At 38.9% G+C, this 56,508-nt stretch carries 66 protein-coding genes, 2 tRNA genes and 3 pseudogenes (1 of these 71 only partly in view); 8 read left to right on the forward strand and 63 right to left on the reverse strand.

Annotated features, from left to right (window positions below; all coding sequences use genetic code 11):
- The 53 genes and pseudogenes from VIK44_RS14200 to VIK44_RS02865 all read right to left on the reverse strand — a co-directional run.
- Positions 1–513: pseudogene (locus VIK44_RS14200) on the reverse strand (DUF1016 N-terminal domain-containing protein); the annotation flags it as partial.
- A gap of 143 nt (positions 514–656) precedes the next feature.
- A complete protein-coding gene (locus VIK44_RS02610; protein ID WP_331552287.1) occupies positions 657–1,052 on the reverse strand; it encodes a hypothetical protein in 396 nt (131 codons plus the stop codon).
- A gap of 30 nt (positions 1,053–1,082) precedes the next feature.
- A complete protein-coding gene (locus tag VIK44_RS02615; protein ID WP_331552288.1) occupies positions 1,083–2,372 on the reverse strand; it encodes an ATP-binding protein in 1,290 nt (429 codons plus the stop codon).
- Positions 2,373–2,676: 304 nt separating this feature from the next.
- A pseudogene (locus tag VIK44_RS02620) lies at positions 2,677–3,504 on the reverse strand (DUF3089 domain-containing protein); the annotation flags it as partial.
- Between the two features lie 24 nt (positions 3,505–3,528).
- On the reverse strand, positions 3,529–3,762 hold the full coding sequence (locus tag VIK44_RS02625; protein WP_331552289.1) for a hypothetical protein: 234 nt from the start codon (positions 3,760–3,762) through the stop codon (positions 3,529–3,531).
- 151 nt (positions 3,763–3,913) lie between these two features.
- Positions 3,914–4,282 (reverse strand): MBL fold metallo-hydrolase, encoded by a 369-nt coding sequence (locus tag VIK44_RS02630; protein WP_331552450.1) that lies wholly within the window; start codon positions 4,280–4,282, stop codon positions 3,914–3,916.
- 937 nt (positions 4,283–5,219) lie between these two features.
- Positions 5,220–5,561, reverse strand: a complete 342-nt coding sequence (locus VIK44_RS02635; RefSeq protein ID WP_331552290.1) for a hypothetical protein — start codon at positions 5,559–5,561, stop codon at positions 5,220–5,222.
- A complete protein-coding gene (locus VIK44_RS02640) occupies positions 5,522–6,469 on the reverse strand; it encodes a peptidoglycan-binding protein (protein ID WP_331552291.1) in 948 nt (315 codons plus the stop codon). The genes VIK44_RS02635 and VIK44_RS02640 overlap by 40 nt, the downstream gene beginning before the upstream one ends.
- Before the next feature lies 1 nt (position 6,470).
- A complete protein-coding gene (locus tag VIK44_RS02645; RefSeq protein WP_331552292.1) occupies positions 6,471–6,860 on the reverse strand; it encodes a phage holin in 390 nt (129 codons plus the stop codon).
- 12 nt (positions 6,861–6,872) lie between these two features.
- The gene (locus tag VIK44_RS02650; protein WP_331552293.1) at positions 6,873–7,451 is read right to left on the reverse strand and encodes a hypothetical protein; all 579 of its coding nucleotides are present in this window, start codon (positions 7,449–7,451) and stop codon (positions 6,873–6,875) included.
- A gap of 63 nt (positions 7,452–7,514) precedes the next feature.
- Entirely contained in the window at positions 7,515–8,336 is an 822-nt protein-coding gene (locus VIK44_RS02655; protein WP_331552294.1) for an HNH endonuclease, read from the reverse strand.
- Positions 8,337–8,536: 200 nt separating this feature from the next.
- A complete protein-coding gene (locus VIK44_RS02660) occupies positions 8,537–10,423 on the reverse strand; it encodes an SGNH/GDSL hydrolase family protein (protein WP_331552295.1) in 1,887 nt (628 codons plus the stop codon).
- Positions 10,424–10,435: 12 nt separating this feature from the next.
- Entirely contained in the window at positions 10,436–12,346 is a 1,911-nt protein-coding gene (locus tag VIK44_RS02665; RefSeq protein WP_331552296.1) for a phage tail spike protein, read from the reverse strand.
- Between the two features lie 39 nt (positions 12,347–12,385).
- On the reverse strand, positions 12,386–13,087 hold the full coding sequence (locus VIK44_RS02670; protein ID WP_331552297.1) for a distal tail protein Dit: 702 nt from the start codon (positions 13,085–13,087) through the stop codon (positions 12,386–12,388).
- Positions 13,084–15,099, reverse strand: coding sequence for a phage tail protein (locus VIK44_RS02675; protein ID WP_331552298.1), 2,016 nt, complete (start codon positions 15,097–15,099; stop codon positions 13,084–13,086). Before VIK44_RS02675 ends, VIK44_RS02670 begins: the two co-directional genes overlap by 4 nt.
- Before the next feature lie 32 nt (positions 15,100–15,131).
- Positions 15,132–15,386, reverse strand: a complete 255-nt coding sequence (locus VIK44_RS02680; RefSeq protein ID WP_331552299.1) for a hypothetical protein — start codon at positions 15,384–15,386, stop codon at positions 15,132–15,134.
- 44 nt (positions 15,387–15,430) lie between these two features.
- Positions 15,431–15,796, reverse strand: coding sequence for a hypothetical protein (locus tag VIK44_RS02685; protein ID WP_331552300.1), 366 nt, complete (start codon positions 15,794–15,796; stop codon positions 15,431–15,433).
- Positions 15,797–15,832: 36 nt separating this feature from the next.
- The gene (locus VIK44_RS02690) at positions 15,833–16,570 is read right to left on the reverse strand and encodes a hypothetical protein (RefSeq protein WP_331552301.1); all 738 of its coding nucleotides are present in this window, start codon (positions 16,568–16,570) and stop codon (positions 15,833–15,835) included.
- A 16-nt stretch (positions 16,571–16,586) separates the two neighbouring features.
- Entirely contained in the window at positions 16,587–16,958 is a 372-nt protein-coding gene (locus VIK44_RS02695) for a hypothetical protein (protein ID WP_331552302.1), read from the reverse strand.
- A complete protein-coding gene (locus tag VIK44_RS02700) occupies positions 16,955–17,323 on the reverse strand; it encodes a hypothetical protein (protein WP_331552303.1) in 369 nt (122 codons plus the stop codon). Before VIK44_RS02700 ends, VIK44_RS02695 begins: the two co-directional genes overlap by 4 nt.
- The gene (locus tag VIK44_RS02705; RefSeq protein WP_331552304.1) at positions 17,323–17,628 is read right to left on the reverse strand and encodes a phage head closure protein; all 306 of its coding nucleotides are present in this window, start codon (positions 17,626–17,628) and stop codon (positions 17,323–17,325) included. The genes VIK44_RS02700 and VIK44_RS02705 overlap by 1 nt, the downstream gene beginning before the upstream one ends.
- Positions 17,628–18,137 carry a phage head-tail connector protein gene (locus tag VIK44_RS02710; RefSeq protein WP_331552305.1) on the reverse strand — a complete coding sequence of 170 codons (510 nt, stop codon included), beginning with the start codon at positions 18,135–18,137 and terminating at the stop codon, positions 17,628–17,630. The genes VIK44_RS02705 and VIK44_RS02710 overlap by 1 nt, the downstream gene beginning before the upstream one ends.
- A 46-nt stretch (positions 18,138–18,183) precedes the next feature.
- Positions 18,184–19,155: a hypothetical protein gene (locus VIK44_RS02715; RefSeq protein ID WP_331552306.1), complete on the reverse strand. Its 972-nt coding sequence runs from the start codon at positions 19,153–19,155 to the stop codon at positions 18,184–18,186.
- Between the two features lie 3 nt (positions 19,156–19,158).
- A complete protein-coding gene (locus tag VIK44_RS02720) occupies positions 19,159–20,394 on the reverse strand; it encodes a phage major capsid protein (RefSeq protein ID WP_331552307.1) in 1,236 nt (411 codons plus the stop codon).
- The gene (locus VIK44_RS02725) at positions 20,391–21,077 is read right to left on the reverse strand and encodes a head maturation protease, ClpP-related (RefSeq protein WP_331552308.1); all 687 of its coding nucleotides are present in this window, start codon (positions 21,075–21,077) and stop codon (positions 20,391–20,393) included. Before VIK44_RS02725 ends, VIK44_RS02720 begins: the two co-directional genes overlap by 4 nt.
- Entirely contained in the window at positions 21,074–22,573 is a 1,500-nt protein-coding gene (locus VIK44_RS02730) for a phage portal protein (protein WP_331552309.1), read from the reverse strand. The genes VIK44_RS02725 and VIK44_RS02730 overlap by 4 nt, the downstream gene beginning before the upstream one ends.
- A 179-nt stretch (positions 22,574–22,752) precedes the next feature.
- Complete coding sequence (locus tag VIK44_RS02735) at positions 22,753–24,438, reverse strand: terminase large subunit (protein ID WP_331552310.1); 1,686 nt, start codon at positions 24,436–24,438, stop codon at positions 22,753–22,755.
- Positions 24,431–24,802 carry a hypothetical protein gene (locus VIK44_RS02740; RefSeq protein WP_331552311.1) on the reverse strand — a complete coding sequence of 124 codons (372 nt, stop codon included), beginning with the start codon at positions 24,800–24,802 and terminating at the stop codon, positions 24,431–24,433. Before VIK44_RS02740 ends, VIK44_RS02735 begins: the two co-directional genes overlap by 8 nt.
- A 142-nt stretch (positions 24,803–24,944) precedes the next feature.
- Positions 24,945–25,394: an AAA family ATPase gene (locus VIK44_RS02745; protein ID WP_331552456.1), complete on the reverse strand. Its 450-nt coding sequence runs from the start codon at positions 25,392–25,394 to the stop codon at positions 24,945–24,947.
- A gap of 96 nt (positions 25,395–25,490) precedes the next feature.
- Positions 25,491–25,703, reverse strand: a pseudogene (locus VIK44_RS02750) (HNH endonuclease); the annotation flags it as partial.
- A gap of 3 nt (positions 25,704–25,706) precedes the next feature.
- Positions 25,707–25,922: a hypothetical protein gene (locus tag VIK44_RS02755; RefSeq protein WP_331552312.1), complete on the reverse strand. Its 216-nt coding sequence runs from the start codon at positions 25,920–25,922 to the stop codon at positions 25,707–25,709.
- Positions 25,894–26,100: a hypothetical protein gene (locus tag VIK44_RS02760; protein WP_331552313.1), complete on the reverse strand. Its 207-nt coding sequence runs from the start codon at positions 26,098–26,100 to the stop codon at positions 25,894–25,896. Before VIK44_RS02760 ends, VIK44_RS02755 begins: the two co-directional genes overlap by 29 nt.
- 114 nt (positions 26,101–26,214) lie before the next feature.
- Complete coding sequence (locus VIK44_RS02765; protein WP_331552314.1) at positions 26,215–26,634, reverse strand: DUF1492 domain-containing protein; 420 nt, start codon at positions 26,632–26,634, stop codon at positions 26,215–26,217.
- Positions 26,634–26,951, reverse strand: a complete 318-nt coding sequence (locus VIK44_RS02770; protein WP_331552315.1) for a hypothetical protein — start codon at positions 26,949–26,951, stop codon at positions 26,634–26,636. Before VIK44_RS02770 ends, VIK44_RS02765 begins: the two co-directional genes overlap by 1 nt.
- A 1-nt stretch (position 26,952) precedes the next feature.
- A complete protein-coding gene (locus VIK44_RS02775) occupies positions 26,953–27,150 on the reverse strand; it encodes a hypothetical protein (RefSeq protein ID WP_331552316.1) in 198 nt (65 codons plus the stop codon).
- Positions 27,143–27,553, reverse strand: a complete 411-nt coding sequence (locus VIK44_RS02780) for a hypothetical protein (RefSeq protein WP_331552317.1) — start codon at positions 27,551–27,553, stop codon at positions 27,143–27,145. The genes VIK44_RS02775 and VIK44_RS02780 overlap by 8 nt, the downstream gene beginning before the upstream one ends.
- A gap of 3 nt (positions 27,554–27,556) precedes the next feature.
- Complete coding sequence (locus tag VIK44_RS02785; protein ID WP_331552318.1) at positions 27,557–28,228, reverse strand: DUF4406 domain-containing protein; 672 nt, start codon at positions 28,226–28,228, stop codon at positions 27,557–27,559.
- Entirely contained in the window at positions 28,228–28,596 is a 369-nt protein-coding gene (locus VIK44_RS02790; RefSeq protein ID WP_331552319.1) for a hypothetical protein, read from the reverse strand. Before VIK44_RS02790 ends, VIK44_RS02785 begins: the two co-directional genes overlap by 1 nt.
- The gene (locus VIK44_RS02795; RefSeq protein ID WP_331552320.1) at positions 28,597–29,211 is read right to left on the reverse strand and encodes a Holliday junction resolvase RecU; all 615 of its coding nucleotides are present in this window, start codon (positions 29,209–29,211) and stop codon (positions 28,597–28,599) included. It lies immediately after the preceding gene.
- 3 nt (positions 29,212–29,214) lie between these two features.
- Positions 29,215–29,457, reverse strand: a complete 243-nt coding sequence (locus VIK44_RS02800; RefSeq protein WP_331552321.1) for a hypothetical protein — start codon at positions 29,455–29,457, stop codon at positions 29,215–29,217.
- On the reverse strand, positions 29,450–31,063 hold the full coding sequence (locus VIK44_RS02805) for a DUF4942 domain-containing protein (RefSeq protein ID WP_331552322.1): 1,614 nt from the start codon (positions 31,061–31,063) through the stop codon (positions 29,450–29,452). Before VIK44_RS02805 ends, VIK44_RS02800 begins: the two co-directional genes overlap by 8 nt.
- An 8-nt stretch (positions 31,064–31,071) precedes the next feature.
- A complete protein-coding gene (locus VIK44_RS02810; RefSeq protein WP_331552323.1) occupies positions 31,072–31,935 on the reverse strand; it encodes a hypothetical protein in 864 nt (287 codons plus the stop codon).
- Positions 31,932–32,495: a hypothetical protein gene (locus tag VIK44_RS02815; RefSeq protein ID WP_331552324.1), complete on the reverse strand. Its 564-nt coding sequence runs from the start codon at positions 32,493–32,495 to the stop codon at positions 31,932–31,934. Before VIK44_RS02815 ends, VIK44_RS02810 begins: the two co-directional genes overlap by 4 nt.
- Entirely contained in the window at positions 32,495–33,094 is a 600-nt protein-coding gene (locus VIK44_RS02820) for an HNH endonuclease signature motif containing protein (protein WP_331552325.1), read from the reverse strand. The genes VIK44_RS02815 and VIK44_RS02820 overlap by 1 nt, the downstream gene beginning before the upstream one ends.
- Entirely contained in the window at positions 33,072–33,320 is a 249-nt protein-coding gene (locus VIK44_RS02825; protein ID WP_331552326.1) for a hypothetical protein, read from the reverse strand. Before VIK44_RS02825 ends, VIK44_RS02820 begins: the two co-directional genes overlap by 23 nt.
- Before the next feature lie 7 nt (positions 33,321–33,327).
- Positions 33,328–33,543 carry a hypothetical protein gene (locus VIK44_RS02830; RefSeq protein ID WP_331552327.1) on the reverse strand — a complete coding sequence of 72 codons (216 nt, stop codon included), beginning with the start codon at positions 33,541–33,543 and terminating at the stop codon, positions 33,328–33,330.
- Entirely contained in the window at positions 33,530–33,976 is a 447-nt protein-coding gene (locus VIK44_RS02835; RefSeq protein ID WP_331552328.1) for a hypothetical protein, read from the reverse strand. The genes VIK44_RS02830 and VIK44_RS02835 overlap by 14 nt, the downstream gene beginning before the upstream one ends.
- Before the next feature lie 19 nt (positions 33,977–33,995).
- Positions 33,996–34,727, reverse strand: coding sequence for a rolling circle replication-associated protein (locus VIK44_RS02840; RefSeq protein ID WP_331552329.1), 732 nt, complete (start codon positions 34,725–34,727; stop codon positions 33,996–33,998).
- A 272-nt stretch (positions 34,728–34,999) separates the two neighbouring features.
- On the reverse strand, positions 35,000–35,179 hold the full coding sequence (locus VIK44_RS02845; RefSeq protein WP_331552330.1) for a hypothetical protein: 180 nt from the start codon (positions 35,177–35,179) through the stop codon (positions 35,000–35,002).
- An 11-nt stretch (positions 35,180–35,190) separates the two neighbouring features.
- Positions 35,191–35,532 (reverse strand): hypothetical protein, encoded by a 342-nt coding sequence (locus VIK44_RS02850; RefSeq protein ID WP_331552331.1) that lies wholly within the window; start codon positions 35,530–35,532, stop codon positions 35,191–35,193.
- Positions 35,533–35,699: 167 nt separating this feature from the next.
- On the reverse strand, positions 35,700–35,882 hold the full coding sequence (locus VIK44_RS02855) for a hypothetical protein (protein WP_331552332.1): 183 nt from the start codon (positions 35,880–35,882) through the stop codon (positions 35,700–35,702).
- Positions 35,875–36,414, reverse strand: a complete 540-nt coding sequence (locus VIK44_RS02860) for a hypothetical protein (RefSeq protein ID WP_331552333.1) — start codon at positions 36,412–36,414, stop codon at positions 35,875–35,877. The genes VIK44_RS02855 and VIK44_RS02860 overlap by 8 nt, the downstream gene beginning before the upstream one ends.
- A 207-nt stretch (positions 36,415–36,621) precedes the next feature.
- On the reverse strand, positions 36,622–36,876 hold the full coding sequence (locus VIK44_RS02865; protein WP_331552334.1) for a hypothetical protein: 255 nt from the start codon (positions 36,874–36,876) through the stop codon (positions 36,622–36,624).
- A gap of 131 nt (positions 36,877–37,007) precedes the next feature.
- On the opposite strand from VIK44_RS02865, the gene VIK44_RS02870 reads away from it, so the two are divergent.
- Positions 37,008–37,322: a hypothetical protein gene (locus tag VIK44_RS02870; RefSeq protein WP_331552335.1), complete on the forward strand. Its 315-nt coding sequence runs from the start codon at positions 37,008–37,010 to the stop codon at positions 37,320–37,322.
- Here the strand turns inward: VIK44_RS02870 and VIK44_RS02875 are convergent.
- From VIK44_RS02875 to VIK44_RS02890, 4 genes are all read right to left on the reverse strand, one after another.
- Entirely contained in the window at positions 37,311–37,472 is a 162-nt protein-coding gene (locus tag VIK44_RS02875) for a hypothetical protein (RefSeq protein ID WP_331552336.1), read from the reverse strand. The two genes, VIK44_RS02870 and VIK44_RS02875, sit on opposite strands and share 12 nt — an antisense overlap.
- A 16-nt stretch (positions 37,473–37,488) precedes the next feature.
- Positions 37,489–37,815, reverse strand: coding sequence for a hypothetical protein (locus tag VIK44_RS02880; protein ID WP_331552337.1), 327 nt, complete (start codon positions 37,813–37,815; stop codon positions 37,489–37,491).
- Positions 37,812–37,967, reverse strand: coding sequence for a hypothetical protein (locus tag VIK44_RS02885; RefSeq protein WP_331552338.1), 156 nt, complete (start codon positions 37,965–37,967; stop codon positions 37,812–37,814). The genes VIK44_RS02880 and VIK44_RS02885 overlap by 4 nt, the downstream gene beginning before the upstream one ends.
- 143 nt (positions 37,968–38,110) lie before the next feature.
- A complete protein-coding gene (locus VIK44_RS02890) occupies positions 38,111–38,308 on the reverse strand; it encodes a helix-turn-helix transcriptional regulator (protein WP_331552339.1) in 198 nt (65 codons plus the stop codon).
- A gap of 177 nt (positions 38,309–38,485) precedes the next feature.
- Here VIK44_RS02890 and VIK44_RS02895 point away from each other — a divergent pair, with 177 nt between their 5' ends.
- The 3 genes from VIK44_RS02895 to VIK44_RS02905 all read left to right on the forward strand — a co-directional run bounded on the left by VIK44_RS02895 (position 38,486) and on the right by VIK44_RS02905 (position 40,858).
- Positions 38,486–39,100: a LexA family protein gene (locus tag VIK44_RS02895; protein ID WP_331552340.1), complete on the forward strand. Its 615-nt coding sequence runs from the start codon at positions 38,486–38,488 to the stop codon at positions 39,098–39,100.
- A gap of 55 nt (positions 39,101–39,155) precedes the next feature.
- A complete protein-coding gene (locus VIK44_RS02900; RefSeq protein WP_331552341.1) occupies positions 39,156–39,584 on the forward strand; it encodes a hypothetical protein in 429 nt (142 codons plus the stop codon).
- 179 nt (positions 39,585–39,763) lie between these two features.
- On the forward strand, positions 39,764–40,858 hold the full coding sequence (locus tag VIK44_RS02905; RefSeq protein WP_331552342.1) for a tyrosine-type recombinase/integrase: 1,095 nt from the start codon (positions 39,764–39,766) through the stop codon (positions 40,856–40,858).
- A 112-nt stretch (positions 40,859–40,970) separates the two neighbouring features.
- On the opposite strand, the gene VIK44_RS02910 is transcribed toward VIK44_RS02905, so the two are convergent.
- Positions 40,971–41,047: transfer RNA gene (locus VIK44_RS02910), tRNA-Lys, on the reverse strand.
- Between the two features lie 4 nt (positions 41,048–41,051).
- A tRNA-Leu gene (locus tag VIK44_RS02915) sits at positions 41,052–41,138 on the reverse strand.
- A 350-nt stretch (positions 41,139–41,488) separates the two neighbouring features.
- On the opposite strand from VIK44_RS02915, the gene VIK44_RS02920 reads away from it, so the two are divergent.
- Positions 41,489–41,746 carry a hypothetical protein gene (locus tag VIK44_RS02920; RefSeq protein WP_331552343.1) on the forward strand — a complete coding sequence of 86 codons (258 nt, stop codon included), beginning with the start codon at positions 41,489–41,491 and terminating at the stop codon, positions 41,744–41,746.
- A gap of 30 nt (positions 41,747–41,776) precedes the next feature.
- Here VIK44_RS02920 and VIK44_RS02925 read toward each other — a convergent pair whose 3' ends face one another.
- Both VIK44_RS02925 and aroE read right to left on the reverse strand, forming a co-directional pair.
- Positions 41,777–42,310, reverse strand: coding sequence for a shikimate kinase (locus VIK44_RS02925; protein WP_331552344.1), 534 nt, complete (start codon positions 42,308–42,310; stop codon positions 41,777–41,779).
- 1 nt (position 42,311) lies between these two features.
- Entirely contained in the window at positions 42,312–43,172 is an 861-nt protein-coding gene (gene aroE, locus VIK44_RS02930) for a shikimate dehydrogenase (protein ID WP_331552345.1), read from the reverse strand.
- A 222-nt stretch (positions 43,173–43,394) separates the two neighbouring features.
- On the opposite strand from aroE, the gene uraA reads away from it, so the two are divergent.
- The 3 genes from uraA to VIK44_RS02945 all read left to right on the forward strand — a co-directional run bounded on the left by uraA (position 43,395) and on the right by VIK44_RS02945 (position 46,604).
- Complete coding sequence (uraA, locus tag VIK44_RS02935) at positions 43,395–44,735, forward strand: uracil permease (RefSeq protein ID WP_331552346.1); 1,341 nt, start codon at positions 43,395–43,397, stop codon at positions 44,733–44,735.
- A gap of 144 nt (positions 44,736–44,879) precedes the next feature.
- Positions 44,880–45,632 carry an NYN domain-containing protein gene (locus VIK44_RS02940; RefSeq protein ID WP_331552347.1) on the forward strand — a complete coding sequence of 251 codons (753 nt, stop codon included), beginning with the start codon at positions 44,880–44,882 and terminating at the stop codon, positions 45,630–45,632.
- Positions 45,633–45,680: 48 nt separating this feature from the next.
- The gene (locus VIK44_RS02945) at positions 45,681–46,604 is read left to right on the forward strand and encodes a CorA family divalent cation transporter (protein WP_331552348.1); all 924 of its coding nucleotides are present in this window, start codon (positions 45,681–45,683) and stop codon (positions 46,602–46,604) included.
- Positions 46,605–46,672: 68 nt separating this feature from the next.
- Here the strand turns inward: VIK44_RS02945 and VIK44_RS02950 are convergent, their stop codons facing one another.
- Together VIK44_RS02950 and amrS are read right to left on the reverse strand one after the other, a co-directional pair.
- Entirely contained in the window at positions 46,673–55,459 is an 8,787-nt protein-coding gene (locus VIK44_RS02950) for a GH36-type glycosyl hydrolase domain-containing protein (protein WP_331552349.1), read from the reverse strand.
- Between the two features lie 312 nt (positions 55,460–55,771).
- Positions 55,772–56,508 carry the 3' portion of an AmmeMemoRadiSam system radical SAM enzyme gene (gene amrS / locus VIK44_RS02955; RefSeq protein WP_331552350.1) on the reverse strand. The gene runs 94 nt beyond the window's last position, so 737 of the gene's 831 nt are visible here — the last part of the coding sequence; its start codon lies beyond the right edge, outside the window; its stop codon occupies positions 55,772–55,774.

A 56,508-nucleotide genomic window follows, 5' to 3' on the forward strand; every position in this document is an offset into this window, starting at 1 on the left:
GTTTGAACAGCCAGTTCGCTCTGTGGCAATGAAAGGACTTGATCAAAATTCTGGATTTTTTCGTTTGTCACTTGTCTTTGATATAATTGAAGAGCTATTTGATGTTCCATTACATTTAAAGACCACCCATTTTGAATAGCCCTTTTTGCGTACCTCGCCATCTGATCAGGGTCTTTTAATTTATCAATTAGCATAATATTATGAGACCAGGTCAATTGTGCAGACACTGTCTGCACAATTGCAAAATCCGGATTAATCTGAGAAAAGCGCTTCATATATGTTAGGTTTCTCACCGAAAAACCTAACATGAGGAAACTCCAGCTTAATATCCATAGCCAGGTTTTCAAGAAATTTATTACCCCATGTGCTGTTTTCGATAATAATATTCCCAATGTTCCAGTAAAGCATGATAAGTTCTTTATTGACCCCTAAAACCGCCTTGTACTGAGTCGATTTTATGCGTTTCTTCACATCAGCCAGTATATTGAAATATTCACAATTATTCATGAGCATTTTTTCCACCACTCCTCCTAATCTTCATCTGGAATATAATTTTGCATTTCAGGAGTTATCATTTGCTTTTGCAGGTAAATTTTGAAATGAAGTGGAAAGAAAGTTCCCAAATAATGCCCACGATTTGGATATTGATCATTATTTTATATTTGTAATGCTTCTGCTTGTTTTTTTCCTGCTGCTTCATTTCTGCATCCCGAAGGATGTCCTTGGTGATATTGTATAAGCAGATAGTCGACAGGATATCCCGTTCGATGATGATGGACTTCTTGCCGATGAAGTTTTCCAGCAAAATTTTGTTTTTCAGTATGACATAAGCTATTGTCTTCAAGTAATTCCAGAGCATGATTAGTCTGTTGGCTGCTATACTTCTTTGGCCTGCTTTCTGTAAAGCCTTCTTTTTCCTTAGCAATGGCCTTACCTTCTTGTGTTCGTTTTATTATCATTACCCGTAAAAGCTCCTTATATTTTGACACTAAGATTTGACACCTATCAACACCGCTATTATACGTCATCGTTTTATCGGTATCAATACTCAAAAGTTTTGACACCCGCCTTCTTTTAATACTCTATAAACAAAACACCGCATATAACGGAATAGACAAAATATCATTTTCAAAGCCAAAGTTCTTTCCTGAAATTCGAATCGAATAATCCGGATAATATTTTTTTACATATACCGATAAACTTCTGGATTTTACATTTCCCCTTGCTTTGACCTCTATTGGAAAAACATCACTTTGTTTTTCAATAATAAAATCAACCTCTGATGTTCCTGAAGTCCAGTAATATAACGGATATCCCTTCTGTGTTAAAGCATTCGCAACATAATTTTCAGTAAGTGCACCAATAAAGACATGATCGTTGCCTTTAATGATGTCATATTCATTTACTCCAGCCCTGTGTGACAATAGCCCAACATCACCCATATATAATTTAAAAGAAGCAATGTCTTTAAAAATAGCCAATGGATGTTGCCCTTGATCGATCCTTTCACATTTTATGACGATCCCCGATGCTAAAAGCCAATCAATTGATGCTCCAAATAATGAAGCGCGTCCACCTCTGGCAACAACTTTATATCGAAATTTTTTATTATCTTTTGCTAATTGAGCGGGAAGACTATCAAAACATGCCATGATTTTAGTTGTGTCGTTATGCGTTGCATACTTGGCCATATCCGCAACGTAGGCATTTATGATTTCTCCCTGGATTTCTTCTACCTCAAGCATACTCTTGTTTTCAGTGTATTCTTTTATTGCTTCGGGCATTCCGCCCACAATTAAATATTCACGATATAGACTCATCGCTTTTTTGTGTAACGTCGGATCCATCGGCTCACGTTTTTCATAATACACCCTTATTTCATCCGACAGCATTTCTTGATTCATCGCCCACAAGAATTCTTCAAAATCCATAGGATACATATGAGTTTGATTAACTTTTCCAACCGGAAAACTAAAATCATCACGTTTTATAGCGACGCCAAGCAAACTACCCGCACCGATGATGTAATATTCTGGAGCATCTTCACAGAAATATTTCAAGCTTGTCAACGCCCGCTCACAGGCTTGAATTTCATCGAAAACAATCAACGTTGACTCCTTATTAATTTTTTCTCCAAAATAGACTTCAAATCGATGAATTAAAAACTCTGGAGAGATATTTACTTGAAAATCTTCAGCTAATTCCCTGTTTAATTCAAAATTGATATAAATCATATTTTTGAAATATTTTTCTCCAAAATATTTAATACTTGTTGTTTTTCCAATTTGTCGCGCTCCATAGATTAATGCTGGCTTACGGGAATTCTTATTTTTCCATGATACTAAAATATCTTCAAATTTACGCTTCATCATTGTTCTCCATAATACTTTTTTCTTTTAATATACCAAAGAATACACAGATAAGTCAAATAAAATGTATTTATTATACACTTTATTTGACTTATCTGTGTATTTCACTTGTGTAAATGCACTAAAATTTAAAATCCGTATCAAAACTTTTGGTTACAGCACCCAAAGGCGGTTTGAAATCTACACCTGAATGTCGATTTCGAGAGGCCTACTCTGCCTATCATAATTAGTCAATGAAGAATCACTAAATTATGATGCTTATTATTAATTACAGATATTTTTAAACTTTACTATTTATGAGCATCTGTTATTTCTTATGCTTAAGTAAATAGCTTTCTGTTCTCTGGACTGCATTTTCTCGAAGGTTAAAGTAATAAAATGGATAATCAGAGGTGTGGAACACTCCTTTCCCAAACCCTGCATTTCCCGGAGCCAATGTATCCACATCAGCTGTGCTGCAAATGAGGGCACCCTTGGCAGTATCAACCTGGGCATCCGCAAAATTTTTCACAACCTTGAATGTTCCATCCGGGTTTGTTACCACCGAGCCATCCGGATTTATTTCGATTGACCCTAAACTTTCTGCAGCTGTTGCTAATGTTTCGTCTCTGCTCCAATTAATTGGGTTTATTACAAGTGCTCCTGGAGTTACAACGGGGTCACCTGGTGGTAGCACTGTTTCCGCTTCCGTATTATATGAAACAATGACCCCTGTATCATCAGGGCCTTGGGCAAATTTAAGGTGTGGATTTTCGGCCAGGTATTCATCCGTAACGGAATAACCGATAACATAGGCGACAATCATACGATTGTACACATCAGGATGTTCTTTCATATAATCTGCGAGGAGAAATATCATAATATTAGACCCTTGGGAATGACTGGCTAAAATAAACGGACGACCATTATTGTAGTTCTTAATATAATAATCAAAGGCAGCAATTGCATCCGTTGTTGGAATTCCTCCCACAACCGCCTGTTGTTCATCATGAGTTAGAGACATTGCTGAACTGGCATCCTCCTGTCTGTAGTAAGGTGCATAAATATTTCCCACAGTTTCAAAGGCCGTTGCCTGTTTTTGGAAAGCCAGCTGTGCATTTTGTACCATCATAGGATTATCGATATCCGCAATGTCTGAGTCTGATTCATTAGTCTTTTGTCATGAAGTTGGATATAAATAAAAAACATCCACTTTTTTGTCCAGTTCGGTCGGCACTGATAACCAATTTTTTCCCTGACTATAATCTGTTGCCTGGATTTCAGTTGTTGAATCCGTTTGAGTATTATCCGCTTTATTTTGTGTGGTGCATCCTGTGAAGGCAGTGCAACTTAGCAATAGTGCCAGGGATAATCCCAACATTTTTCTAAGTTTCATATTATAAAACCATTTCAATTTTTTCAACCTCCGGTAATTATATTTTGTATTTATGCACTATAGATTATGATTTTTTGCATTTTCAAGAGAATACAAAAGCGTTTTGTTGCAGTTTGTTTTAAGGGGCTCACCATGGCCAAAATATATTATTTCAATTTTTTTTTTGAATTTAATCAAGTGCCTGAATAAATTCCTCCTCACAGGTCGTGTCCTTTGCTTTGATCTCCAGTGGCGCTCCGGCACATAGAATCTTTTCGGCTCCACAATATAAGCAGATGGAATCACTGCTATGACCTGGTGTATAAATAACTTCGAATTCCCGATCTGCTATTTTAAGTGTTTCACCTCCTTTTAGAACAACATCAACGTGTGGCAATACCTGAGAAACTGCAAATACTTTAGGCTTATACCGCTTCTTTATAACAGTTAACCGGCTTGCATGGTCATAATGGCTGTGTGTCAATACTACCTGCTCTACCCGTTTTTTCCCAACGCCTGTTGACGCTTTATCAATCGTTTCAATATATGTAATTTGTATACCCGATTTATAGTTTTTATTTCATTTATAATAAAAATTTACAAAATAATCGGATAATATTTTTTACCTGTTTAAACGCAGTATATTATAAGATTAATACTTATCATTTTCATCATCGGTTAAAACAATCCGTGGTTCAACTGAATGGTTTTCTTTCTGTGTTTTTGTTTTAGAACCAGTTTAATGAATGCATCGTCACATTTAAACGAACCCAACTTCTCTCCCGAAGTTTCCCCCGAACCTTAATTTTTTTTCTTGGGTCTACGTCCACATCCCCAATAACGACTCTCCAATACAACAGCCTATTGGAACGCCGAATAGATTTTACGTTTAAGCTCTACCACACTACGCTTCTTTTTTCAGTGGTCTAACGTTATCCCCACCCTCATGATTTAATTAATTTTTTCCATAACAAAACAGGGGTGCAGCAATGTTATTACCATCACTGCACCCCGTATTTCTCAAATTATTGTTTTAGTATCAATTTTCCTGTTCCCGGCCTTATTCACAGTCATCATTCAGACAGTCTCTTTCTGCATTTATATTCATAAAAAATCCAATTTAAGCTTTCATTTCCCATGCATCATTTACTTCTTTGTTTTTAATATTTTCCGGCTCTTTTCTTTCTTCTTCAAAAGATAACGTAAAGGCTTGAAAAATCATGTATGTTGTTTTTTTAATTTGTTAACAATCATTTCCGGGTGCACTTTCGGGTGCGTGTCTCTAACCAGCACAGAGCAACACAGAGCACAATAAATAAAACAGTCTAAAATAATTATTAAAAAAACCGCCTTGCAAATGGCTTTGCAATGCGGTTTTGATGATTAAAATTTGGTGCCCCTTCAGGGATTCGAACCCTGGACACCCTGATTAAGAGTGAAGGAACAATAGTCTTATACTTTCGTTTCAAATCATCATCGCCATTAAGTAGCCCTATTCACTCAATAATTGATTCATTGTCCAGGGTATTTTTAATCTCTTTGTAGACGTGCCACTTGAGCGAATGCTTGTCCTGGTAAAGATATGTTAACTTCTTATTTATTAGGATCATGTATCTGATCCCAACGCCAACGCCGTTAAAGACAAAATTAGGTTCTTCTTTTATGGTCTCATTAATGATAAAAGCTTTTTCGTTGGTCTTAACGATGATCGGGATCTCTTGCTCTAAGTATTTAATTGTTTGGATCATCCAGGGTTTAATCGAATAAAAAAAAGACCACCCGAAGGTGGCCGTGTGAATTAATTCATTAATGCTGCAAAAGTATTCTCGCCAATGCATCCATCTATATCCAATCCTCTTGATGCTTGAAAATCTTTAACTGCCTGTAAAGTTAATTCACCAGGTATTCCGTCCAAGTCTCCGCTGTAAAAACCTAACTCTTTTAATCTAATCTGGTAGGCTAATACTTGTCCTTTTGCTTTGCCTTGTGTAATTGGTCCCCATTCCCCATCTGCATCTATGCCATAAGAAGACTGTGCATTTGTATAACCTTCTATCGTAATAGGACCTTCTTCATTATCAATATCTAAACCAAATTGATAGTTACAAATATGGAGGAAATATTGTCTATATTCTACATCCCATAAGCCATCGTCAGTGCTACCAGAAGCGCTTGGAGTTGAAGGAATTGGTTGTGGCTGTGTATTTGTCCCTACAGCATGTTGAATACCTAGATAATCAAGGATCCCATAACCTAATGATTCTCCTCTAACTTTTGCTTCATTGATAAGTGAATTGATATCTGAACGAATACCACCTTCTTCAAAGATACATGCAACTGCATTTGTAGCGGTAACCTCATAATCTTCTGAATACGCAATGCCTCTAAAATTAATATCCATTCTTGCTTCCATTGCATTTTTAATACAGTTTGCTAATTGTTCCCCGGCTACACTTGCTACCAATGGATAAATACCAGATGCTGCTTGATTCCAGTCTATGTGAACAGATACATAAACATCAGCATCCATTGCATTTGAATCTCTGACTGTGTAAGTCATATTTCTGTCGTTGCCTGTGTCCCAATCAGTTTCAACTTCTACACCGGCATTTCGTAATACCGGAATTGCAAAACCAACTATTGGAAATGCGACATCTGCTTCTTGCCAATTACCATCAACTGCACCTGAATCCCAAACACCATTTGTCTGTGTTCCATGTCCTACTGCTATAAATACTTTTGCCATATTATTTACCCCCGCTTTCGGTCCCGCTTGCATTTTGTGCTGTTTCAATATTATTCTGAGTGGTAGAGTTATTAGTATTTTTAATTTCTTCGGCGTATTTTAATATAGTTGTTACTGTCACATATCCCTGTTGCAATAATGTTAATATTTGCCCGGCAGCCCTGGCCTTATCGGTGAAGTCAAAGTTCTTCCACCCTAAATATGCAATACTACAAAGAGCAGCAGCATACGATACAAATTTGAATACCTGATCGTCCGACAGTATGATCGGGTTAATGCTAAATGCCGTTAATACAGCATTCACAACAAATAACAGGATCGTTGCAAGGGTGGCCCACATTGCCAGTGGTACCCCTCTTAAATTTTCTATTAAGCTTGTAAATTTATTCATTTTTATTTCTCCTTAAATTTTAATTGTTTGTAATACCCAGATAACGATTCCCATTGCGACTCCCCCTAAAGCAGTGGCGATTACAAGCTGTAGTTTGAATGAAGTCCCTTTTGAACCTTCTTGGTTTGCTACTGTTGTTTTCAATTCTGCAACATCTTTTAATAATGAAGCACTCGATCCTTCTTTCCCCTTGTTTTCAAATTGAATCGCTTCGAGTTTTTCAATTCTATTCATCAATAAAGAAGTCATTTCCTGTAGTTGCGTTGCTAACGTAAACGCCATTTTTTCATTGGATGATCGCAAAACTTCTGCATTTTCTGAGACTTGCTGGGCTAATGTTTCCTGTTGCTTATTTGCACGATCATTGGCTGTTTGTAACGCCTGCTTATCATCCAGTCGGCAGGCGTTGACTCGTGATGTTTCCGCTTGAAACGCTTTGTATATAAAATCATTTTGCAGTTTAGTAGTCTCAGACATATTTTGCTTGGTTATCTCTATTAGTTTTTCAAAATAATCCACTGTATCACCAACAAGTCTTAAAACATTATCGGATGGGTCTTTTTTATCCCAATTTTCTTGTGGTTCTGCCATTTGTCCACCTCCCGTTGTATTTTTTTACATTAAAAAAAGCGCTTACCTTATAGGTAGGTGCTTTTAATTGTTTATATATTCAAGTATGGATTTTTCACGTTCTTTACTGTAGTAACGATATTTTGGATACCATTTTTCAAAATTACTTTTACACTTGGAACAATTACAGCTTAAACAAACAGGTATTATATTCTCTTTTGTATGGCTTCCACCTTTACTTAATGCTATAAAGTGTTCTTGTGTTAAAGGTTTTTCTTCTCCACAATAAGCACATTTATTATCGAAATGTAGTTTTATAGATTCCCATTCAATAAGTGTTAAAGTACTTAGCGATTTCTTCTTTCTCGTTCTTCGTTTTTCTCTTATTATATAATAATAATCTTTATGTTTTTCTTGATATTTTTTTACTGATATCGCTACAGCTTTTTTATGAGTTTCATAATATTTATTATGCTTTATCGTTAAAACTTCTTTATTATCCTTATAATATTCTTTTGCCTTAATCAAGGTATCTTCTTTGTTAACTTCATAATATTCTTTTTGTGCTATTGCTATATCTTCTTTATGAACTTGCCGGAAGTTTTTCCTTCTTACAAATATAGCTTCTTTATGAGTTACCGCATATTCTTTCCTAATTTCTAATATATCTTCCTTATTGGTTTGATAATATTCTTTTTTCTTTTCTAATATAATTTCTTTATTAGATTGATAATGTTCCTTTCTGTTTCCTGTTATAATTGTTTTATTGGCTTGATAATATTCTTTTTTCTGTTTCGACACGCAACCTTTGCATTGATTTTGTACCCCGTCTTTCTTTGTTATGCACTTATGAAACATATTAATTTCTAACTCTTTACCACATTCGTTACATATCTTTGTGACCATGCAAATCACCTCTTAATTAATTATAACACAAGACTTCTCCTTTTCAACATCAATCACTCTCATAGCCTCGTTATGGACTATGTAACTATCTATAGACCATTTACTATCAACCTCTGCCATTTAATCCCCCTTTCATTTTTTACATTAAAAAAGCAGCCGTTAAGCTGCTCCGGTGGTGCGTAATATCTTCCGAATCTGCGTTAGTTCTGTTCCATAAAACTTGACATCTGTTTTGCTATCCTCGTATTACCTATAGCGACAAGATGCAAACCATCGCTTGTATAGCTACTTAAATTTGCACCAGTTATCCCACTCGTCGAGTATAGATCTAAAGCAGGAATACTATAGACTGCACACATTTCTTTTATAACGTCTACATATTGTTTAAGCGTTAATCCTATATCATTAACGCCACCCCATACAAAATCATCTTCTTCCCAATCTCTCTGTAATGGCGTAAAGAAAAAAATTCTTTGCGTTGGGTACTTTGTATACAATCCCTCGATTAAAATTTTTAATGCACCATAAAAAGTGGTATTAACAACATCACCCAATGTGCCCAAAGGTGTGTTAAAGCCGTAGTCATTTGTCCCGCCTAAAACAGTTACAAGATCTGTGGTATTTGTCATTTCACCGTATCTTAAACACATTGCACGACTTGCACCCCCATAACACGCTAGGTTAGATGCTATAGTTGTTCCATTCTCTCCATAATTAATAGCACTATCAAGATTTAGCAAAGCAGTAAGGTTTATCAAATAATCATTCCCATAAGTCATGCTGTCCCCTATACCTGCCAAAACCATGCTATCCAGTGGTGAATTTACAGTAATGGAGGTTTTTACCTTTGTCACATCAATTTCATATTCATCGTATGGTATATATACAGTCGGATAAACTTCGCCTAATACCATCATATCGGTGTCGATATTTTCTGGATACAGCCCAAATCTAACTGTTAGCGTCCCATCTGGAATTGTAAAGGTTGAGTCATAGACCCCACTAATAAAAACGTTATTAACACCCCAAAACGTAACGTGGGCAATACCACTTATTGAGTAAATATAGTCAACAATTACAGGGATGTAGGGTGTTGACATGAAATCAAACGTTGTGACATATGCACCAGTTATGTAGTTAAAATACCCATAAGTTGCAAGGGATTTATCAAATAAATTTAAACTAGACTGGATTAAAAAATCCATGTTAGCGGCTTTAAATATTATATCTTTATCTAAATTATTTTCCCTTACGATAAGTTGTTCGTCTTCAAAATTTGGTAGTAGTGTACCTTTTGCAAGGATATATGTATATTTTGCCGCGAGATCCAACGCAACTTTCACATACGATATTCCTTCCGGTATTAAAAATATATTAGGGTCTGATGTGTTAACGCCACTAACAAATTCCTCTGATGCGTCCCAATATGTAACCATCCCAATTCCAGATTTAATAAATTGATCTCCAGGTATAACAGGAATTAATTTTGTTGTAAGATACAATGCATTATTAACATGCGCACCTGTTGTATAATGATAATAACCAACATCCAAGTTGTTTACATCAATAAAGTTATCGGTATTAACTTTATAAAAATTTACCGCCTCTCTATTAACGCTTCCGTTAGTAATTCCGGTACTTTGATATACGCCACCATTTGTCCATGCCGTGCCATTCCACCAATACCAATGCCCGTTGCTGTAACCGCCTTGTGCCCCTGTATACACGTAAGTTTTTAAAATATCTGTCATTTGTGCCACTAATGTCACTGCTTTTGGCCCGCCACTCGCCACGGCCGCCAGAGCGACAATCGACGCTTTTTCAGCCAAATCCGCATCAACGGAATTCAGCCGATCATTCAAAATAGGGAACCCACCCCGGGCTGTTTCAATCTCGATCGGTGACGGATTATCGTCGGTTGCTCCCTGAATTACCTGGACGAACTGATCTTCCAGGGCTGTCTGTTTTCCTGTTGTACTAACAACCTCTTCATTGATCGCTTCAATCCCAGCCGCTATTGTTTCGCGAACAGCCTTACCTGCGCTTGCTGCCCTTATGTTTGCGACGTTTTGTATTATGTTTGCCATATGTTCCCTCCTTTACTTAATCTGTATAAATGCCTGGGTTGAACACCAAACATTAACCCGGCCGTTTTGACTGCTTGTTATTTCTAAATCGTATGTTGCGCCTGGCGTTTGAATGTACGATGAAATGTCCATATCCAAACTTCCTCCCCCGGATAAACTTACCCCAGGGATCGCCACACCATTTATTTTTATAGTCACATCAGCCGGATAGGTATCTTCAAATATCCCATATTGAATGTCGTGGGTGTGGGCTGGGATCGTTACGTCATGGGTGTGGGATGGTATGTCAACCGAGTGTGAATGTGCCGGTATGTCAACATTGTGCGAATGCGCTGGAAAAGATACGGAATGAGAGTGATCTGAAACAGTATGATCATGGCGGGTGTCAACAACGTGATCGTGGCCCTGTATTTTTACGCCATTAAAATCTAAATGTGTAGGGCTTGAAAAAAATATACGAGTACTGGTGTCATCGTCAGGTATCGAGAATGTTGGTTTTTCGTATGATGACCGTTTTTCGGTCCCACCGGAGGAGGTTGTCTGACCGCCGCCGGCACTGCTGGTTGAAGAACCGCCACCACCTGAAGAGCTTGTCGCAGTACTACCACCACCTGAAGAGCTTGTCGCTGTACTGCCGCCACCTCCAGCACTTGTCGCAGTCACCGCTGCTGCGGATGCAATTCCCTTTTCATAGGCTCTGTATTTTTGGCTATCCACATGCAACCGAACACGATTAACATACAAAATATCAGGGCTTAGCCATACAGGTAAAACAAACGGATGTGTTGCGTCGATGTTTTCCGCATATCCGATAGTATCTATATAAGTCGACCCTTGGGGACAATTCTCTAAATTCATATTCCGTTGTTTTAACTCCCCGATTTGTGTGCTTAAAGTGATTGGTCGTGTGCTGATAATTAATTTAGGGTCCCATGGACTATTTATTAAATCTCTGTTTCGTTCAATTACTCTGGCATAAACATCAATACTCAAAAATGGTGCGATCGTATGGATAGTATCCCCCAGGTTGTATTTTTCCAGGGCATATTCCGCTAAAACACTACGATCTATCATATCCGTATCAATGATTAGTTTCGGTTGTTTTTTCTCATCTAAAACCGTTTGCCCATAAATCTTTAACGTATTTGCACTTTGGATATCTTTGTTTGTCACGAGTCCTTCAATTACCCCATAAACCGCAATTGCTGGGATATCTTCCAAATATTCCACATTGCCATTGACTGTGGTAATATCGAGCTGGTTAATCCCCTGGCCGAACCCTAAGATTATCACTCGGGTGATTAAATCCGCTGAGTCGTACTCCCGGATCAACTGTTTCGCATTAACTCCGATGCGTATTTCTACACCATTATTCTCTCCAAGATCAGTTAAATAATCCAGATACAATAAACCAGCTGTTTCTCTTACTCTTAAATCACCGCCTAAAATGTTATGGAGCTTGGTGATGATTGCATTCAGTGTTGTTTCATAGTTGGTGTCCACGCTAATGCTTTGTGTTATCTCAACAACCCCTAGATGGATTTCCTTACTCGGTTCGACCTTTATATTGTGTTGCTCTAACAAATATGTCAATATTTGTGTCGGGGTTTGATTAATAAACTGCCAGCGCCTCGTCTGACTGTCACACAAATAATTCAATGCTCCTTCACAAGTGACCTGGTTGATAAACTTGCTATCGGCTCCCATGCCATCTTTTGGATTGAGCACACGTCCCGAAAACACCACCGAATTATCACGGGTATCAAACACTTTGACTTTCGTAATTAACCCTTGAATCAAACCATACCCGGGGTTACCATAGGGTACATCAAAAGAGAGCTGCTCCGCCTGGGATAAGCTCTCTTTTAGTGGCAAATTTAAAAGATGCGGTGTGTCCGCATCGGCGCTGGGATAATGAATCACCGTTTCGACTCCATTGTTAAAAATACTGACCTTATACAACTACAACACAACCTTTCTAAATGAAAATTCAATGCGTCCCGTGCCATTAACGGTTAGGGTGTTTATGCCATTTAATAATTTTAATCCGTAAGGAATATTATTTCCTATTGCCATGGGGTAAGTCACCCCGGTGAAGACAATAGACATTGCAGCGCTGCAATGAATAAGAGGCATAACAGGCCGTCCCGGATTGTAAATCGGTATCGTCTGGGTGGTTACGACGTCGTAACCACCGTCTTGCAAGTAATCTGTTTCAAAATTGAATGTATCCCATAATTGATCAACTGCAAAATCTATGCCTGTTTTGAATGGTTCGGCGGTAAAGGTCACGGACAAATCTGCTGTACTATGTTTTTCTGCAATATCAATTGTTCCTTCCACCTCGGCCATGAAATAAAAATCACTGATATCGTCAAATATTAAAGGTTTTTGCCCGACGTCTTGGATCCATCTAATAACACTATCTAACTTTATTTGCATCTGATCTTTAGTTGTTTCCATCAGTACAAAATTTACAACTAATGTTCGTTGATTGTAGACAATCTCCCCATCACTCGCGACGGTTGAAAAGTCATAATAACTGCTCATCCCCGGAACCGCTTCCTTTATCTTTTTTTTACTCGGTGTGCTAATTTTCTTGCTGATCAGCATTAAACCATAATCATTAAAGGAGTGTTCATTATTAAATGTTATGCCCGTCATATTCCTTCACTCCTTCCAATAATTTGATTTTTACTGCCTATCAATTTGTCAAGATCATCAATCAGATATTCCGCTAAAACTTTCCCGCTTTGTAAAATAAGTTGTAAAATTATTGGCTGCTTGCTATCTGATCCGGCTATGCTTAAATTGCTACTCCCGGCATCAATTCCTGTAGATCCATCTGTTTTTACGCCTATCGACATTTCTCCGGATAATTCAGATATCGCCTTTGTAACTAATCCTTTATTTTTTTCAATTCCGCTTGCTAACCCCCCCATAAAATCAGGCATCCACTCTTCATATTCCCTAAGTGGTCCAACATCTGGCCGAGAAAAATGCAGGAATGATGTTATCGTTGATGCGACATTTGATACTGCACTCGTAATACCACCGATCATGCTCCATATTCCATCGATCATTCCTTGTATCATGTCGGATCCCCAAGACAAGAATTGCCCAGGCAAACTGGAAACGTAAGATACCGCACTTTGAAATGCGCCAATTATTGCCTCCCCAACGCCTGAGAATGCCGAACCGATACCTGAAGCAATCCCGCTAAACCATCCGGCCGCTGCGCTCCATACGCCTACGATTCCATTCCATGCAGCGGAATATATTCCAATGTAAAAACCGACTACCCCGCTGAATACGGCTACGATTCCATCCCATACTGCCTGGAAGAATGGAACAACCGCGGCCCATATTAATTGTATGTTTTGCCAGGCGGCTGAAAATGCCACTTTAATAGCTTCCCATATTGCGATTACTGCTATCCTGAAACCCTCATTGGTATTCCATAGCCAGATTAATCCGGCAACAAATGCTGCGATCAATACTATAATTATCCCGATCGGGTTGGCTGTAAGGGCTGCATTCAGCAACCATTGCGCTGCTGTTGCTGCTCCGGTAGCGATTGTCATGGCTCCGGTTGCTATAGCGGATGCACCTTTTGCCACGGCTTCGGCTGCATACATACCATTTAAAATAATCGTTGTACCAATATCTTTTAATTTTGCAAGATTCAAAATCCCTGATACTCCTGTTAAAATTACATAAGCTGCTGAAAGAGTTGTAACCATAGCCGTGATTCCTGATATAATCTGAAAGGCTACAAAACTTCCCAATAAAATACCCAGGGCTGGTATCAACGTATTGGCATTACTCACAATAAATGTAAAAGCATTTCCTATTGCATTGCACACCGATTCAACGGTTGACTGTATCGCTGGCATATTTGCTGTTAAATAATCAACAAATTGCTGTAAATAAGGCATTAATACGGTTGCCATCGTTTCTGTTACGGCTCCAATTGCGTTTTGCAATATGACAAGTTTACCGGCGAATGTATCTCCGGCAGCTTCAGCACTTCCCCCAAATTCCTTTTCTAATTCAGCTAAAATAATCGCCTGTGCGCCTGCTACATCACCCGATTCTTGCATCACTTTAATTTGTTCTTTTTGTTGATCTGTAAAGGTTACCCCAACACGGGTTAAAGCGGTTATTCCCTTCGTAGGGTCATTCAGGGCCTTGCCTAAGGCTATACTTTGTCCTGCCATATCCGTCCCAAGTGCCTGTGCCATATCGGCGGCGGCAGCGGTTGCCCTTGGGAATGTAGTTTCTCCAATATTTGTGAATGTTAATAATAAACTTTCAGCTTCGATTGCTGCTTCTGCGGAAAACTTTGTATTTTTTTCAAATCCTTCCGCCATACTTAATAATTTATCACGCGTCATGCCAGCTGCTCCACCGGTAGATTTTAAGACAGCGTCCAATTGTGCAACCTTGCCCTCTGCATCGGCGGCATCTTTCATTCCGGTTACTAATGCGCCACCCAAAGCGGTTACAATTGCGGCTCCTGCTGCAATTGCGACGGTACCTATTTTAGTAAATGAGTTAGCAAGACTCTTATGTGTATCGTCTCCTTTTTTATCAACTGCGTTTAACGCTTTTATTGCATCTTGATCGTCAATCAGTATTGATCCGAATAATCTAAATAGTTCGATAGTAAACAACCCCTTTCTTTTAGGGTATTAAAAAAACAACCCTATTGCGGTTGTTCAAATCTTCGTTGTATTATTTTTATTTCCTGCATAATTTCGTCTTTACTTCTTGTGTCTAATTCAATCTTTTTCGGTACCGCTTTTTTGTAAAATTCATCGAAGGACACAAATGTTTTCTTGCCCATGTTTGGGTAAATGCTGTTATACAGTTTGAATAAAAGATCTTTTGTATTTTGTTCAGCTGCTTTTATAATCAGTTTGGCTGCCGATCGATACGGCATTTTCATGATATAACTCATATCTCCGTACCTGGTTAATAGTAGATCTTCTATCTCTGTCCGGTCTACTCCCCGGCTGATGCTAAAAAATCTTTAAAATCAGGTGAATCCAGCAACTCGGTAAAGAATTGTTTCAACTCCTTGATTCCCATTTTCTTAACTTCTTTTTCCGGTTTTCCGGTCATGTTACATATAAACTTAACGACCAGAACTCTTGCTTTCCATAAACTTTTTATAAAATCTGTGGCCAAATCTGCAATGATCGCAATAATGGCTTCTTTGCCTATTGCCTTTGCATCATCCATATTTTCAAGTTTACCTGTTTTTACTTTACTTGCCAGCTTTGCTGATTCTATTTTCAATCCCATCTTGTCCAGTATCTCAGACAATAGGAAAACCTCTTCTAAATCAAATTCTTTAATAATTAACATTTTTTCTCCTTATAAAAAAGGAGGGTTTTACCCCTCCTAAGCAATTTCAACCATCGTAATTGTGTCAGCAAAATTCGCACCATCCACTTCAATGGCTCCAAAATAAGTCTGATATCCAGCAGCGTTAACGCTAAAGGTATGCATGCCCTCAGGAATATTTTCCAACGTGGCAATACCATTGACATCCGCAACTGCTTCAAGTCCATATAGCGATAAGACTGCATCAGGTATCGCAACTGTCCCGTTTGTCGTAACCGTAATAGCTACGTCATAAGAATCGCCTTTTGCAAATTCAACACTCCAAGGTGGTGTGTTACGTGTTGAAGATAAATAGGTCGCCGTATATTCCAGCAATGGAATAACTTCATTTTTATCCTCGAATGTCATCTCCAAATTACCGATATTGATTGCATTTTCCAACGTAACAAGTATCGCCTTTCCCGTTTTAGTCGCACCAGTCCAAGTAACTGTGTGATAATCTGTTAATGCGATCGTTAAATTTGATCGCCAGGTGTCCGTGCTCACGCCGGATGTCAGCGATGTCGCTGGATAGTGTTTTAGCATTTCCACAGCTGTAAATAATTCCAGTGCATTAATTTCTAACTTTGCTATCTCAGTATCAATTACCTGGCGGCCTTTTACCGGGCCGCGATCGCCGTCTGCTTCAATGTCCCTGATCTCACGCTCGACCGTGAATATGGAACCTCCCCTGGTTAACCCAATTGGCACACTATCAACGGCGACAACGCCGTTTCCTAATAATATTTCTCCCATTGTTTAATTCCTTTCTCTAACTAAAATACCCCCGGATTACATACCGAAGGTTGACCACTTGTGCCGACGTTAATTCATCCGCACTCACGGGCTGCCGTTGTTCCAATCCAAAATGTAAGCACATTGTACTAGTATTAATTACTTTTTGTTCCAATCCATCATCGATGCTATCAGCAAGCGACTCAATTACCCTGACGCTTGCTTCGGCTTTCTCAAATATATTAATTATCAAATATATATCCTTTGACGGTACCGTATCTAAAACCGTATCGACTTTGTAAATAATGTACGGAAACGTCGGGTTGAGTGGCGGTTTGTTACGATAGACGCGAGAATATTTAGTTGCTAAATAACCAAGTACCTGATCTGCTACTGCGTTAATATTCATTCGCGTTTACCTATTTCGTTTAGTGCTACGGCCACCATGTCCTGAATGAGTTGAGCGTTTTTGATTACAACCGGTTTGATCGGATCATCTTCCGCACCCGTCATCATCTTTCCAACGATGCCAGGGATGGACATTTTAAAACCAATCTGTAAATCCTTTTCTTTTTTGCGGGCCCAGTATGATAACGTCTTTTTCAGGATGGCCCGGCGCTGGTGAAATTGGCTGTTCATTGTCGTCGCTTTGACTTCTCGGACAATATTTTGTCCAACCACATTCATCACTTTTTCCGGTGTCGCCTCGATTTTCGCAATCACCTTGGGAATGTTTGACTCAAAGGTAAATGCCGTTCTCCTTGCTCTGGCCATTAGACTTCACCTCCGATCTGTGATGATACGGTGAGTTCTGTTTTTTCGCCTTTTTCAAATGTTCGCAGAATTGAATATTCTTTGTTGTTATATCTCAACTTTTCGTCATTATTGAAGTCAAAGGAGTAAACCTCAAATGTGAGTTCCGGCTTTAATCCCACATTTTTTGCATCATAAAATTCTGACGAACGAATCGATTTCTTTGTTGCAAAGATGGTTCGCCATACCATGGTTTGGATCACTTCGCCATATACAGTGGTTTCGGTGACATTGCCAAGTTCAATGCTATATTCTGGTTCAAACATCAGGCAATCACCACCGATTCCGCTGTATCTCCGGTGATATAAACCGAGTCCTCAATATATGTTGTCAAATAACTTAATGTATAATCAACATCTTTATTGATTTCCCTGGTATTGTAAATTGCAACGCCTAAAGAGTTGGTGAGTAGTGCTATATCTCCGATTTGGATAATCGCACCCTTTATTCCCAACCCGCCACCGGTCACCGCAAAAGTCAACTGATATGAATTATACTCAGCACACAAAGCCATTGAATTTTTAAGCAAAGTGTAACTCAAATGATATTTTTCACTGTCCTCAGAAAATCCGAAATTTGCCTTTGCATATAAAACGATTGCCCGGACAATTAACGGGTCGTCATTCTCAGTTTTCAGGATTCCACTCGCCCACAAATCAATTTTACAGGCGTCAATGATAGGGTATATTTCATCATTGTCAAATGTCGTTACCGATAACCGTAAAGCAATTTTAACTTGTGCCAATAATGCGATTTCGCTGGCTGTTCTTGCCATTTAATCACCCCTTTTCTAAAAACAGAGGGGCATTAAACCCCTCTGCTTAAACAATAAAATATGCGTCAACAACATGCCCGTCCAATGCGCTGTTTAAATCTAGTGTATTGCTTTCAAGTGCGGTCGGAGAAAATGCCACGGTTGGTTCTGTTCCCTCGACAACATTGTTTAAAAATGTGTGAGCGGTTAACAATGTGTTGTGGGTTAATAGATAAGGTAAACCTAATTTGTCCCCAAATCCGATTGAGGTTGTCGCTCCTAATCCATCATGGGCGGGGATAGCAACTGCGGTGACTGTTTTAAATGCTTTACTCCCAACAACGGTGGTTTTTGAATTTACTGTAAAGATAGGCAATACCTCTGTAATCACTTCATCTGCATAATTAGTACCTGTGACAGTTACTTGTACTGCCTTGATATCTCCTGCGGTTCCGTCTGTGGTGGCCGTCATGTTCCGGGTCACTGCAGGGTTTGTAATTCCGGTGATAATGGTATCAATTGCCGTGGTGCCACCTGCAAACGGTATTGATTCGGTTTCCGCTGTTGCGATTGCTGCGGTATCCCAATTTCCACCAGCGGCACAAGTAACGGCTCCAACCGCTACCCCTCCGACGGTTGTTAATGCTCTAATCGCTACTTGAATTTTTGTGGCGGTGTTATTTGACGCGGTGGTATTTGCTAAAGCGATATTTATTGTTTTTGTACCGTCCGTTTTTGTTACCTCAAGGGTATCATCAGCGGCGGTGGTCAATAAAATACTGAGGTCGTTAAACGATGTGCCCAAATCAACCGTGGAAGAAATTGTAAGAATATCGGTTACCGCTGTATCGGCTGCAACCACGCATGATGCCAAGGTGTTTAACACGGGACACGCTTTCGCAACATGCACACCATCAATATCAGCGACAATCGCATCGGCGGCTGCCACTTGAAAGTGTGCGATAAAACCACGGTCACATGCCACCCCGGCCGCATCCGTCCCAATTAACTGGCCTTTTTTAAAATTATAAGGATACATATTTTACGCTCCTTTTTTAATTATTAATACGCCTGCTGCGTCTAACAGTTTACCATCAATAATCATAATCGCTTTATTGACATACTGGTTTAAATCTTGATCTAACCAGCGGAATGTTGCCATGCTTAAGTTAGAATTAATCGCATAGTCTGATAATCGCATGTAAATAGCTACAATATCGCCAGCAGCTGCTGTTTCGTAATCTGCAACGATATCATCTTCAACTAAAATAACTTCTTTGCCCGCGAAACGTTCCTGTGGACCGTCTGTAATGCCGTAATTTGTGCGCCCGATTGGTTGACCGTTGGCATCTACCATACCATCAATATAACCGTCGAATGTTCCAGCCGCCATGATAAAAGATCCACCGGCGCGATAAGATAATTTAATTTTTGCAAATACTTTCTTTTTCCAACCATCCCAAGAAGCAAAATCAGCGGAGGATACAGTTAAAACTTGTCCTGCTACAACACGTGGATCAATGGTCACACCTAAACATGAACCGGTTCCAGCTCCTGCAATAATGGATTTGTCAATTGCTTTAATCATTGCTTCAGCAATCAATGTAACCATGGTTGTTTCAAATGATGATAAGGTTACAACATCAGCCAGTAACGAGGTTGCGATTTTACATTCTAATCCAAAATATTTGAATGAAACTGATGTGTTAACAGTTCCTTTTTGGCGTTCGGATGGTGTTCCTTCGGTAATCCATGTTGCCACGGGAATCAATGAAGAAATAGGAACTTCGATGCCACCTTTAATAGCCATTTTACGAACTCTTGCGTAAAGTTGACCATAGGTTTTAATTTCTCGGATGATTTCAGCCATTACGGTGGTTGGAATTAAAGCCGCTGTTTCTACAATTGTACTGAATGTATCAATGTTATATTTTGCTGGAATAGGAACATTTTTCAATACATTTTGCATGTATGCGTGCCGATATTCAACGGACGCGAACTTGTCTTCATACTTTTTTTCGGTGTTGCCTAGACCTTCGATTTTATCAATGATCTCGCCGTCTCCGCTCATGTCCAATAATGGGGCTTTGACTTCATGGGTATTTTTTGTCAATGCGTTAAGGTTTGCCTGTTCTTTTCCGATTAATTCAAACGAGTTGTCCAGTGCTACAACTTCCAACTGTTTCCCTTTACTTCCTTCAACGTCTCCGTCGGTTAAAAACTCCTGGGCTGAATCAATTAATGCTTTCCGCATAGCTTCATATTGTGCTCTTGTCATTTTGTTTCTCCTCTTAATTTTAATAGATTTATTTTTTGTTGTTCCACTTCTAAAGCCAATCTTTGGGGTGCTCTCTCTGATTGGCTCTTTATCACACCTTTTATTTGATTAATCAATGTTGTTGGCAACAGACTGTTCCCATAGGAGGCCACTAATTGTTGTTGCTCATCAAACATGACGCCATCCGCCAGTTTTAGTTCAACCGCTTTTTTGGCATCTAACCACGTTTCTTTGTCCATCATAGCAAGGGCCTCTTTTTCACTCATGCCTGACTTTTGAACATAAGCTGCAGCTATTGAGTTATTTGCGGTTTTTAATATTTCTCCCTGCTTATCCATTTCACGATAATCACCAACTGCAAAGCTCGAAACATTATGCACCATCATCAGTGATGTAGGTGACATTAAAAGTTTACCCGCCATAGCAATAACTGATGCAGCGGATGCCGCTATTCCAACAACATAGGTGTTCACACCGTTTTTATACTCTCTGAGCGCGGTGTAAATAACACTGCCTGAATGGATTTCCCCACCGCCTGAATCAATATACACGTCCAGGGGTTCATTGCCGGCTTTTTCAATCGCTTCTTTTATGTCTTTTGGTGCTGTTGATTCCATCCCGAAATAATCATAGACCTCTTTGTAATCATTCGGGATAATTGTTCCTTTTATGTCAATTCTCAATTGTCCTCACCTCCTAATTCATTTGGTCTTATTGCTCTGTCATCAATATACACATCAGCGGTAATTTTTCGGGTATCGCTTCCATATTTATCAATGATTTCCTGCAGGTTTTCATTAACACTGTCAAAGACAATGCCCTGTTCTTCACACCAGGTAACGGCTTCATCCAACAGGTCATCAGATCTGCATGTCCACAAGACAATCTTGTTTCCATCATCTTGTAATTGCAAAATATGTTTAATTACATCTTCCTTTGCAAATCCAATTTGAGGATAATAATTTTCACAAAGTGTTCCGTCAAAATCAACGGCATAGACCTTGCTTTTTTGATTAACCATTTTATTTTTAAGCTGCTGTAACATTTTGTTCTCTGTCTGTTTTGTCCCCTCTGCCTGAGTGACCGTTACCGTGTCTAATCGTCTTAATGGTTCGTCCCCCCCTGGCAATGGCGGCATATTAAATAAACCCAACCATTGATTTGGCGTCATTGCGCCTCGATCAACCATGGCCACAAATGCTAACTTGGTAGTAATGCTTGCGCTGGACAAATTACTGGCATCAAAGGTAATATAATTACCAAATCCACGTTCACGCCTCGAAAATAGTTTCCTGGTATATTCACCTTTAAATTGCAATGATATCGGCTCAATACGTGCTTCATAGTAACTATTCCAGTCATCTTCACTATATGACGACTGCACAATTTTCAAATTTGTGTTAAAAAACGAGTAGATTCTTTGAGTAGTCCGGTCCATTTGGGCAGCATTTGGAACATAATCGTGGGGTTCAACTCTGATCGCATCGGCTTTGCTATCAACCGCGGCAACCCCAACTGATGTTGATTCCAAACTCAAATAATTATCAGCAAAATCTTTGGCATTTTGTTTTAAATCCTCTGGCCTCAAACCAGTGGAATATTTTAATAGCCATTGTATGATGCTTGAATTTTTAATAGCATTTACAATGCCCTTGTCAGTCGTGGATACTACATCCATTAACTGTGTGAGTGCCGGTCCTGGATCATCACCAAATATGTCATTATTATTAAAATCTCGACGTAAATGGATGATATCCGAGTATGGAAACACTGAATTTTTGCCATTATTAAAGTAAAATTTCAATGATAACTCGGCATTTTCTCCATAAATTGCCTCTGCTGATGCAGATGGAATAGGGTAAATTTCAATAGGATAACCAAAATCATCACGCATAATAAGAGCAAATGCATTGTTATTCAGTGCCAATTGCGTCGCTAATTTCTGCTGCATCACCTGGCCAATCATAAAAGGGTTTGGCTCTTCAAGCAAAAAACGCATATAAGCATCTGGATTCACTTTGATATCATTGGAACCGTCTTTTCTCAGCGCTTCCCGGATATGTTTCCCTACTAATTTACCAACTGCCTCGATTTCCGGACGTATGCACGCACGAATAATGTCCGACTGGTATAATTTCCCGTCCCACCCGTAAATCCCGTTACCTCTGTCAGTAATCATTTTAAAACGCGTCTCACTGGGACTTTTATTGAATAATCGCCCGATACTATTAAATAATCCGATACCAACCGCCTCCTTTTTTTTATTTTCAATAGTGCCTGTTTAATGTCTTCCACTTGACAAGATTGTTCACCCTCTTCCGATTTTTAAGAATAAAAAAACACCGTTATGGTGTTGGGTTAAATCATTGACATATACTCTTCATAATTTCGCTCGTATGCAATAAAAGCATCCAGGGCACTGGCGACACCATCGATTCTTTTTCTCGATTTGCTTGTTTTGCAAAGAGAAATATTATCATTTCGATCAATGTCAATGGCCGCATTGGTGAGATTCCATTTTAAAATACTGTTGTTGTTGTAATTTATTTTTTTAGCCTTTAAGTCAGAGGCAAAAACTTTCATTGGGGCACTCATTGTCTTTTTCCCCTGGATTACTTTTTCAGTTGAATTTTTCCCAAATAAAGATTCGAGTTCATCCACGATATACAGTGAATTCCAGTTATCATAGCCGATTTTGTAAATATAAATGTCCAACTCGTTCTGCACTTCTAAGAACCATGCGGAGATATCTTTATAATTTATTTTATTTTCGCCACTGGCCCTCATTAACCCTTTTTCAATCCATCGCGAATATGGTATCTGATCCTCTTTTTCCCTTTGTTCGATTAAATCTCCTGGAAGCCAGTACATTTGCAAGACGTACAGTATTTCATTGTCGGGAACCCTGAAAATTACTGAAGCGCAACATAGGTCCGTTGTGGTGGAAAGATCAAGACCGCCGATGCCATAGCGTGGTTTTAATGCCATAATATCAAAGGTCGCTAAGTTGTTAATATCGTCGAAAATCAGCCATGCCTCTGATGAAGTCTCTCTGATATTAAATTCTTTGCATACCAGGTTCTTAACCAGCATTGAATTATGTTTTGCTTTTTCAACTTTAGCAGCCAACGTTTTAATATTCTTAATTGTTCCCAGACCCGGGTTAGCTTTCTTCCAGCACTTTGGATCCATCCATTCTTTGCGGGCATCAAGTTCATAAATAAAGGCTATAAACCGATCATCTTTATATCCGTCCGGATCAAAGTAACCGTTTATAACCATTGTTGCTTCATCGTATTTCTGATCGTATATATCTTCTCTAATTGTGCCAGCCGTGGAAGTCATGAATATTAATGCTTGCTCTCTGGCTGATACTCCATCAGCCATGATGTCAAATAGAGCTTTCCCATTTTTCCATTGATGGAATTCATCCATCAGAATGCCGGAACAATTTAAACCATCCAAGGTGTCGACGTCGGAGGCTACTGGTTTAAATGTGCCCTCATTGAATGCGCTGACCATTTCGCCAACAAGGCCTTTGATCCTTTTTCGGAGTATCGGGGATTTATTAACCATACGTTTTGCTTCAGACCATATAATTCTTGCCTGGTCTTTTTTGGTAGCGACGGCGTATATCTCAGGGCCCGCTTCACTGTCTCCGACTTGCAGATATAATCCAACGCATGATGATAAAAGAGACTTCCCATTTTTCTTACCAACGATTAAAATTACTTCCCGATGTTTTCGGTTCTCTTCGATATCAATAAAACCAAATGCGGCTGCCAGCATGGCCTTTTCCCAGAGTTCGAGAATGACAGGTTTCCCGCCCATCTTCCCTTTGCTGTGCCGGCAAAAATTTTCAATGAATTCGATGATATGATTTGCTCTTGCGTGGCTGTAATAAAACTCAGACGTGTTGTCAGTTAAATCAAAGACGAGTTTTTTATAAGTCTGGTATATTTTTTGACCAACGACCTCTTCACCTGATTCAATTAATCTCCAATACTCTGATATCGGATCATAATCGAGTGGGTACTTAAACACCTCGGCTATTTACAAAGCCCTCAAAGCAATCGTCTTTGATCTTAACCTCGGCTTTTGGCACCAGGTCGCTAAGCTGCTTAATAATACACTGATAATTCTTATTCATTGTGTTATACAGCCTGGCGATTGGTCTTTCTCTTTCATATTTGTCTGTTTTCTCGGATTGGGAAAACATTTCTACATATCCATTTTCGTCAAGATCCACCTCCATCCATTCCAGAGTGACTCTCATGTAGGCGGCTCTTTGAATCAACCCTTCGATGATGCTTTTGTTTGCTTTTGGCACATTTTTGTAAATCAAATTAAGTCGGCGCTTCTCTTTCAAAATCTGTTCATCTCTGGTCAAAACTTTTTTAATCGCCACATTTATCACTTCCTTTCCTGAACTTTTTAGGGAGGGGGGTCACACGATAGTTCTGTGCATTGCACAAAAGTTAACCGCCGGTACTTAGGATTTAAAAAATCGATTTCAAAGAAGGGGGGCATACCGTAATCGCTGAACCAATTTAGTAATCATCAAGCCCTCCATTATCCTCTATATCAAACTCTCTGAACCATTTATCAATAATTAAAAGTTGTTTATTTTTATCAACTCTTTCATCATCATTCGTAACTCTATTGATGCATTCATCTTTACTAACGTTAATAAAAATTAAATCATCAGCTCTTACCCTACTCTTTAATTGTTCTCGTTCATAAATCTTTGGTAACCCTGCGACTATCCATACACTCTGACACTTGATGCTTCTCTTTGCTATCAACTCATACAGATGTTCACGCATATCCAATGCCGTATCGATCAGGTTGATTGGTGTCTCTGCCTTACCTTGTAACCCTATTGCCTGTGACAATAGATCAAGGTCAACAACCATATCACCTATGCTCATGTGCTCTTTAACATACCTGCTCTTGCCACTACCTGGGCAACCATACACAATGTATACCTTAGCCTCCATTGGCTCTGCCTCCATAATCTTCTGGCACATGTTCCCATCCTCGTCAAAGTAATAGCAATCATCAACACTCTTACGTCTTATCGTATGCCTGGTATAATGACAGTCTCTGCATAACAATACCAGGTTGTTCTCTCCATACACAATATCAGGATCATTAATGTTAGTTGGTGTTAGGAACTTCTTATGATGTACCTCAACCCCTGGCTTACCACAGTCCTGGCATAGTCCAAAGTATTTATTAAAGATATAGTCCCGGCATTGTTGCCACTGCTTGGATGCATACATACGTCTAGCAAATGCACGTGCCATTATCTAAACACTGAACATCTTATCTTTAAACTTTGCATCTAATAAGATTACTTTCTTCTCGAATGATTTGGCCATCTCAGATTCCATGATCTCTATATCTTCTGGCCTCATGTAAGAAGTAAGAAATAATACTATCGCATGATCGGCTTTACTGATTGACTTAACTTCTTTAATGAGTATCTCTTGTCCATCATTTGTTCTTAATATTAGTTTTGACATATCGTTCCCCTTGTTCTTTAAGCATTGGACTCAGTGGTCCAAACGTCGGCAATGCCATGCTCTTAATTTGTAAAGATATTAGCACTTCATACTTCTCTATCACTTCATTTAGTAGGTCGCGCGCTTCTATTAATTCGCTGTAATCTACTGTGATCTTTGGCTTATCCATACCCTCCATGTTATCCCCCCTCATTCTTCCCATTAAAAAAGGGCATCCCGAAAAGCTCCGGCGCCCTTAATTATATTGGCTTGTATCTATTTCTATATCTGCACTATATCCTATTTGAGTGTATCATTGTGTATCATGGTTCAATATTTCCAAACCCTTTGAATGATACCTGTGTACCTGTGCCCATTCGTAATCAGTCCGCACACATATTTCTTCCCATCTAAGCTGATTAATGTATCTGAGTTGCATAATGCGTCGCGTTGTCCCATCCTGGATAGTTAAAATCATTTCATCTATCTCTTGTTTTATCTTTACTGCAATTTTAATTTGATTGTCTAATTCAACGCAGATGCTTAAATATTTTACTACTATTGCATCAAACCCACTATGAGTTGAACCTTTAGGCATGTCTGATATCATAGACGTTATGCTGGTTGCCTTAGCCATCCACACCTCAATTTCCTGCTCTAAATCATCTATTCTTTCGCAGGCTGTCTTGTACTGTCTGAGTTTTTCTTTTATGGCATTGTTGGCTGCTGTCATTAAAACCTCCTATAATTCCCCTTGTTTCCAATACAGAAATAGCGCGTCTTGTGGTTTGGTTTGTAATCCATCAGCTTTACTTTGTAATATTTGTGCCGATATATTTCTTTTCGTTTTGGCTTATAATCCAACCCATAAACAATATTATTAATCTCATCCATCACGGGTTTTAACGATTTCCATAGCTGTTCAAATATCTCTTGTATTGCTCCCCAAACTCTCTTGACCTCTTCCATTTGCTCATTTAGTTTTCCTAATGCTTCGCAAAATAGCTCAGTATCAATTCCAATTGTAGCAACTATTACTCCTTTTTTCATATCACTTCACCGCCTTTAATTCACGTCCACACATAGGGCAATAATTAAACGGTACACCCTCAATTGTCACATCTTTTATTATTGCTGAAAATTGAAACCCAACGCAATTAATGAGTTTTTCATCACAGTTACAATAATCACAATATTCATCTGCTTTTGAATTTCGTGTTTTAAAAATGTATTTTTCGTATTTATTCATAATATTCAACTTCTGGCAATGTATCTATCTCTTTCATGAATAGGTCATTAATATCCTGTACCCATTTAGTTAAGCCCCTTCCTAAGCATGTGTCAAATCTATGGTCATCTTTGTGATGTTTCAACTCATATATGTACCCAAACTTTTTTAAACCTATCTCACCCATTATTGTTAAACACCCTTGGGCTTTATATATATCTTTGCCAAAATAACCATCACCCATACTGGAAATAGCTTTCTCAGTATGGCTGGCATATGCATTCAATAAAATAAATATTTTGGGATGGTGGTCATCACTTATTTTAATAAACTTCTCATTTTTCCCCATTTTGTAGATTGCGGTGCGGATTTTCTTATGCATTGAATCCGCCAATTGGTTTTTTGCTTGCCCCGTATAATTCATAGCTTACACACCTAGATAAATAATCTCAATGCCATGATCTTTGCTAAATCCATTTTCTTGACCGCAACCGCCGCTGTTTTGCCATCCAACAGGGAATAGCGCACCGTCACAGGCAGACAGTAATTTAAAACATTTAGCCATGGCCGCTGCATCTGTCAATCCATCCGGGATATGTACCAACGGCCTTATAATTTTAGCGTTAGGATATTTGTCGATGATCCGGCGATAAAGATAACCCTCACTTTTTTTATTTTCAGCCATTGTTCTCCCGCCTGATGTGCAAGGGTGTGCAAGATAATAAAGTTTCCCATCCTCAAGCTTTATCGGTGATATGTACTGGCCAGGCGGTGGCTGTACTATTGGCATCGGTATATCAAGCATTGATTCTCTCCACAATTTTTGTGCCGACGACTCCTGCCTGGATCCATATGTTTTATAAAAAGCCTCATGCGATTTCGGCTCCACTATGTTCGGTATTTTCATTGTCCATGGATTCATTCCCACTGGCCAAAGTTCCTCTTCATTGAATGGTGGTGATCGGAGTGTTCGTTTAATTCTGGCAACAGCCTCTTCGAGATTCCATACCTTTTTTGTATTCATCACCACCGTTACAATTAAAGCTTCAGTGAAGACAACTAATGCGACTATAATCCATGTCATTATTTCTAGTGTCATTACTTTTCATCCTCCGAATAAACGCCATCTTCATCGGGGATCGGAATATCCCTGAAATCAACCTGTCCTGGTATCCTATGACTTGAAATACTGGGCCTTGTTTCGTAATTGCCATTCGGGTACTCTGCAATGTCTAATTTTATGGATCCTCCTGTGATCGGTGTCAATGTTGTTTTTATGTCATAGGCGATGATTACTGAATCTCTTTCGTCACTTGGCATCAATACCACATTTATCTGAATTTTTCTTTTTCCAGCTGAGAAAGTGCGTTTATCCATAATATTCTCAAATACCTTGTCAAACTCAATTTGGAACAAGCTCTCTAACGACTGTTGTTCCCGTTCTACTCCAATTTCTGCTAATTTCATTTAAAACACCTCCATGTTTGATAAAAAATCCAAATATCCGTTTTTCCATTTCAGTTTTTCTGTGTCATATAGATCAAGCATTTCATCTTCTTTGATGAATTTATGTTCCAGGTGCAGTTCCATGTCTCTCCATATCTCCCAGGGTACCCGGTAGCAATTTTCCAGATTAAAAGATACCAGGATAAAAACGACGGCCCCCATTCTCCGGAGGCGTTCCAGATAGTCACCTTGTACATCCGATACTCTGTTTTTTAGGATCCGGTCCTTCTCAGTGGCTTTAGCTTCAAAGCAAACCATGGTGCCGTTGCAAATGATCCCTTTAAAGTCTGGCTGAGCTTTTTTCTCAAAACAAGCGGTAAACCGGCCTTTTTTTAATGAGCTTAATACTCTGATTGGTTCCGGTGTTTTCTCAATTAGTGCAAAACCTTTTATAGCATAGGCACTACAGGCCTGCTCAATGATCGTTTCAAAGCTTTTTCCGATGCAACGGCTTCTATACCCCTGCATCTTATTTCTTGTTTCACGCTCTCTGTCCACGTTATTGGCTGCGGTTCCTGCAGTTGGGTCTAAGTATTTTTCTGTATACATGGCTTCGTTATACATTGTTTTTGTCATTTTCTAAATCCTCTCCATATATTTAGTATGATCTACCTGGCTGTAGCCCATTATTTTTAGCAAGGCTGTTTTTTTAATTTTAATGACTGAGTTGGTCCCTTTGACTTTTATGTTTACGCACTCAGAGTTTTTCGATGCTTCAATCCTGCATTCCGTAAAAAATGTATTAAGTGAATCCCCGCCATACAGGCCTACTTCACAAATTGAGATCAAATGTTTTATATCTTTGTTTGCAGATTCACTCATGCTCACTCACCTCTTCCAACATTAAAAATCCCCGGTCTCTTAAAACGTCTTGTACTTCATCATCGTTCCTGCAGCGTTCGTAATTGTCTTTCCCCTGGAAGTTGTTAATTGCATCCTTCTCTTCATCCGTCATTCCGTAATATTTTTTTTTCCCGTACGATGGCGGCAACCAGTTCCGCTTCTTAGCCATGAAGATGTTTAACAATTCGATGGCTTTATCATTGGTAAACTCGATATGACAGGTACCTTTCTTGTAAAATGTTAAGTTAAAATACTCGAACATAATGTTTTTGGTCTGCCCCGTGACTCTGACGCATTCCCAAACCCTTTTAATTACATCATCAGGGGTGACTTTTTTACCTTTGGTCAAATAGCTTAAGATCTTTTCCATTTCAACGACTCTTTGGGTAACTCTGTAATCCGGCTCAAATCGGTGGCTCCAACTGTCATAGGCGTTTAACCAGATAATTGCCTTCTTTCCGATCTTCCAGGCTTTGTTGGTCTTCATGGCATTGTAGTAAAGAGTGTTTTTACCATCATAGGCTTTGGTGGTAACATCATCGAAGAATGATTCAATCCCTGATTCAATGTTCGTGCTCAGGTTCTGGTAAAGTTCCTTTTGCAATTGCTGGATATTAAACCTGGTCACATCATATCCGGAAAACTCTTCAATCTTAGAGTTTAAGTCCCAGAAAGCATCTGTAGTGACGATTTCAGTAATCACTTTCAGATTAAAAATGGTCTTCCAGAATTTATGCCGGGTTCTGGAAATAAACTTATTAATCAATTCATTGCGGTTCCCCTGGAATCCATCTCGATCATTGTTCCCGATCTTAACGATAATAAAACATTCTTTGTCCTGGATTTCTTCTCCGGAGATTAAAACCGGCTTAATTCTAAAATACTCCTCTAAAAATTCGACGCCTACTTTAATTTCATAATTGTATGATTCAATAATGCCTTTAACCGGATCCCCCTGGATCACTGATGTTTCAAAGTCCTCTTCATCATCATAGTCTTTTGCCTTCTCCATTTTGTCCAGAATAAGGCTTGCATCCATTTTTATAATTTCCGGGAACACTATGCTTATGAGTGCAATCTCAACCTCTGTTTTTCTTTCCGCATCCAGGAAGCCATCTGTGATGAATTCAACCTCTGCATGGTATTCGTCTATCACACTTACCAGTTCTCTTCTTAAATTTGTGTACGGGTTCCGGATCGTTTCAGCATTCAGGATGCAAACCACCTGGCCCCCTCGTCGCTCCTGAATGTCAACCGCTCTCATAAAATGCTTATCCCCGTTGCTAAATGGCGGATTCATGATAATACAATCATAGTTTTTATAGGTTCCGAAGGTCAGGAAGTCGTCATGGATCACGCTTAAACCTTTCCCTTTCAGGATCATCTGATATTCCTTCTCGATTTCAATGGCATCAACCTCTATTGTTCGGTTCCTGTTATTCATTTTATAGAGCCTTTGCACCTCTTCACAGATATGGCCTTTACCGGCACTGGGCTCTAATATGGTTAGGTCTCTGTGCACCTCTTTTATCTTGTGAAACATTTTATTGATCAGTTGCTCCGGCGTTGGGTAATATTCATTCATATGCGACCTCACGTTTTAAAATTTCTGAAATCCGTACCTTTTTTCATGTGCATATTGATAGCAGCTGGTCTTTGCCATTGTCTTGCAAATGCGTTTATTTCTTTGGGATATGTTGTTTTAATAGCTGTAAAATCTCGATATAATTGTGCAAACGGCATGGCCCCGGCTGTCCATATCCGTCTTAATCTTTCTTCATTTTTGCTCATATCGTCACCGATCAGTGCGTAACACTTAATATGTTCTCTGGTAAATCCGACATCAACTAATTTCTTACAAGCGGTTTCAAAGGTTTTTAACGCCTGATCCGTATCACATGCTAACCACATTTCTTTGATTCTCAAACCCCTGGCATTCTCAACAAAGTGGTCGTCTATCAAGTCTGGTTCTAATCCACCCTTAAAGCAAATTCTTGACTGCTTTTTCAGCATTTCAAATACTATATCTTTGTGATGCTTCGACGTTTGGAGGAAGTTGTTGTCCTGGATGATGTTTCCTTCAACCACCAAGAGTTCTTTTAATTTACCCTCAATCTTTGGCACAATACACCATGGGCAATTGTTATTGCATCCCCGGGATGTAAAGATAATGTTTTTCTTGATATATAACCCTGGATTAAACCCTACCGTTGGTGAGTTAAAAGCTGGACCGCCTAATTTCACTGGCTTATTTTGGAACTGCTTAAATTGAAAAGCCAATTTCTCACAAAACTCCTTATCCCATGTAAAAATACATGAAATATGTACTTCATCGAAATCCGGGAATAAATTAAACATTGGCGCTTGCACTATCCCATTAGCGCAATATGTCAGTAGATCGTCCGGGGTATAACTCGTTCTCTTAGGAAAGACTCTTAAAATCTTTTTATAGCTCATTTTATCCTCTCAAATTCAATCACCCAAACCCATGGGTTAGCATGAGCACCATAAAGATAAAGCTCATCAGTCTTGACTGTAGAGTTCCACAGCACAATAAAGGCTGCAATGTATTGGGATGGAGGTGCGCCTAAATAAAATATCCCTTCTTTTTCCGCATCATCTGCATTCATATCCTGCAGGCGTTCAACCCTCACATCGGTCACTTTCAAAAAGATTCTGGCTTCTTCTTTTTCCATATGGATAGATGGTTGCCATTTCATATTGCAATCTGTAAATAACTCTTTTATGTGTCTTGCTCCAAAATTAGCCTTATAATAAATGGTCTCTCCACCATTATCAAAATCGTCATAGCAAAATGTTTCCTGGACATACAGTTCATCACCTACCTGGTATGGTGCTTTCCGCTGATAACCATGTTCATCACACCAGCCATTCGGGAATGCTGTCATGTCCCATCTGATACTATTTGCTTGTGGTTTAATCTTCCTCCTGGTTACTGTCTTTCTGCCTTTCATTAGTGCCTGGACCATTTCAGTGTTAAACTTTATTGATTTCATTATTTGCCCCTCTCCATTTTTAATCCATGCGTCTTTACTATCAGCTTTGCAATTAATACGCCTGTTTCTGTAAGCTTCTTATCGTTTTTAATCAGCTTATTTTTGTTTAATGCTGTCAACTCTTTCCGGGATACCATCATTAAATTATTTAAGCAAATATTTGATTGATCGCCATCGGCAAAGATAAGCACATGATTTTCAGGTATATCGCCATTCTTTGTTTCCCATAAGAGCCTGTGCTTCTGTTTCCATACATTTGGATTGGCTATCTTTATCCAGGCATAACCGTCTCTTACAACTTCTGTCCCAATAAGCATTGTGTTGTGTGGGATGGATCCCTTTTGAAACTGTGTTGGTGTCCAAATTTCAATACCTTTTTTACCTTTGTTAAATGGCACGGTGCCCTTTTTAAACCATCCCGTCCTGCCAGTATTAAGCTTATTGTTTTTTATATAAGCTTTGATCTGGTTGGGTTTAATCCCGGCATTAAACTTTTTATTAAAGGCTGCCATTATCTCAATGTGGCTGTGATCGGGGACGTATCCAAATAGAAATTCCTTTTCATCCGGCGTGTACTTATGCTTTGCCAGTGTTTTCATCCCCTATCATTTTTGGCATTCTGAATTTTGCATCAAAAGCATTATCGGCAATCTTATGTGCCTCTAACACAAGTGCTGCATTTGAAACAATTTGTGCTGCTACCCCTGTTATGGCTTTGACTTTATTTATCTCTCCTGCTAAATCTTCACCTTTTAAATCTTTATCACCTAGTCTTTCAAGCTGTGCAAAGAGATGATTGTTTAGGTCTATTAATTTATTATTCATTTTCTTATCACCCTTGATCCTTTACCATCTTTGCGTGAAGTTCTACCATTTGTTTGTAATCTGGGCTATTAAATGGATAGCTGTCAATGAGCGCCCCCACCACATTAATCTGCTCATACTTGGTCTGATGGCTGAAAGTGGCTTTAACCAAATCATCAAATCTTGAATGATCCACTCCATCCCATAACTTTTCTAATACAACTCGGATCTCATCTTTTTTCATGTTCTTTCCCCTCCACAAAACTTATTTGATTGTCAGTGTATTTCTCTTCATATTTTTCAATGTAGTCCTGAATGAATTTCTTTGAAAACTCCAGGCACTTTTTGTAATCATTAAAGGGCCCTGCTATCTTTTCATCCTCTTCAGGGATAATAATGATCTTTCCCTCTGCTTGTCTTATCCCAATCAACAATCCTTGGTACCGATAAATGTCAAAGTCGCTGCTGTACTTTTTCCCTTTGAGAAAGCGGCTTACTGCAATTCTAGGGTTGATTGATTTTTTAACTTTTCTGAATGGGAGCGTTTTGAATAAGGTATACTGCAATGGTCCTCGGCAAATCCCGTCCCGCCAGTGATCTTGTATATAAAATCTAATCCCTTCATAATCAAAATACGGGCATAACCCATCATGGCGTTTAAAATTTATTGAATTCATCGTTTGTCCTTTCTCCTTTTTATCCGTTTCCAATCCTTACCATGCTATAAAATTGATACGGCCACCCGGTGACATCGTGGATCCCTTCCTTCATGGTATCTACTTCTAGCAAATATCCCTTCAACGGCTCCGGATCTTTTTTCCATTCTTTTGCTTGGATGATCTTTTTTTTGATTATTGGTTTCTTGAGGTTCCTGCTGGCATTCCACCGTTTTCTTGACGGGCTGCCTTGCTCCCTGAATGTTGCCCTAGTTTCTTTGATGAGGTAACTTGCCAGGGCTGCATATTGTCCGGTATTGTCCAGGTATGCGAACCGGGTTCTGCCATTTTTCCACAATCTGTCGAATTCTTTAATTGGTACACTGTCAACTACATTAACAATGAGGTGGTGATGGATGGCCTTATTTTTATACTCGGTGACAATGATGTATCTGAGCTCCTCTCCATTTTTCTTGTAAAGATTCCGGAGCGGTCTCAAATATTTATCCAGCTCTTTTTTTGCTTCCTCTGGATCTGGTCTGTTGTCTTTTTTATAAGTCAGCGTAATGTGAAGATCTCCCGCACCATAATTTGTATTGATTAGTCTTCTCAATTTTGTTTCTGCATTTCTTTCATTGATCTTTAGCATTTGCTCCGGTGTTGGTTTCTCGTTTTTCCCCCGGACCATTCCTTTTTTCTTGTATCGTGCTGAAAATGATTTTGACATTTCAATCGTTTTTCCTGCATAGCATATTGTTAAAACATAAGCCACTGATGATCCCCCCTTTTTATCTTGAGATGTCGTTAAGTTAATACTCTTATCGAGTCTAAAAGCTGGATTTTAAGCCACTTTTTACTTGTTATCTTTTCAACAAAAAGGTATAATGAGATAACAAGTTTTTTAAAAGACCGCCGTGGCATCCTAGCTGAAAAGGCGGTCTTTCTTTATTCAATTATTTATGTTATAATGAGTCTAAATTAATTATTCAGCTGCTCTCCATTTAAACATTCGCGTGTTTTGGAGAGTTTTTTTTATGGTTTTTTTCATATCGCTACTGCTCCCAGTTTCTGCTTCATCTTTTTAAGCTTTATCATGGCTCTGTTGTCATCGACCTCTATTACGATATTTCTACAATAATTACACTCAAATCCCTTTACCGGTGCCCAGTGTTTCAATTCAATGATGAAACCGCATGTTCGGCATTGTCTTTCAAACTTTTTCATATCGTTACCTCCTAATTAAAGTTGATTAATACTTTCTCTCCTTCGTAATATGAAGGATTATTTTTGATCGCCGTATTTATTACATCTTCAATTTCTTGGGTTTTATCTATTCCGTCGAGTACCGCTTGCTTCCAGTCTTCATGCATGCCATCTTCGTAATCATCCAGAGCACTCGACAAAGAAAATTCTTGTGCGAATTGTTTATCAGCAATTGTTACTTCAAGTAATTCAGGATCTTCGAACTCTCCATGATTTAGTTCTTGCTCAAATTCTGCCTTTGTCATTACATAGAAATCCCATTCGGTTTTAATAGTTAAAAAGGTGTCTCCGGTTAACTCTGCTAAATTTTTCATTCTTGTTTACTCCTCACTTATTTTAATAAATCGATGTGTTCCTATTTCAGCGTCAGAAATGTTTTTCTTCTTCAAAAATTCAACAACTTCCGATTCTGATTTAAATACTTTTACTTTTCCGTCATCCCCTATAATGCTTAAGCAGTCGTGTGTGGTTACAATAAACTTCATCCTACGATTTTTCCAAAAGCAATACCCAGGGCAACACACATTGCTGCTATGTTTCCGATTGCAATGGCCATACCCATGCTGGCACCGCCGCTCACGACTCCGCCGATGATAATGCAGGCTCCAGTGAACACAAATGTTCCAAATGTTATAATTGCTGCTATTTTAATTTCATTATTCATTTTCTAGCTCCTGTTCCTCTTCCAATCCTATAACCACCAGGCGTTCATCCATGATCCTCACCTCTGGGTCCATTCCGTACCTAGCTTGATATTTTGCTAATCTCTTGTTTATCCGGTGGTTTGTTGCTTCTACTTTGCGGATTTCATTCTGCAGGCTTAAAATTTCGCAAGCTAGATCCTCTCGAAGATCATCGAATGTTGCGACGGTTTTTTCGTGATCCTGGCAATCATCCCCCAGTTCAAAAACAATATCTTCTAACTCAGCAATCTTTTGATCAGCGGCCTTCTTAAATGCCGCTACCAATGTATCCATTTTTTGATCCGATTCTAAATGTGCTTGATGTTTACTTGCTAATTCATGAAACCGTAACTGGCAAATATCGCCAAGATTAAAAAAGTCGTCCTGGGATTTTTGCAATTTTGCTTTTAATTCTTCCTTAGTAAATTTTGAAGTAAACTTTACTACATCAATTCCAAATTCCTGATCTCTCACTTTGTCTTCCAAAAGCTGAATGTATAAGTCTTTATTCATTTTTTCCTCCTTAAATTTTATTTTCTTGGTTTTTATAAAACAACAATGTAAAAAGGAATTTGCATATATCATAATTTCCCGCACATAAAATAATATTGTCGTTGTTTTCGTTTATTTCAATCAATTCATGAATACCATTTTTGTATCTAATAACATATTCTTGACCGTCGATGTATAAGTTTTCCATTGTTTTTCCTTTCTTCGCCATCAGCCGCCATGGCAAAACCAGTTCCACACTGTTATTTTTGGGATGGCCACATACCGTTGGCCCTTTAAATGTTCCCGGTGTCCAAACCCAAAAGGCAACAATCCTTCAAAGGCTGCATTCCGGATCGCATTGGCCGAGAACCCCTCTCCCAGTGCCTCCGCCAATTCCGCCGGGGACACTGTTCCGCTATTATCCTTATCCAGTAATGCTTTCAATCTTTTTTGTTGTTCCAGCACTACATTTGGTGCTTCCATTGTTTTTTCTCCCTTCTTTGATTTTCAACGGTTTGTTTTTGATTTAATTCCTCTTGTTTCTTTTCGCTCGTACTCCTATAATTAAATTATCAGCTTTGCAGAGTTGAAATAATTTGAAAGGAGGTAACTTTATGGCCAAGTTTACATATACAAGCAATGTCGATGAAGTTTTTAAAAAGCTTGATTCATTAAGCTTTAGTCCTGTTGATTTTTCCGAAGCTTTTTCTGATGAATTCATGAACACCAACACATCATTTAAAAGCTTTCAGGAATTTATTGATTCAAGTGGATTCAAAATGCAAAGCCAGGAAGATTTTGAATCGATCGACGAAAATGAACTTGATGTATTTGTTTCTGCAAATACTGAATTCTCGACATTTAAAGAAATGTCTGCAAGCGCTGCGGAAATAGTTTTAAAAAAACGGGTTAAAGATTTAGGACTCTAAATTAGCTCCAATCTCGATTTTTATTGAACCAAGTAAATCATTAGAACCGAGTAAATCATTAATTTTTAACACTAATTCTTTTACTCGGTTCAGTTTTTCAATTGCTTCGTCTACTTCTGTTGTGTCTACTTTAATTTTTGGTTCTGACATCCTCTTCACCTCCTTCTTAAAATAAAACATCGTCCAGTGATTCTTCGATTACGTCAATAACTTCTTCTTTCGGCACATCAAATTCTTCCAGCCATTCCCCAATTTCTAAACGGCTGTTGAGCCATTTAAATATTCTTTCCGCGATCGCTCTGTTGTCATAACCTTTTAGTTCGTGTTCAAAACCTATTTTCTGCATACCGCCGTCCGGGTAGATGATACAATCATTGGAATTTACTGTTACTTTAGTCCCCTTTTTAAATGTTTTTTCATGTCCCAATAAAAAGGTTTCAACCGCTACATCCTCGGTTAATTCCATAATTTCGCCAATCATTAGTTTTTTCATATTCTTTTCATCTCCTTTCTAACTGGCTTTATCAAAATCTTTTTTCCCAGGGCTTCAGCCAGTTCCGCTGGGGACACTGTTCCGCTATTATCCTTATCCAGTAATGCTTTCAATCTTTTTTGTTGTTCCAGCACTACGTTTGGTGCATCCATTGTTTTTTCTCCCTTCTTTGATTTTCAACAATTTGTTTAATTATTCTTGTTTCTTTTTGCTCGTACTCCTATAATTAAATTATCAGCCGGCCTGGTCGAAATTCCCTGATAAATGAGGAGAAAAGTCACATTTAGTGACCTTTTTATGTAAAAAAAATGTAATCAACTCCCACCTTATAATAACTTGCTAATGCCTTTTTTATTTCATCCCTGGGAACCCTCAACCCAACCTCATAATTTCCGAGTGCTGATGTTGTTATACCAACATCTTTTGCTACTTTCTCTTGTGTTTTGTCCCCACGCAATTCTTTTAACTTTTGTCCGATTTTAGTGTTATCCACTTTCTCACCTCCCTTGTTTAGATCACGTTGTGTGATTACATGATATTCTAATGCCTTCGCAATGTCAAGGGGAAAAATAAAATATTTCCACGTTGCGTGTTTTATTTTTATATAAAGATTGATTTTGTCACGCTACGTGGTATACTATAGCCACACCTAAACAGGGAGGAAAGCGCAATGAATTTTGCTGATAGATTAAAATTACTACGTAACGAAAATGCCTTAACGCAATTGGATTTATCTAAAAAATTAGGAGTTTCAAAATCATCAATCGGAATGTATGAATCGGGGCAGCGTGTGCCAGACGTTGAAACATTTGAAGTTATTGCAGATTATTTTAATGTTGATATGGGTTATTTAAGAGGAAAAACGGATGTTAGACAATACTCCTCCCTTGCGCCCATAAAAATACCAATTCTTGGAAATGTAGCCGCCGGGGTTCCAATTGAAGCAATTGAGGACATTAAAGGTTATATTGAAATAACTGAAGATTTAGCTAAGAAAGGAACATACTTTGCTCTAGAGATTAAAGGTGAGTCTATGGCGCCATTTATGTTGGAACACGATGTGATTCTAATTAGAAAACAAAAGATTATTGAAAATGATGAAATTGGGATCATAATGGTAAATGGGGATAATGCCACTGTTAAAAAAATAATGAAGCATGATGGGGGTATTACATTGATACCTTTGAATCCAATGTTTTCATTAATTGATTATAGTTGTGAGGAGGTTGAAAATTTGCCCGTTGAAATTATTGGAAAAGTAATTGAGATAAGAAGAAAAGTCTAATGCTAAGGGGGAGCAATCCCCTTTTTATATAAACAAATTTTGAAGGAGGATAGTGATGGGTTTCTTTTCAAAAATGAAAGAGAAAATGCAAACAATTGAGAAAACTGCTACTGAAATAAAAAAGGTGGGAGTTCAAAAAAATTCAAAGTCACCGTCTCGTTATGAAACAAACTTGAACGGAGTTAAAACGGGAAACAGACAAGAAGTTTTAAGTGGCATTGAGAGTGATGTAAAATTAAAAGTATTACCGGTATTTACAAGAGATCCAATTTTTTTGGAGGTTTATATTAGAACTCCAACGGGCGTTCGTTCTAAAACTAAAAAAGAAGTTATTGGGACAATACCCCCTAATATTGTTAAAGAGATCGTAAACAGGTATGGCCGCAATGGATTTAAGCCAATTATTACAAAATACAAAATCAGTAAAAATGCATCAAATACTTTTGAATGTTCTGTTTCTTTACAAATAGACAGTGATGAATAGATATATTAAATTCAATCGCAAAAAATAAAAAAACCGCCTCTTCTGCTATAACAGAAAAAAACGGCTTTAGATATACCGGGACCGTGGTCGCAATATATACACCACAAATATTTTACCACGCTTCCCGGGGAATTTCAACCGGGTATTTTTATACCCAAATTCGAAAGGAAGTGTTAAAAATGGCTTATAAAAAAAGGATAAGAATAACAGTGGGTCATACTTATGATGGTGAACCCATCAGAAAAAGTTTTTATGGGAAGTCTGTCAAAGAGTGCAATGAAAAAATTGATGCCTATAAGCTGGAAGTGGCCACCGAGAAAAAGCAGGAATGGGATGAAACGCTTTTCGAGTCCTGGGCTGATAAGTGGTTAAATATTTATAAAGAAAATATTGTGAGCGATTCCACCTATTATGGGTACAAGCTTTGCATTGATCATCTGAATGATTATTTCGGTGACTATAATATCCGCATGATCCGGGCGATTGATATTCAGCAGTTTTTTAAAACAAAGGCTGAATTCTCTCAGTCCATGGTGGATAAGATTCGGATCACACTGAATGCCATTTTCGAAACGGCCATTGAAAATGATTTGTTCATTAAAAACCCGATGGCCAACATTAAACCCAAAGGCAAGCCCGCCCTGGAGAAGCAGCCCTACACCATTGATGAGTATGAAGTTGTTGTTAAATATGCAATGACTCATCCTGAAGGACTGGGGGCCTTTATTATTTTAAAGACCGGCATCCGCAAAGGTGAATTAATGGGGCTTAACCCTGCAAAGGATATTGATTTTGTCAAGCGGCTGCTGAGCGTGAACCGCGTGATCACCGATGACACCGGTACCCCAAAGATGAAAACAACCGGGAAAAGTGAAAAAGCTTTGAGAGTTATTCCCCTGGATGATGTGTTCTGTGATTTTTTAAAAAATGATATCCGGATGTACCGGGATGATTATTTATTTAAAACACACCATGGTAAAATCATGGGTCCCCGGGTATGGGCCAATTATCATTATAAGAAATATACAGATGATCTTAAGATAGCTCATCCGGAGCTTCCTCTTCTTTCCCCACATGAATTAAGACACACCTATGGAACAATCCTCTATAAGTTTGGAACCGATGTTTTCACCCTTCAGAAGTTGTTGGGGCACGCCTCCATTGAAACCACTACTAAGATTTATGTCCATGATGATGTGGAAGATCTGGTTAAAAACATCCGTTGGAAGATTGTTCCTGTTGAAGAAGATCCCGGGAAAATCGTCGCCACTTAATAGCCCTATTGATAGCCCTTTTATATCATTAAATGCCGTTATATGCCATAAACTTGTTTTTGGACAAATAAAATAAGAGCGCCAACGGATGGCGCTCTTATGCGTTTTCTAATGGTGCCCCTTCAGGGATTCGAACCCTGGACACCCTGATTAAGAGTCAGGTGCTCTAACCAACTGAGCTAAAGGAGCTTAATGGTGCCGAAGGCGGGACTTGAACCCGCACGTGATTTCTCACAACGGATTTTGAGTCCGTCACGTCTGCCAATTCCATCACTCCGGCAAAATAAAAAATATAACTGATCTTTGGTACCTACCCAAAATACGGTACAAACAACTGAGTGATTCACACAAAATCAAAGATTTAGGTTCTCTGCCTATGCAATTCCATCATTTCAGCGAAATAAACTGGTATTATTTCACACGACACTGTTTGAAATAATACCATATTCTTAAATAAATGTCAATTGTTCTTTGAAGCAAATCTTGTTTTTATCATAAAAAAAGAAAATTGAACAAAATATTATCTTGTTTTTATGAAAATATACGGTAATATATTATTATGGCAGATATAAGTGTACCATATACCATCTGCAAATCAGAACATCAGATAAAAAAGATAGGAGTGGCATAATGAGTTTATTTGAAAATAATAAAACCGCAGCTTACAAAGAATACCGAACATTTATTAACTCATCAGTTCTTGAACTCATTGAAAAAACAGAAGATAAAAAATGCAATGGCTGCATTGATTATATATATTCTGAGGATATTACAACTGCCCATTGTGAAGCATTGGAATATTCATGGCCGGTAATGGACCCTGAAGCCGTTCAAAGACTGACTGATTGTTATATATGCGATCTTAAGGCTACTAAAACCAAATACTAAGCTACCAAACAGCAGACCAGTGAATTGATTCTACTGGTCTGTTTTTTCATGCTTTTTGTACAAACTCACGATCTTCTCGCAGCATTCCGGTGTTGTCCATTCTTCAGTTGAAATTTGAAAATCACAGTCTTCATAAAAGGACTGCCGTTCTGCCATCATCATTTTTATTTGTTTCAGTGGATCGCTGCTTCTCAGAAGCGGTCGTGACTGATCACCTTGAATGCGTTCAAAAATTGTTTCAGGTTCACAGGTCAGGCTTACGACAAAGGCTTTTTCTTTTAGCATCTGTCGATTCCGCTTAAATAATATGATCCCACCTCCGGTTGAGATGATAACTTTTTCCATAGCTAAGGCTTTTTTTAAAGCCTGATGCTCCGCTTCCCGAAAGGCCTCCTCTCCCAAATCCCTGAATATTTCAGAAATTTTCATTCCCATGGATTCTTCAACCATCGCATCGGTATCGATGAACACATATCCTAATTTTTCTGCTAATAACGGACCAATGGTTGATTTTCCGGTTGCCATAAAACCAATGAGAGCAATGCGGCTTGTCTTATTTTCCATACTACTCTAATCCCTTGACCAATAAGGATCTTCCTACTTCGGGATCCGGAAAAATGCCAGTCCACAATTCAAAGGCCAACAGCCCTTGGTACAAAAGCATTTCAAGGCCGTTTTCTATTTTGGCTCCTGAAGCCTTTCCATCCTTAAGCAGCTGGGTCATGGGTGGACTGTAAATCATATCATAGACCAGAATATCCGCTCTCAGTAAGGTTTTTGCAAGTGGCGTCTTTTCGGGATGATCGGCCATTCCAAGACTGGTACCATTGACTATGACCCCAACCTCCTGAATCATTTTCTTTAAAAGGTCTTCTTCCATGGGAATAGCCATTGCTTTCCCCGGCCAGCTTTCATTAATTTGAGCTGCCAAATTTTCGGCTTTTTCAAAGGTACGATTGGAAATAATTACTTTTTTAATACCCCAATCGGCTAAAGCCATGGCAACGGATTTTACTGCACCGCCGCACCCTAATATTAAAATACTCAGCGCTTCTTTTTGAATGTTTCCAAGTTTGTTTTCAATGGATTTAATAAACCCAAAACCATCCGTGTTGTAGCCAATCATTTTCCCCTCGCGACAAACCACTGTGTTCACAGCTCCGATTTTCTCGGCCAGTGGATCGATTTCATCCAAATACTTCATAATTGCCATTTTATGTGGTTTGGTTATGTTAAATCCTCCGAAGTTCAATAAACGAAAACCGTCTATGAGTTTTTCCAAATTTTCGGATTTAACCTCTACCGGCAAATAGAGGGCATCGATATGACTGGTTTTAAAAAGTCCGTTATGTAGTTGTGGCGACAGGCTCTGGGCTATGGGATCTCCAATAACGGCATATAGTTTAGTATTAACGGTTATCTTCATAAAAATCTCCTTAATAATGCATTGTTTTCTTTTGGCATTGTATCACACGGGTTTATCCTCTGTAAACTTACTCGATTCGTCAATTTTCAATAATGTTCCTGTTTTTATTAAATGCTGCTGACTTTACCCGATATTGCCAATCTACTCCTATTAATAGTCTTTCCGGGATTCTTTTAATGTGATATAATTTTAAGGAAAATAAAAGAATGGAGATGAGCAAAAATGAATAATCGAAAAATAATTCAAGTGGAGGATAAGGTTCCGTTTAACTTACTGGTGCCACTGAGCTTACAACATATGTTTGCCATGTTTGGAGCATCCGTACTGGTGCCTTTCCTTTTTGGTATCAATCCCGCCATTGTCCTTTTAATGAACGGTGTTGGTACATTGCTGTTCATCCTTATTACTAAAGGAAAATCACCGGCTTATCTTGGTTCAAGTTTTGCCTTTTTAGCTCCTGCTGGTATCGTGATCGCCACCTGGGGCTATTCTTACGCTTTAGGAGGATTCGTTGTTGTTGGCTTGTGTGGTTGTATTCTGGCGGGCATCATTTATAAGTTTGGGATTGACTGGATTAATATTGTGCTGCCACCGGCTGCCATGGGCCCGGTTGTTGCCCTTATCGGTCTTGAGCTGGCTAGTACAGCTGCACTGACTGCCGGTATTCTGCCCCAAACAACCTATGTCCTTGATGGGGCCACTGGTCTTTATTCCCAGATTGTCACAGTCGTTGCCCCGGAAAATGTCATCGTTTTTCTAGTCACCCTGGGCTTTGCAGTTTTTGGCTCTGTTCTGTTTAGAAAATTCCTGTCAGTGATTCCGATTCTTATTTCGATTATTGCAGGTTATGTTGCCGCTCTATTGACTGGTGTTATCGGTCCGGCGAATTTCCAGACCGTGGCGAATGCCCCCTGGTTGTCTTTGCCGAATTTCCAATTTCCGCAATTTAAATTAGAAGCAATTATTATTATTCTTCCGGTACTTTTGGTTATTGCATCTGAACACATTGGTCACCAGATTGTTACCAGTAAAGTCATTGGCAGAGATTTACTAAAAGATCCCGGTCTTCATCGGTCTCTGTTTGCCGATAACTTTTCAACCATGGTTTCAGGATTAATCGGTTCTGTACCAACCACTACCTATGGTGAAAATATTGGCGTTATGGCCGTTACCAAAGTCTACAGTGTTCGTGTCATTGCCGGTGCTGCCATTTTATCCATTATCTGTTCCTTTGTCGGTAAGTTTTCCATGCTCATCAGTACCATCCCCGGGCCGGTAATTGGCGGGATCTCCTTTTTACTTTACGGGATGATCGGTGCTGCCGGTATACGTATTATCGTAGATGCCCAGGTTGACTATGGCAAATCCAGAAATCTTGCCTTAACCTCGGTGGTTTTTGTGGTTGGTCTCTCTGGTGTTGCGGTAAACTTTGGAAGTATTCAGCTGCGAGGTATGGTTCTTTCTGCTGTTGTCGGAATGGGTTTAAGCCTTGTTTTTTATATTTTGGATAAACTTAAGCTGACCAATGACCGGGAAGAGGAACGTCTTTATGACATACCTTAAATAAGTTGTAAAATAGTAAAAATTCTATTATAATTATATTAAATGAATTTTTATAAAGTAAAATCAAAACAGATTTATTTTTCTTAAATAAACTATTCATCGTGCTAAATAAAATAGCAGACTATTGCTATTAAGGGGAACAATATGAAAAGCGATATGAAAATTGCAGTTTTAATAGATGCTGATAATGTTTCAGATAAATATATCAAATATATATTTGATGAGATTTCCAACCATGGCATACCTACATTCAAGCGAATCTATGGAGATTGGACGAAGCCGCAACTGGGGTCATGGAAAACGGTGTTGCTGAATTACTCAATTACCCCCATTCAGCAATATGCCTATACAACCGGTAAGAATGCCACAGATGCAGCACTAATCATTGATGCAATGGATATTCTCTATTCTAATAATGTAGACGGTTTTTGCATTGTATCCAGTGACAGTGATTTCACCAGACTCGCCACCCGTCTGAGAGAAGCCAGCATGTATGTGATTGGCATGGGGGAAAAGAAAACACCGACACCTTTCATCTCTGCCTGTGACAAGTTTAAATATCTTGAGGTTTTAGCCGCAATTCGAACAGATTCTTACGAAACAAATGGAACAACTGAAAAGCCTGAGGCACCAAAAGAAAGTATGGCCAATACAAAAGACCTCATCGAATCAATTAAAACAATTATTACTGAGAGTTCAGACGAGGATGGCTGGGCAAATCTGGGAGAAGTCGGTTCAAGGCTCAACAACCGTTACCCTGATTTTGATACCAGAAACTACGGTCACTCAAAATTAACGCCTCTTTTATCGTCTTTAAAACAATTTGAAATTCAGTCGCGAAAAAGCAGCAAATCCCATGTTACAAGTTACTTTATTAAAAATAAGTCCAAAAAATAAAAAGGTTTTTTTTGTAAAAAATACTACCCAAAAGATCAGGATGTGATAATGATGATATATCTGATTGATAATGATACGTTGGAAATTGATACCCTGGAACACATCAATACCATTGAAGGCAAATCACATTTATGTATCCTTAATTGTGAAGAGCTGCAAGCCATGAGCCATAAACTGGGTCTCTGTCAAAAAATCATTGATGAATGTTTAACCGGTATCGTCTCTAAATTTGAAAGCCATGATGGTTTTGATTTTATTACCCTGAATATTCCTGACGCTATTAATAAGGGTAATAAACCTAAACGGATTTCCATTTATTTTACAGGCAAATTCCTGTTATTTATATCAAATGACAGTACGTATATGAATAAACTCGTTATTCAAATTGCTTCAGAAAAAATAAAAAATCTGAGCCCGGGAAAGATAATACGTTTGTTTTTTGATAAATTAACCCTTAATGACCGATTTCAACTTGAAAAAATCGAGCAGGAAATTTCGGATCTTGAGGAAGATTTAATTGCTTCCAAACAGAATGATCTAGTCAATTATCTGATCACTTTCCGGAAAAAGCTGCTGAGTCTTAAGCGTTACTATCAGGAATTATTAGAGATTGCCGAATCCATTGAGGAAAATGAGAATGGGCTCATCGACAAAAAGGAACTTCGATATTTTAAAATACATACTAATCGGGTCAATCGATTGTTTAATGGCGTAGTGAATCTCAGAGATTATGGCTCGCAGGTGCGAGAAGCCTATCAGGAACAGTTGGACATCAGTCTTAATTATGTCATGAAAATATTCACCGTTATCACTTCAATTTTTTTGCCTCTGACCCTCATTGTCGGATGGTATGGCATGAATCTCATCATGCCTGAGTTTAAATGGGTTTATACTTATCCATTTGTTATTGTGTTATGCCTTACTATTACATCATTATCTTTATTCTATTTCAAAAAACACAAATGGTTTTAAGACTGAATTTTGCAAACAAAAAAACGGCTTAAGCCGTTTTTTTGTTTCTTGAACAAGACTGATGCAAATCACTTCTTTATTGCCCAAATACCCATGATAACTTCAACATCATGAAATTTTCCATCATCGCTAAGATTTATCACATTATTCGTTGATAATATCCCGTCAAGCGATAGTTGTTTTACACCTTTGTTAATTCCATCTGGATTTTTAACCTTAATATCATAGGTTGATCCATGATAATTGTACGTTATATGATACTCTTTCCATTTTTGAGGAATACAAGGATCCATAATAATTGTATCGCCATTTTTCTGGAAGCCCAGTATATATTCAAGGCCAGCTCGGTACATCCACCCGGCAGCCCCGGTATACCATGTCCACCCGCCTCTTCCTGAATGCGGAGATTCAGAGTAAACATCGGCTGCGATGACATAGGGTTCCGTTTTATATCGGCAATATTCTCTGAGGTCTTGAGTATGGTTAATGGGGTTAATGAGTTCAAAGAGTTCCCAGGCTTTGTCTCCATCTCCCAGTTTGGCAAAAGCAATAACAACCCAGGCTGCTGCATGGGTATATTGTCCGCCATTTTCTCTGACCCCTGGTATGTATCCTTTAATATATCCTGGTTCCAGATCCGATTTATCAAAAGGTGGTGTTAGCAGTTTGATTACCCCATCCTGCCTGCATATCAGAAATTCATCCAGGGAATTCATGGCCTGAATGGCTCTTTCCGGATTACCCGCCCCGGATATGACCGACCAGCTTTGGGCAATAGAATCGATTTTACACTCAATGTTTTCCGCCGATCCCAGAGGTTGTCCATTATCGAAATAAGCCCGTCGATACCAGTTTCCATCCCATCCATTCTTTTCAATGGCTTCATGTATTTTTTCTCTTATTCCGGTATATTTTCCTGCTCTTTCATCATCCCCTGTTTCCTTGCATATGGGAATAAACAGATCAAGGTTGGAAATTAAAAACCAACCCAGCCACACGCTTTCCCCTAGTCCTTTATTTCCCACAGTATTCATGCCGTCATTCCAATCCCCGGTTCCCATTAATGGCAGTCCATGTTCCCCGAACTTCAGGGAAATTTCAATGGCTCTGATACAGTGGTTATACAAAGATGCCTTTGTCTCTGAAACCCTTGGCGTCCCATACCGTTCATCTTCGAATTCCTTCAATTCTGAATCTTCTAAAAATGAAACTTCTTCATCCAGTATCTGACGATCTCCGGAGATTCTTATGTATTCAGCGGTGACATAGGGGAGCCACAAACGATCGTCTGTAAAGCCCGTCCGGGTTCCCTTGCCAAGCGGCTCATGCCACCAATGCTGGACATCTCCCTGGGTGAATTGATGTTTTGCATGAAGGAGAATTTGGGAACGGGATATTTCCGGCCAGAGATGGGCAATGGACAAACAGTCCTGGAGCTGATCCCTGAAACCATAGGCACCTCCTGCCTGATAAAACCCTGATCGTGCCCATAATCGACTGGATATAACCTGATACTGGAGCCATCCATTTAGCATCAGATTCATCGGCAGGGTTGGCGTATCCACCTGAACGATGCCTAACTTTTCTTTCCAGAACGTTTTAACCTCACGTAAGGATTCTTTGGCATTTTTCTCATCCAAAAATCTTGTTGCAATCGCATTGACTTCCTGCTGCTTAGCAGCTATTCCTAAGAGGAAAACAATGTTCTTTCTCTCATTTGGGTTAAGTGTGACCTTCACCTGAATAGCACCACATGGGTCAAGACCGATACCCATTGTTCCGGAAAGCTCTTCATTGGACAAACTATCAGGAGAACTCATATCTCCGGCACCAAAAAACTCTTTACGATCCCCGGTGACTGAGCGTTCCCTGACTGAAACATCCATAAAACAAATTTCACCGGGAAACTCCTCATTATAAGGATTTTCTATTAAAAAAGCCCCTGATTCACCAAAACTCGTTTTTATATGCATGGCGGTTACCTGATCGCTTACCCCCATTACCGGCCGTATATAATAGGTTAGTGTTAAATTCCTCATTTTTTCCGAATCATTTTTTAAGTTGAGGATGCTTATTTTAACAGACCCATTAACCGGTACATGCTGGGTCATTCTCTGTTTGATGCCATGACTGGTATGCTCAAATAAAGAATAACCGAACCGGTGCTTGATGGTGTAAGGTTCATCTTCTCTGATGGGCTCTGCTGTTGCTGTCCACAACGCTCCTGTCTCATCATCTCCGATGTAGATTACTTCTCCGGGACTGTCTGATACTTCATCATTTGACCAGGGGGTCAATTTGTTTTCACGGCTGTTTTTATGCCATGTATATCCTGATCCAGCTTCTGAAACAATAAAACCAAAATCAGGGTTCGCTATGACATTGGTCCATGGCAGTGGCGTATTTTCTCCTTTTTTAAGTTGAATGACATAGCCACCGCCGTTTTGCCCGAACCCTCCAAGTCCGTTATTATATAAGAGTTTCAGCTCATTGGTTTTTGGCATGATCACCTCTAAAGGAGCACCTGAAAACTCCATTTTTCCAGGAAGCAGAGGTCTCTGGGGCCTCTTGATCTGCTCACTCATGGTTCCGCCATCACCATTTAATATGATTCTGGCAATAGCATAAAGCAACTTGACATCTTCTTTTGGCGTTGTATTCTTATCAAGGATAAAAACATCTCCGGTTTTGTTGATAATGTCATGGTTCTGACTTTCTAATATAAAGTCAGCGATGAGGTGATGAAGTGGAAGTGCATACTCATGTTTCTCTTCACTCAAAATAACCAAATCGACTCTTAACTCCTTTAAACGCCAATAATCATGAGCTTTTAAAGCCTCATACAATATTGCCATCTGATCTATTTTGCTTAGTTTCACAAATACGATCGGCAGGTCTCCAGAAATACCATAACGCCATAATGACGATTGTCCTTTCTTGTTCCCCATGATCAGCGCCTGATTAATTCTTTTTGTAGGACTGATGAATAGGATATCAGAAATCATTGCCTGGTAAAGTTCCATTTCAGCTGCATTCATATTTAAGTATTCTGATTCAACCTTACCTCTTGCCAAAGCCAGTTTAAAAGCTTCTTCAACAGCACCAGGACTTGCATATTTGTCTATTGTAGCAAGCAATGTTTCATTATCTTCGCTCACGGCATTCAAAAATGACATTTGTATGGTGCTATAAGGTTCAATTTTCACTTTTGTCCGGATACTCATCACGGGGTCCAGTACCGGTCCACTGGTATTGGAAAGCGGTTTTTCCTGCATTATTGCAATTGGGTTCTTTACGGTGTTCCCTCTGCCGATCATCTGCATCCGGTCTGTTTCATACTGAATTTCCTCAAGGCCTGACCCTTTTATGACAACAGCATTAGCCATCCACATTTCATTCTCGCTGTGGACCCTGGGACGTCGGTTTGCAATGATGCATTGCTTATCCCGAAGAATGCTGGTTTCTACAAAAAGATTGCTAAAAGCCGGATGTGCCAAATCTGTTGCCTGAGGTGCCATGACCACTTCAAAATAGCTGGTTAATTCCAGGATACAGTAACTTTCACCTAAATTTTTCAGCGAAATCCTGCGAATTTCAACATTATCGCCAGATGTAACAATTACTTCAGTTTTTGTTTCAATTTCTTCATCACGGCGGTTAAATGTTGCTTTATCCGTTGTAAAAACCACCTCATATTTTTTCGGCAACACATTTAATGGGGCATAAGCAGCAGACCAGATCGTATTCGTTTCCACGTTACGCAAATAAAAGAACATCCCATAGGGGTCCAGTGTACTATCTTCCCTCCAACGTGTCAGGGTCCCCAATTTATTTTTGCTGTATCCTGTTCCTCTGTCAGTAATCATGATTGAATAATTACCATTCGATAAGATATGCGCATTGGGTAGTACCGGATCAGGTTTTAAAAACCGCCGTAATGTACGGTCATCTTTGGTAATGAGTTCCTTATGAGACACTACCATTTTCTGTGCTGTATTGGTATATATTATGTTTGAAGCAACCTTTTCCTGTAACAAGAGCTGTGCCGCACGGATTTCAGGATTCCTATGAAATCGTCTCTGCATAATATTGTTATGCAGACAATTATTAAGGGCAACCAGACTCATCCCCTGATGGTGGGCCATGAAACTTTTTATGATTGCTCGATTTTTGTCATACTGCAATCTCGCAGGGGTATAATCTGCTGCTTCATAAAATCCGTAAGGTCCTTCCAGACCTTCAGCTTTAAGACGCTTAATATTTTTGACTGCGGCCTCAGGATCAACAAGCAGGGCTAAAAATGTTGCATAAGGCGCAGCTACAGCATCTTCAATTAACCCTCTTTTCAGTCCTAACCAAGGGACACCAATGGCTTTATATTGATAATCGCTATTCTTATCCAGGGAATTAAACCCTGATTCTGAAGTTCCCCAGGGCATTTTTTTCTGATTGCCATATTTTTTCTGACTTTTAATGACAAACGAGTAGGTTTCATCCAATAATGTATTTTTATAACTTTTCATAATAAGTATGGGCATTAAATACTCAAACATGGTCCCCGTCCAGGAAATCAGACCTTTATAACGATCCATAATTGTTAGTGACCGCCCCAATTTATACCAATGTGAAGGTGGTATCTTCCCTTTTGCGGTACAAATATAACTGGTTTGACGGGACTCCGAGGCCAGCAGATCATAGTACGAATTAGTCAGCTTTCTTTCTTCTGGATTGTACCCAATACTGAACAATTCTTTCTTTTTGTCATATAAATGTAAAAATTCCATTGCATCTGACAAGGCGTCGATTCTTTCAATCAGAGCTTTGTATCGCTTAATAAATTGCTGGGTGGTTGAAGTGGAGTTATTCAGGATTTCCTCCAATTCGAAAAGCCAGGGCAGTGTCTCATTAAATTCCTCTGATCCACTTTTCTGAATACTGTCAATCAGTTTATTCACGCATTTTATCTCAGCCTGATAAGCTGCTGTTAAGTGATTTACGTCACAGTTTTCCTTAAGCAATACAATCAATTCTTTAATCGTGTCATTAATGTCTTCATCAATATCTTTTTCGAGTAATTTACCTGGAATTTTTTCCAGCATGTCGATCCCCGGCCTAAATAGGGTCATATCATTTTTAAACATCTTAAGCATTTGATCAATTTTCGTTTTCCAGTGTCCTTGTCCTTCTTTGATTTCTTCTAACCCCTGTCCCATAATAAGCTTGTTAAGTGCCTGGTTCCAAAGAATCAGATTGTCAGAAATATTTCCTGTAAGCACATCCATCGGAAAATTTTTATTATAGACCGCATAGTCTTCTTTCTCAGCGCACGCCAAGGTGTCTCTGAAGCCATTTGAAAATTGAACGTCAAGAATAGGACGGTCAAGATAATCTTTTAATCCTTCACATAAAGTTGTAAGATAGCATAACAGGTTTCCGCTGTCAACTGTTGAGATATACATAGGTTGCAGTGGTTCTGATGTCGTAACATCATACCAGTTATAAAAATGCCCATTCCATTTTTTTAATCCTTCAAGGGTGGTTACCGTTTTTTCAATCAGATTCATCATCTCATGGGTTCCGATAAATCCGAAGTCTCTGGCGGACAATATAGCCATAAGCCCAAAGCCAATATTTGTGGGAGATGTTCTTAAAGCCATACATCTGGGGGGATCTTCCTGATAGTTGTCCGGAGGAAGGTAATGGGTGTGAATGCTTGTGAATTCCTCGAAATATCGCCATGTCTTTCGCGCGATTCTTCCCAGTTCATGTTTATCCTCTTCTGAAATCTTCGCTTTCAGAATGATAAAGTCTTTACTGATCCAATAGGCGATAAATGGCGCACTTCCCCAACCGATTAAAAAGAGAAGACTAAGAAATATTGATTCCGGTTTAAAACTAACCGCGAGTATCAGGATAACAAAAGCTTCAAGAAAAGTCGCTTTCATAACATAGATGTAACCTCTTATAGTATTTTTCTGGGATTTCTCAATATCATCTGACGTAACCCATTCCAGTAAATTCTTCTTTGTGATAAAAACACGAACCAGTGTCACTGAAATTGCATTCGTCATCAGCCATGCCTGATAGGGCAAAAAAATCAGAGTCAGCAAAAATTGCATAAATAAAGCTTTTAACCCCCACATAACAGGCATATAATTTTTGATCAGTTCATATTCAAAACGCAAGGTCATTAATTGTCCAATCACCCCCATAATCAGTGGAAATGACAAGGTAAAAAGAAAAATTCCAAGCCAAAAATAAATGCTGCCAGGCAAAATACTGAAACTCAGGAATACCAAAATCATCAAAGCCGGAGCTAAGAGGCTTCTTCTCAAGTTATCCAGCATTTTCCATCGTGATAGAAGAGAAAGGGGATTCGCAATTTTATTGCCGCTGCGATTGTGAATTTTTCCGGTTATTTGCTTAACCAGCTGCCAGTCACCTCTTACCCAGCGGTGGAGTCTGGCTGAAAATGAGTTGTACCGCAATGGGTAAGAGTCTACCAATTTAAGATCTGTTACCAGACCGGTCCGGACATAAGAACCTTCGAGCAAGTCATGACTTAAAACCGTATTATCCGGAAGAGTATCCTTCATTGCACTTTGAAAAACCCTTAGGTCGTAAATTCCCTTTCCGGTATAAATTCCCTCACCAAAAAGATCCTGATAAACATCGGAGATGGCATTGGAATAGGGATCTATCCCTTGCTGCCCGGTAAAAATCCGTGAGAACCGAGATTTATTGGAGCTTTCATTATCGACTTCGATCCTGGGCTGTATCAACCCATATCCCTCAACAACAACCCCTTTTTCTTTATCAATCACAGGCCGATTTAAGGGGTGGGCCATGGTTCCAATCATTTTCTTGGCCATGCCCATTGGAAGAATTGTATCATTATCCAATGTAATGATGTATTTCACCTTGGAAAAAGGTGGCTTTTCACAGGATGAATAGCCAAAACTTGTATCTGATGAGCCCAGAACCAGATCATTAAATTCTATGATTGCGCCTCTTTTTCTTTCCCATCCAATCCATTTTTTATTCTTTTCATTGAAATGACTGCGCCGATGGAAAAAGTAGAATTTGTCTGCATGTCCTTTAGCATATTTCCTGTTGAGTTCCTTTACTCCGGATAATGTGGCGTTAATGATCTCATCATCCATTTTATCTTCGTCGGAATCACTGAATGCCCCGATTAAAGCAAAATATAGATTTTCTTCTCGGTTCGATAAATAATGGTTTTCAAGTTTCTCTAAAAGTTCTTTTGCATGCTCTTCATCCGCAATCAAAGTCGGCACTGCAACAATCGTACTCAAGCCTTCCGGAATGCCCTCTTTTAACTCAAGTTTTGAAAAATAAGAAGGTTTTAATGCATGACAGATAACAAGATTTACTGCTTTTACCGCAATTTCAGAAGCAGGTATCAAGACAACAATGGCTGCCAATAGTGAAAAAAACAGCACATTTGATGTGGCAACAAGCATCGAATACTGAATTGCAATGGCAATCTGGATGATGGTAATCAGGCCAACCGAACCGATGTAAACGATTCCGTATTTGTTCCTGGTTAAAATCCTTTCTTCTGCCGGCGAAAAGTTTTCTGTCTTTTTTTGTCTGGTTTCAAGGATCTTTATTCCTTTATCAATGAGATAATACCCAACATGCCAAGTGCGCTGAATTTTTGTATTTGCCGATTTCTTTTCGTCCCAGCCGGTATAGGCATCTGATGCAGCCTCAATAGCCAGATTGGCAATGTCAAGTTCAGAAACGCCATAACTCAAGGCCAGTTCTTCGACTTTGTTTTTATAATAATACCGAGTATTGGCATCCATCCCGGGATATGTCCCATCCGGGTCCTGTTTTAATATTTGTTCCACAAAACTTGCCGACTCAAAAATTTCTGACCAATCCAATGTTGAAAAAAAATGCAGACTGGTAATACAGTTACTCATCGAAACAGTTTTCTGAGACTGAATATCATGCTCATTTTGGGTAATGATCTCTGTTGATGATCCCAGCTTCTCAAGAATTTCATCCATAACTCGTAAAACACCGGCATAACTGCGTCCAGATCTTCTTAAGTGATAGAAAAAATGATCAATAAAATCCGGGTTACCTTCATCGAAGGTATCCAGGTTATCTTGGAACAGCTTAATAATCCCTCCTTTGTCTAAATCATCTATGGAAAGCCACTCATCAAAAATTTTGTCTGCTTTATGCCACTGTATTTGCATGCTTTGGATATCCTCGCAAAGATGTTTAATTTTTTCTATTATTGCAAGTTTCATCATCATGGGCATTGCAATTATTTCCCGTTCAAGAAGCACATCATGAGACTGGTATGCCTCCAGAAAATCCAAAAGTTTTTCTTCATCAAACAGCCCATTCGTTCGTTCAACAAAATCCAAAGCCATGGCATATATTCGGGTATGGCCCTTTGATGGACCTGTTTTAAGGGTGGGTAGCCGCAAATAGCTGCGTTTATCTAAATCTCGTTTGATTATCTGCACTTCTTCGTCAATAATATAAAAGTTATCCAACAGCCATTCTGAAGCAGCCGGAAGGGCATATTTTTTAGAGATTTCTTCATTGAATTTCTTATAGACCATCAGAATATATTTATAATTTTCATTCAATCTGGAAATAGGCCCATGAAGATATTTTTTTTGGTTATAAAAAAACCGTCTGATACCATTCATTTTTTTATTTCCTTCAAGTTCTTCACTTGAAATTTCGACTCCCTCCTGACTCAATTTCAAAGATCCTTCGAATTTCACTAAAATAATCCATAAATCGGTGAGAATGTAGGTGATTAACACAACGCCCTCGATGATTAACTTTAAATAAGCGTCCATTATTCCATAAGTCCTTTCCTGCTTTATTTCCAAGTGATTATATTTTACATCAAATATCCATATGTCTCAAGTGCAGTATATGATTCAAATTCACATTATACTGCTATCTTTGTTTAATACCCATAATTAACTGCCTGAAACCTCCATTTTAGTGCGCATGGATTACAAAAATCTTTATTCATAAAAACAAGCTGCTTTTTTACTTTGCAAAAAATGAAGTTGCAAAATAAGTCAACAGCTTGCTGGAATTGCATAAAATAAATCAAATCACCGACAGGATTTTTTTTAATCTCAAAATTTAAAACGCATTATCTAACAATTCCCTACATATACATAATCCAGGGATTCCCTTGCAATTTCAGCAAGAGCATAAACACTGGCAACTTCTGTGGGATTTCGGTCAGTCATTTTATAACATGGGAAAAACCGCGATAAATGCAGAGGAATATCCGAGCGTATTGATGCCAGCCACTGTGACATCTTGCGGATTTCATCCTCACTGTCATTTTCACCTGGAATAATCAGGGTTGTGACCTCTATATGGTTATTTTCAGATGCTAGCTTAATCGAGCGTTTAACTGTTTCCAAATCACCGCTGACCTTATGATAGAACTCTTCAGTGAAGCCTTTAAGGTCAATATTTAGTGCATCGATATATGGCAAAATCTCCTTTAGTGGTTCTGCACAGACATAGCCATTGGTTACAAGTACATTTTTAAGACCCTTTTCCCTTGCCAATAGCGCACAGTCTCTTACATATTCATAACCGACCAGTGGTTCATTATAGGTATAAGCGATGCCAATATTTCCTTGATTTTTTAGTTCAAGAGCCTGCCTGACAAGCTCTTGTGGACTAACCTTTCGGGTTTGAATATCCTTAATGCCTGCCATGGAAATTTGATAATTCTGGCAAAATGAGCACCGAAGATTACAGCCAAAACTGCCCACTGAAAGAATTAAACTTCCTGGGAAAAATCGGTAAAGGGGTTTCTTTTCAATGGGATCCATTGCCATTGATGTAATTAGCCCATAATTAATGGCGGTAATGA

The sequence above is a fragment of the Acetobacterium sp. genome (assembly GCF_036508315.1).
GTDB lineage: Bacteria > Bacillota > Clostridia > Eubacteriales > Eubacteriaceae > Acetobacterium.

What these genes read in the sequence shown, in the direction of transcription:
- VIK44_RS02615 (WP_331552288.1), bottom strand. Translation starts at nt 2,372, where the DNA reads ATGATGAAGCGTAAATTTGAAGATATTTTAGTATCATGGAAAAATAAG.
- VIK44_RS02635 (WP_331552290.1), bottom strand. Translation starts at nt 5,561, where the DNA reads ATGCATTGGCGAGAATACTTTTGCAGCATTAATGAATTAATTCACACG.
- VIK44_RS02640 (WP_331552291.1), bottom strand. Translation starts at nt 6,469, where the DNA reads ATGGCAAAAGTATTTATAGCAGTAGGACATGGAACACAGACAAATGGT.
- VIK44_RS02645 (WP_331552292.1), bottom strand. Translation starts at nt 6,860, where the DNA reads ATGAATAAATTTACAAGCTTAATAGAAAATTTAAGAGGGGTACCACTG.
- VIK44_RS02650 (WP_331552293.1), bottom strand. Translation starts at nt 7,451, where the DNA reads ATGGCAGAACCACAAGAAAATTGGGATAAAAAAGACCCATCCGATAAT.
- VIK44_RS02655 (WP_331552294.1), bottom strand. Translation starts at nt 8,336, where the DNA reads ATGGTCACAAAGATATGTAACGAATGTGGTAAAGAGTTAGAAATTAAT.
- VIK44_RS02660 (WP_331552295.1), bottom strand. Translation starts at nt 10,423, where the DNA reads ATGGCAAACATAATACAAAACGTCGCAAACATAAGGGCAGCAAGCGCA.
- VIK44_RS02670 (WP_331552297.1), bottom strand. Translation starts at nt 13,087, where the DNA reads ATGACGGGCATAACATTTAATAATGAACACTCCTTTAATGATTATGGT.
- VIK44_RS02680 (WP_331552299.1), bottom strand. Translation starts at nt 15,386, where the DNA reads ATGAGTTATATCATGAAAATGCCGTATCGATCGGCAGCCAAACTGATT.
- VIK44_RS02685 (WP_331552300.1), bottom strand. Translation starts at nt 15,796, where the DNA reads ATGTTAATTATTAAAGAATTTGATTTAGAAGAGGTTTTCCTATTGTCT.
- VIK44_RS02690 (WP_331552301.1), bottom strand. Translation starts at nt 16,570, where the DNA reads ATGGGAGAAATATTATTAGGAAACGGCGTTGTCGCCGTTGATAGTGTG.
- VIK44_RS02695 (WP_331552302.1), bottom strand. Translation starts at nt 16,958, where the DNA reads ATGAATATTAACGCAGTAGCAGATCAGGTACTTGGTTATTTAGCAACT.
- VIK44_RS02700 (WP_331552303.1), bottom strand. Translation starts at nt 17,323, where the DNA reads ATGGCCAGAGCAAGGAGAACGGCATTTACCTTTGAGTCAAACATTCCC.
- VIK44_RS02705 (WP_331552304.1), bottom strand. Translation starts at nt 17,628, where the DNA reads ATGTTTGAACCAGAATATAGCATTGAACTTGGCAATGTCACCGAAACC.
- VIK44_RS02710 (WP_331552305.1), bottom strand. Translation starts at nt 18,137, where the DNA reads ATGGCAAGAACAGCCAGCGAAATCGCATTATTGGCACAAGTTAAAATT.
- VIK44_RS02715 (WP_331552306.1), bottom strand. Translation starts at nt 19,155, where the DNA reads ATGTATCCTTATAATTTTAAAAAAGGCCAGTTAATTGGGACGGATGCG.
- VIK44_RS02720 (WP_331552307.1), bottom strand. Translation starts at nt 20,394, where the DNA reads ATGACAAGAGCACAATATGAAGCTATGCGGAAAGCATTAATTGATTCA.
- VIK44_RS02730 (WP_331552309.1), bottom strand. Translation starts at nt 22,573, where the DNA reads ATGATTACTGACAGAGGTAACGGGATTTACGGGTGGGACGGGAAATTA.
- VIK44_RS02745 (WP_331552456.1), bottom strand. Translation starts at nt 25,394, where the DNA reads ATGGAGGCTAAGGTATACATTGTGTATGGTTGCCCAGGTAGTGGCAAG.
- VIK44_RS02755 (WP_331552312.1), bottom strand. Translation starts at nt 25,922, where the DNA reads ATGTCAAAACTAATATTAAGAACAAATGATGGACAAGAGATACTCATT.
- VIK44_RS02760 (WP_331552313.1), bottom strand. Translation starts at nt 26,100, where the DNA reads ATGGAGGGTATGGATAAGCCAAAGATCACAGTAGATTACAGCGAATTA.
- VIK44_RS02765 (WP_331552314.1), bottom strand. Translation starts at nt 26,634, where the DNA reads ATGACAGCAGCCAACAATGCCATAAAAGAAAAACTCAGACAGTACAAG.
- VIK44_RS02770 (WP_331552315.1), bottom strand. Translation starts at nt 26,951, where the DNA reads ATGAAAAAAGGAGTAATAGTTGCTACAATTGGAATTGATACTGAGCTA.
- VIK44_RS02775 (WP_331552316.1), bottom strand. Translation starts at nt 27,150, where the DNA reads ATGAATAAATACGAAAAATACATTTTTAAAACACGAAATTCAAAAGCA.
- VIK44_RS02780 (WP_331552317.1), bottom strand. Translation starts at nt 27,553, where the DNA reads ATGAATTATACGGGGCAAGCAAAAAACCAATTGGCGGATTCAATGCAT.
- VIK44_RS02785 (WP_331552318.1), bottom strand. Translation starts at nt 28,228, where the DNA reads ATGACACTAGAAATAATGACATGGATTATAGTCGCATTAGTTGTCTTC.
- VIK44_RS02790 (WP_331552319.1), bottom strand. Translation starts at nt 28,596, where the DNA reads ATGAAATTAGCAGAAATTGGAGTAGAACGGGAACAACAGTCGTTAGAG.
- VIK44_RS02795 (WP_331552320.1), bottom strand. Translation starts at nt 29,211, where the DNA reads ATGACAAAAACAATGTATAACGAAGCCATGTATACAGAAAAATACTTA.
- VIK44_RS02800 (WP_331552321.1), bottom strand. Translation starts at nt 29,457, where the DNA reads ATGAGTGAATCTGCAAACAAAGATATAAAACATTTGATCTCAATTTGT.
- VIK44_RS02805 (WP_331552322.1), bottom strand. Translation starts at nt 31,063, where the DNA reads ATGAATGAATATTACCCAACGCCGGAGCAACTGATCAATAAAATGTTT.
- VIK44_RS02810 (WP_331552323.1), bottom strand. Translation starts at nt 31,935, where the DNA reads ATGAGCTATAAAAAGATTTTAAGAGTCTTTCCTAAGAGAACGAGTTAT.
- VIK44_RS02815 (WP_331552324.1), bottom strand. Translation starts at nt 32,495, where the DNA reads ATGAAATCAATAAAGTTTAACACTGAAATGGTCCAGGCACTAATGAAA.
- VIK44_RS02820 (WP_331552325.1), bottom strand. Translation starts at nt 33,094, where the DNA reads ATGAAAACACTGGCAAAGCATAAGTACACGCCGGATGAAAAGGAATTT.
- VIK44_RS02825 (WP_331552326.1), bottom strand. Translation starts at nt 33,320, where the DNA reads ATGAATAATAAATTAATAGACCTAAACAATCATCTCTTTGCACAGCTT.
- VIK44_RS02830 (WP_331552327.1), bottom strand. Translation starts at nt 33,543, where the DNA reads ATGAAAAAAGATGAGATCCGAGTTGTATTAGAAAAGTTATGGGATGGA.
- VIK44_RS02835 (WP_331552328.1), bottom strand. Translation starts at nt 33,976, where the DNA reads ATGAATTCAATAAATTTTAAACGCCATGATGGGTTATGCCCGTATTTT.
- VIK44_RS02845 (WP_331552330.1), bottom strand. Translation starts at nt 35,179, where the DNA reads ATGAAAAAGTTTGAAAGACAATGCCGAACATGCGGTTTCATCATTGAA.
- VIK44_RS02850 (WP_331552331.1), bottom strand. Translation starts at nt 35,532, where the DNA reads ATGAAAAATTTAGCAGAGTTAACCGGAGACACCTTTTTAACTATTAAA.
- VIK44_RS02855 (WP_331552332.1), bottom strand. Translation starts at nt 35,882, where the DNA reads ATGAATAATGAAATTAAAATAGCAGCAATTATAACATTTGGAACATTT.
- VIK44_RS02860 (WP_331552333.1), bottom strand. Translation starts at nt 36,414, where the DNA reads ATGAATAAAGACTTATACATTCAGCTTTTGGAAGACAAAGTGAGAGAT.
- VIK44_RS02865 (WP_331552334.1), bottom strand. Translation starts at nt 36,876, where the DNA reads ATGGAAGCACCAAATGTAGTGCTGGAACAACAAAAAAGATTGAAAGCA.
- VIK44_RS02870 (WP_331552335.1), top strand. Translation starts at nt 37,008, where the DNA reads ATGGCCAAGTTTACATATACAAGCAATGTCGATGAAGTTTTTAAAAAG.
- VIK44_RS02875 (WP_331552336.1), bottom strand. Translation starts at nt 37,472, where the DNA reads ATGTCAGAACCAAAAATTAAAGTAGACACAACAGAAGTAGACGAAGCA.
- VIK44_RS02880 (WP_331552337.1), bottom strand. Translation starts at nt 37,815, where the DNA reads ATGAAAAAACTAATGATTGGCGAAATTATGGAATTAACCGAGGATGTA.
- VIK44_RS02885 (WP_331552338.1), bottom strand. Translation starts at nt 37,967, where the DNA reads ATGGATGCACCAAACGTAGTGCTGGAACAACAAAAAAGATTGAAAGCA.
- VIK44_RS02895 (WP_331552340.1), top strand. Translation starts at nt 38,486, where the DNA reads ATGAATTTTGCTGATAGATTAAAATTACTACGTAACGAAAATGCCTTA.
- VIK44_RS02900 (WP_331552341.1), top strand. Translation starts at nt 39,156, where the DNA reads ATGGGTTTCTTTTCAAAAATGAAAGAGAAAATGCAAACAATTGAGAAA.
- VIK44_RS02905 (WP_331552342.1), top strand. Translation starts at nt 39,764, where the DNA reads ATGGCTTATAAAAAAAGGATAAGAATAACAGTGGGTCATACTTATGAT.
- VIK44_RS02920 (WP_331552343.1), top strand. Translation starts at nt 41,489, where the DNA reads ATGAGTTTATTTGAAAATAATAAAACCGCAGCTTACAAAGAATACCGA.
- VIK44_RS02925 (WP_331552344.1), bottom strand. Translation starts at nt 42,310, where the DNA reads ATGGAAAATAAGACAAGCCGCATTGCTCTCATTGGTTTTATGGCAACC.
- aroE (WP_331552345.1), bottom strand. Translation starts at nt 43,172, where the DNA reads ATGAAGATAACCGTTAATACTAAACTATATGCCGTTATTGGAGATCCC.
- uraA (WP_331552346.1), top strand. Translation starts at nt 43,395, where the DNA reads ATGAATAATCGAAAAATAATTCAAGTGGAGGATAAGGTTCCGTTTAAC.
- VIK44_RS02940 (WP_331552347.1), top strand. Translation starts at nt 44,880, where the DNA reads ATGAAAAGCGATATGAAAATTGCAGTTTTAATAGATGCTGATAATGTT.
- VIK44_RS02945 (WP_331552348.1), top strand. Translation starts at nt 45,681, where the DNA reads ATGATGATATATCTGATTGATAATGATACGTTGGAAATTGATACCCTG.
- VIK44_RS02950 (WP_331552349.1), bottom strand. Translation starts at nt 55,459, where the DNA reads ATGGACGCTTATTTAAAGTTAATCATCGAGGGCGTTGTGTTAATCACC.